Source organism: Sphingomonas asaccharolytica NBRC 15499 (genome assembly GCF_001598355.1).
GTDB classification, from domain to species: domain Bacteria; phylum Pseudomonadota; class Alphaproteobacteria; order Sphingomonadales; family Sphingomonadaceae; genus Sphingomonas; species Sphingomonas asaccharolytica.
Window position 1 is genome coordinate 1 of sequence record NZ_BCYU01000022.1, and the last position, 56,090, is coordinate 56,090.

General features: G+C 64.9%; 52 protein-coding genes and 1 pseudogene (1 of these 53 running past the window's edge). 33 read left to right on the plus strand and 20 right to left on the minus strand.

Features of this window, described 5'->3' with window-relative positions:
* Window positions 1–228: 228 nt before the first annotated feature.
* Entirely contained in the window at window positions 229–1,104 is an 876-nt protein-coding gene (locus tag SAS01S_RS08050) for an NmrA family NAD(P)-binding protein (RefSeq protein ID WP_066807061.1), read from the minus strand.
* 143 nt (window positions 1,105–1,247) lie between these two features.
* Here SAS01S_RS08050 and SAS01S_RS08055 point away from each other — a divergent pair, with 143 nt between their 5' ends.
* Both SAS01S_RS08055 and SAS01S_RS08060 read left to right on the plus strand, forming a co-directional pair.
* Complete coding sequence (locus tag SAS01S_RS08055) at window positions 1,248–3,287, plus strand: amidohydrolase family protein (protein WP_066806985.1); 2,040 nt, start codon at window positions 1,248–1,250, stop codon at window positions 3,285–3,287.
* A 47-nt stretch (window positions 3,288–3,334) separates the two neighbouring features.
* Window positions 3,335–3,745 carry an MAPEG family protein gene (locus SAS01S_RS08060; protein WP_066806987.1) on the plus strand — a complete coding sequence of 137 codons (411 nt, stop codon included), beginning with the start codon at window positions 3,335–3,337 and terminating at the stop codon, window positions 3,743–3,745.
* Between the two features lie 21 nt (window positions 3,746–3,766).
* Here the strand turns inward: SAS01S_RS08060 and SAS01S_RS08065 are convergent, their stop codons facing one another.
* Window positions 3,767–4,606 (minus strand): GlxA family transcriptional regulator, encoded by an 840-nt coding sequence (locus SAS01S_RS08065; RefSeq protein ID WP_281179316.1) that lies wholly within the window; start codon window positions 4,604–4,606, stop codon window positions 3,767–3,769.
* Between the two features lie 318 nt (window positions 4,607–4,924).
* On the opposite strand from SAS01S_RS08065, the gene SAS01S_RS08070 reads away from it, so the two are divergent.
* Genes SAS01S_RS08070 through SAS01S_RS08080 form a run of 3 tightly spaced genes read left to right on the plus strand, consistent with a single transcriptional unit; the run spans window position 4,925 to window position 6,747 of the window.
* Window positions 4,925–5,566: an HD domain-containing protein gene (locus SAS01S_RS08070; RefSeq protein WP_066806989.1), complete on the plus strand. Its 642-nt coding sequence runs from the start codon at window positions 4,925–4,927 to the stop codon at window positions 5,564–5,566.
* A 23-nt stretch (window positions 5,567–5,589) separates the two neighbouring features.
* Complete coding sequence (locus SAS01S_RS08075; protein WP_066806991.1) at window positions 5,590–6,048, plus strand: carboxymuconolactone decarboxylase family protein; 459 nt, start codon at window positions 5,590–5,592, stop codon at window positions 6,046–6,048.
* A 51-nt stretch (window positions 6,049–6,099) separates the two neighbouring features.
* The gene (locus tag SAS01S_RS08080) at window positions 6,100–6,747 is read left to right on the plus strand and encodes an HD domain-containing protein (protein ID WP_066806998.1); all 648 of its coding nucleotides are present in this window, start codon (window positions 6,100–6,102) and stop codon (window positions 6,745–6,747) included.
* Between the two features lie 46 nt (window positions 6,748–6,793).
* Here the strand turns inward: SAS01S_RS08080 and SAS01S_RS08085 are convergent, their stop codons facing one another.
* From SAS01S_RS08085 to SAS01S_RS22765, 3 genes are all read right to left on the minus strand, one after another.
* Complete coding sequence (locus SAS01S_RS08085; RefSeq protein WP_066807062.1) at window positions 6,794–8,377, minus strand: Na+/H+ antiporter; 1,584 nt, start codon at window positions 8,375–8,377, stop codon at window positions 6,794–6,796.
* Window positions 8,378–8,572: 195 nt separating this feature from the next.
* A complete protein-coding gene (locus SAS01S_RS08090) occupies window positions 8,573–9,430 on the minus strand; it encodes an ion channel (protein ID WP_066807000.1) in 858 nt (285 codons plus the stop codon).
* A gap of 54 nt (window positions 9,431–9,484) precedes the next feature.
* A complete protein-coding gene (locus tag SAS01S_RS22765) occupies window positions 9,485–9,628 on the minus strand; it encodes a hypothetical protein (protein ID WP_169804917.1) in 144 nt (47 codons plus the stop codon).
* Between the two features lie 125 nt (window positions 9,629–9,753).
* Between SAS01S_RS22765 and SAS01S_RS08095 the strand changes: the two genes are divergently transcribed.
* On the plus strand, window positions 9,754–10,158 hold the full coding sequence (locus tag SAS01S_RS08095; RefSeq protein WP_066807002.1) for a DUF2147 domain-containing protein: 405 nt from the start codon (window positions 9,754–9,756) through the stop codon (window positions 10,156–10,158).
* A gap of 93 nt (window positions 10,159–10,251) precedes the next feature.
* Entirely contained in the window at window positions 10,252–11,079 is an 828-nt protein-coding gene (map, locus tag SAS01S_RS08100) for a type I methionyl aminopeptidase (RefSeq protein WP_066807004.1), read from the plus strand.
* Window positions 11,080–11,130: 51 nt separating this feature from the next.
* On the opposite strand, the gene SAS01S_RS08105 is transcribed toward map, so the two are convergent.
* Window positions 11,131–12,405, minus strand: a complete 1,275-nt coding sequence (locus SAS01S_RS08105) for a glutamate-5-semialdehyde dehydrogenase (protein ID WP_066807006.1) — start codon at window positions 12,403–12,405, stop codon at window positions 11,131–11,133.
* A 77-nt stretch (window positions 12,406–12,482) separates the two neighbouring features.
* Between SAS01S_RS08105 and SAS01S_RS08110 the strand changes: the two genes are divergently transcribed.
* Window positions 12,483–13,562, plus strand: coding sequence for a DUF3667 domain-containing protein (locus SAS01S_RS08110; RefSeq protein WP_066807008.1), 1,080 nt, complete (start codon window positions 12,483–12,485; stop codon window positions 13,560–13,562).
* A 16-nt stretch (window positions 13,563–13,578) separates the two neighbouring features.
* Here the strand turns inward: SAS01S_RS08110 and SAS01S_RS08115 are convergent, their stop codons facing one another.
* Window positions 13,579–14,259 carry a hypothetical protein gene (locus SAS01S_RS08115; RefSeq protein WP_066807010.1) on the minus strand — a complete coding sequence of 227 codons (681 nt, stop codon included), beginning with the start codon at window positions 14,257–14,259 and terminating at the stop codon, window positions 13,579–13,581.
* 138 nt (window positions 14,260–14,397) lie between these two features.
* Here SAS01S_RS08115 and SAS01S_RS08120 point away from each other — a divergent pair, with 138 nt between their 5' ends.
* Window positions 14,398–15,000 (plus strand): LmrA/YxaF family transcription factor, encoded by a 603-nt coding sequence (locus SAS01S_RS08120; protein ID WP_157082711.1) that lies wholly within the window; start codon window positions 14,398–14,400, stop codon window positions 14,998–15,000.
* A gap of 145 nt (window positions 15,001–15,145) precedes the next feature.
* Window positions 15,146–15,526, plus strand: a complete 381-nt coding sequence (locus SAS01S_RS08125) for a VOC family protein (RefSeq protein WP_066807013.1) — start codon at window positions 15,146–15,148, stop codon at window positions 15,524–15,526.
* 9 nt (window positions 15,527–15,535) lie between these two features.
* Here SAS01S_RS08125 and SAS01S_RS22440 read toward each other — a convergent pair whose 3' ends face one another.
* Window positions 15,536–15,679: a hypothetical protein gene (locus tag SAS01S_RS22440; RefSeq protein ID WP_157082712.1), complete on the minus strand. Its 144-nt coding sequence runs from the start codon at window positions 15,677–15,679 to the stop codon at window positions 15,536–15,538.
* A 74-nt stretch (window positions 15,680–15,753) separates the two neighbouring features.
* Between SAS01S_RS22440 and SAS01S_RS08130 the strand changes: the two genes are divergently transcribed.
* The 15 genes and pseudogenes from SAS01S_RS08130 (at window position 15,754) to SAS01S_RS08195 (ending at window position 31,897) form a co-directional block, all read left to right on the plus strand.
* Window positions 15,754–16,491 carry a prolipoprotein diacylglyceryl transferase family protein gene (locus tag SAS01S_RS08130; RefSeq protein WP_084238655.1) on the plus strand — a complete coding sequence of 246 codons (738 nt, stop codon included), beginning with the start codon at window positions 15,754–15,756 and terminating at the stop codon, window positions 16,489–16,491.
* Window positions 16,442–16,588 (plus strand): annotated as a pseudogene (locus tag SAS01S_RS23395) (radical SAM protein); the annotation flags it as partial. The gene SAS01S_RS08130 and the pseudogene SAS01S_RS23395, both read left to right, overlap by 50 nt.
* 143 nt (window positions 16,589–16,731) lie before the next feature.
* Window positions 16,732–17,898: a radical SAM protein gene (locus SAS01S_RS08135; protein ID WP_245656808.1), complete on the plus strand. Its 1,167-nt coding sequence runs from the start codon at window positions 16,732–16,734 to the stop codon at window positions 17,896–17,898.
* A complete protein-coding gene (locus tag SAS01S_RS08140) occupies window positions 17,895–18,131 on the plus strand; it encodes a hypothetical protein (RefSeq protein WP_157082713.1) in 237 nt (78 codons plus the stop codon). The genes SAS01S_RS08135 and SAS01S_RS08140 overlap by 4 nt, the downstream gene beginning before the upstream one ends.
* A gap of 83 nt (window positions 18,132–18,214) precedes the next feature.
* Window positions 18,215–20,503 carry a bifunctional salicylyl-CoA 5-hydroxylase/oxidoreductase gene (locus SAS01S_RS08145; RefSeq protein WP_066807019.1) on the plus strand — a complete coding sequence of 763 codons (2,289 nt, stop codon included), beginning with the start codon at window positions 18,215–18,217 and terminating at the stop codon, window positions 20,501–20,503.
* Window positions 20,500–21,249, plus strand: coding sequence for an SDR family NAD(P)-dependent oxidoreductase (locus SAS01S_RS08150; RefSeq protein ID WP_066807021.1), 750 nt, complete (start codon window positions 20,500–20,502; stop codon window positions 21,247–21,249). Before SAS01S_RS08145 ends, SAS01S_RS08150 begins: the two co-directional genes overlap by 4 nt.
* The gene (locus SAS01S_RS08155; protein WP_066807023.1) at window positions 21,243–21,710 is read left to right on the plus strand and encodes a MarR family winged helix-turn-helix transcriptional regulator; all 468 of its coding nucleotides are present in this window, start codon (window positions 21,243–21,245) and stop codon (window positions 21,708–21,710) included. The genes SAS01S_RS08150 and SAS01S_RS08155 overlap by 7 nt, the downstream gene beginning before the upstream one ends.
* Window positions 21,707–22,519, plus strand: a complete 813-nt coding sequence (locus SAS01S_RS08160; protein ID WP_066807025.1) for an enoyl-CoA hydratase family protein — start codon at window positions 21,707–21,709, stop codon at window positions 22,517–22,519. The genes SAS01S_RS08155 and SAS01S_RS08160 overlap by 4 nt, the downstream gene beginning before the upstream one ends.
* A 2-nt stretch (window positions 22,520–22,521) precedes the next feature.
* Window positions 22,522–24,180 carry an AMP-binding protein gene (locus tag SAS01S_RS08165; RefSeq protein WP_169804918.1) on the plus strand — a complete coding sequence of 553 codons (1,659 nt, stop codon included), beginning with the start codon at window positions 22,522–22,524 and terminating at the stop codon, window positions 24,178–24,180.
* Complete coding sequence (locus SAS01S_RS08170) at window positions 24,173–24,577, plus strand: RidA family protein (RefSeq protein WP_066807029.1); 405 nt, start codon at window positions 24,173–24,175, stop codon at window positions 24,575–24,577. Before SAS01S_RS08165 ends, SAS01S_RS08170 begins: the two co-directional genes overlap by 8 nt.
* 95 nt (window positions 24,578–24,672) lie before the next feature.
* Window positions 24,673–25,353, plus strand: coding sequence for a response regulator transcription factor (locus tag SAS01S_RS08175; RefSeq protein WP_066807031.1), 681 nt, complete (start codon window positions 24,673–24,675; stop codon window positions 25,351–25,353).
* Entirely contained in the window at window positions 25,344–26,744 is a 1,401-nt protein-coding gene (locus SAS01S_RS08180) for a sensor histidine kinase (protein WP_066807033.1), read from the plus strand. Before SAS01S_RS08175 ends, SAS01S_RS08180 begins: the two co-directional genes overlap by 10 nt.
* Before the next feature lie 208 nt (window positions 26,745–26,952).
* Window positions 26,953–27,672 carry a phosphatase PAP2 family protein gene (locus tag SAS01S_RS08185; RefSeq protein WP_245656809.1) on the plus strand — a complete coding sequence of 240 codons (720 nt, stop codon included), beginning with the start codon at window positions 26,953–26,955 and terminating at the stop codon, window positions 27,670–27,672.
* A 29-nt stretch (window positions 27,673–27,701) separates the two neighbouring features.
* Complete coding sequence (locus SAS01S_RS08190; protein WP_245656810.1) at window positions 27,702–30,185, plus strand: TonB-dependent receptor; 2,484 nt, start codon at window positions 27,702–27,704, stop codon at window positions 30,183–30,185.
* A 320-nt stretch (window positions 30,186–30,505) separates the two neighbouring features.
* Complete coding sequence (locus SAS01S_RS08195; RefSeq protein WP_066807034.1) at window positions 30,506–31,897, plus strand: glycoside hydrolase family 28 protein; 1,392 nt, start codon at window positions 30,506–30,508, stop codon at window positions 31,895–31,897.
* A gap of 21 nt (window positions 31,898–31,918) precedes the next feature.
* On the opposite strand, the gene SAS01S_RS08200 is transcribed toward SAS01S_RS08195, so the two are convergent.
* Both SAS01S_RS08200 and SAS01S_RS08205 read right to left on the minus strand, forming a co-directional pair.
* A complete protein-coding gene (locus SAS01S_RS08200; protein ID WP_066807035.1) occupies window positions 31,919–33,133 on the minus strand; it encodes a DUF1501 domain-containing protein in 1,215 nt (404 codons plus the stop codon).
* Window positions 33,134–33,151: 18 nt separating this feature from the next.
* Window positions 33,152–34,738 carry a DUF1800 domain-containing protein gene (locus SAS01S_RS08205; RefSeq protein WP_066807065.1) on the minus strand — a complete coding sequence of 529 codons (1,587 nt, stop codon included), beginning with the start codon at window positions 34,736–34,738 and terminating at the stop codon, window positions 33,152–33,154.
* Window positions 34,739–34,959: 221 nt separating this feature from the next.
* Between SAS01S_RS08205 and SAS01S_RS08210 the strand changes: the two genes are divergently transcribed.
* On the plus strand, window positions 34,960–36,756 hold the full coding sequence (locus tag SAS01S_RS08210; protein ID WP_169804919.1) for an aspartyl protease family protein: 1,797 nt from the start codon (window positions 34,960–34,962) through the stop codon (window positions 36,754–36,756).
* Between the two features lie 176 nt (window positions 36,757–36,932).
* Here SAS01S_RS08210 and SAS01S_RS22445 read toward each other — a convergent pair whose 3' ends face one another.
* Window positions 36,933–38,090, minus strand: coding sequence for a dCTP deaminase domain-containing protein (locus SAS01S_RS22445; RefSeq protein ID WP_157082714.1), 1,158 nt, complete (start codon window positions 38,088–38,090; stop codon window positions 36,933–36,935).
* Window positions 38,091–38,167: 77 nt separating this feature from the next.
* On the opposite strand from SAS01S_RS22445, the gene SAS01S_RS22450 reads away from it, so the two are divergent.
* On the plus strand, window positions 38,168–38,917 hold the full coding sequence (locus SAS01S_RS22450; RefSeq protein WP_157082715.1) for a hypothetical protein: 750 nt from the start codon (window positions 38,168–38,170) through the stop codon (window positions 38,915–38,917).
* Window positions 38,918–38,925: 8 nt separating this feature from the next.
* Here SAS01S_RS22450 and SAS01S_RS22145 read toward each other — a convergent pair whose 3' ends face one another.
* Window positions 38,926–39,972, minus strand: a complete 1,047-nt coding sequence (locus SAS01S_RS22145) for an adenylosuccinate synthetase (RefSeq protein ID WP_169804920.1) — start codon at window positions 39,970–39,972, stop codon at window positions 38,926–38,928.
* A gap of 4 nt (window positions 39,973–39,976) precedes the next feature.
* On the minus strand, window positions 39,977–41,860 hold the full coding sequence (locus tag SAS01S_RS08225; RefSeq protein ID WP_084238664.1) for a ribonuclease H-like domain-containing protein: 1,884 nt from the start codon (window positions 41,858–41,860) through the stop codon (window positions 39,977–39,979).
* A gap of 702 nt (window positions 41,861–42,562) precedes the next feature.
* On the opposite strand from SAS01S_RS08225, the gene SAS01S_RS08230 reads away from it, so the two are divergent.
* The 3 genes from SAS01S_RS08230 to SAS01S_RS08240 all read left to right on the plus strand — a co-directional run bounded on the left by SAS01S_RS08230 (window position 42,563) and on the right by SAS01S_RS08240 (window position 44,765).
* On the plus strand, window positions 42,563–43,402 hold the full coding sequence (locus tag SAS01S_RS08230) for a sensor histidine kinase (protein ID WP_245656811.1): 840 nt from the start codon (window positions 42,563–42,565) through the stop codon (window positions 43,400–43,402).
* 47 nt (window positions 43,403–43,449) lie between these two features.
* Window positions 43,450–43,836: a response regulator gene (locus tag SAS01S_RS08235; RefSeq protein ID WP_066807043.1), complete on the plus strand. Its 387-nt coding sequence runs from the start codon at window positions 43,450–43,452 to the stop codon at window positions 43,834–43,836.
* A 176-nt stretch (window positions 43,837–44,012) separates the two neighbouring features.
* Complete coding sequence (locus SAS01S_RS08240; protein ID WP_245656812.1) at window positions 44,013–44,765, plus strand: 2OG-Fe dioxygenase family protein; 753 nt, start codon at window positions 44,013–44,015, stop codon at window positions 44,763–44,765.
* A gap of 98 nt (window positions 44,766–44,863) precedes the next feature.
* On the opposite strand, the gene ftsH is transcribed toward SAS01S_RS08240, so the two are convergent.
* The 6 genes from ftsH to SAS01S_RS08270 form a co-directional block, all read right to left on the minus strand.
* Complete coding sequence (gene ftsH, locus SAS01S_RS08245) at window positions 44,864–46,825, minus strand: ATP-dependent zinc metalloprotease FtsH (protein WP_066807045.1); 1,962 nt, start codon at window positions 46,823–46,825, stop codon at window positions 44,864–44,866.
* Between the two features lie 69 nt (window positions 46,826–46,894).
* Window positions 46,895–47,884 carry a tRNA lysidine(34) synthetase TilS gene (gene tilS, locus SAS01S_RS08250; RefSeq protein ID WP_066807047.1) on the minus strand — a complete coding sequence of 330 codons (990 nt, stop codon included), beginning with the start codon at window positions 47,882–47,884 and terminating at the stop codon, window positions 46,895–46,897.
* Window positions 47,862–48,821 carry a tol-pal system YbgF family protein gene (locus SAS01S_RS08255; RefSeq protein WP_157082716.1) on the minus strand — a complete coding sequence of 320 codons (960 nt, stop codon included), beginning with the start codon at window positions 48,819–48,821 and terminating at the stop codon, window positions 47,862–47,864. The genes tilS and SAS01S_RS08255 overlap by 23 nt, the downstream gene beginning before the upstream one ends.
* Before the next feature lie 121 nt (window positions 48,822–48,942).
* On the minus strand, window positions 48,943–49,929 hold the full coding sequence (locus tag SAS01S_RS08260; RefSeq protein WP_066807051.1) for a helix-turn-helix domain-containing protein: 987 nt from the start codon (window positions 49,927–49,929) through the stop codon (window positions 48,943–48,945).
* A gap of 113 nt (window positions 49,930–50,042) precedes the next feature.
* Window positions 50,043–52,319, minus strand: coding sequence for a phosphoenolpyruvate--protein phosphotransferase (ptsP, locus tag SAS01S_RS08265; RefSeq protein ID WP_066807053.1), 2,277 nt, complete (start codon window positions 52,317–52,319; stop codon window positions 50,043–50,045).
* A 176-nt stretch (window positions 52,320–52,495) separates the two neighbouring features.
* Complete coding sequence (locus SAS01S_RS08270) at window positions 52,496–53,203, minus strand: hypothetical protein (protein ID WP_157082717.1); 708 nt, start codon at window positions 53,201–53,203, stop codon at window positions 52,496–52,498.
* Between the two features lie 254 nt (window positions 53,204–53,457).
* Between SAS01S_RS08270 and SAS01S_RS08275 the strand changes: the two genes are divergently transcribed.
* The 3 genes from SAS01S_RS08275 to xth all read left to right on the plus strand — a co-directional run bounded on the left by SAS01S_RS08275 (window position 53,458) and on the right by xth (window position 56,054).
* Complete coding sequence (locus SAS01S_RS08275; RefSeq protein WP_066807057.1) at window positions 53,458–54,708, plus strand: NRAMP family divalent metal transporter; 1,251 nt, start codon at window positions 53,458–53,460, stop codon at window positions 54,706–54,708.
* A 66-nt stretch (window positions 54,709–54,774) separates the two neighbouring features.
* A complete protein-coding gene (locus SAS01S_RS08280; RefSeq protein WP_066807058.1) occupies window positions 54,775–55,278 on the plus strand; it encodes a DUF421 domain-containing protein in 504 nt (167 codons plus the stop codon).
* A complete protein-coding gene (gene xth, locus SAS01S_RS08285; RefSeq protein ID WP_066807059.1) occupies window positions 55,278–56,054 on the plus strand; it encodes an exodeoxyribonuclease III in 777 nt (258 codons plus the stop codon). The genes SAS01S_RS08280 and xth overlap by 1 nt, the downstream gene beginning before the upstream one ends.
* A gap of 18 nt (window positions 56,055–56,072) precedes the next feature.
* On the opposite strand, the gene SAS01S_RS08290 is transcribed toward xth, so the two are convergent.
* A protein-coding gene (locus tag SAS01S_RS08290; protein WP_174544949.1) for a nuclear transport factor 2 family protein crosses the window boundary here: on the minus strand, window positions 56,073–56,090 show its end. 351 nt of this gene lie beyond the right edge of the window; 18 of the gene's 369 nt are visible here — the last part of the coding sequence; its start codon lies off the right edge, out of view; its stop codon occupies window positions 56,073–56,075.

Genomic DNA, 56,090 nt, shown 5'->3' on the forward strand with positions numbered 1-56,090 from the left:
CCCGCCGCGCAAGACGCACGAGGCGCGGCCGGCCAACCCCTATGCGCCGCGCGGCCGGGGCGGTAGCGGCAATCGCCGCCGGGGTCGTGGCGGCCAGGGCGGCGGCGGCCGGACCCAAGCCAGCGCGTGATTTGAGATACCTTCCTGGGCTTCGGCCTGGAGGGGATGAGTAAAGCGTACCGAAAGGGCGTCGGAGCGATCCGGCGCCCTTTTTGATGTTGGCAGGAATCAGTCGTGCGATCGCCCGCCGGCCTTGGTGACCAGCGCGTTGATATAGGCAGTGAGCGTAGTCTCGCCGCGCTCGGGCGCAGTCGGCATGTCGAAGCCGTCGTCAACGCTCACCGCCGTCATGCGCGCATAGGAATCGGCCGCCGCGTCCGAAAAGCCGAGCGCGCGATACGCGTCTACCCAGAGATCGCGCGGCGTCACCTGCACCGTCACGGCTTTCCCCAGCGCGGCGGCAAAAGCGGCGGCAACGTCATTCGCCGAATAGCGCTCGGGTCCCTCGACATAATGAGGTTCCTCCACGCGCGGCAGTTCACGCAACCGCTGCGCCGCCGCGCGGCCAAGGTCGGCCGGCGCCACCATCGGAATCTTGAGGTCGGCGGGGAACATCGTCGGCAGGGTGCCGTCCTTCGCCTGGTCGAGCGTCGCGTCCCAATTGCTCATATAGTAAGCGGCACGTTGGATCGTGACCGGGATCGGCTGGTTCAACAGCGCCTGCTCTAGATCGTACAGCACGCTGAGATCGCCGATACGCTCGCCCGACTGCGCGCCATAAGCCGATTCGACGACGACCTTCTCGAGCCCCGATCCGTCGAGCGCGGCCACGATGGCACGCGCGGTCGCATGTTCCTCGCGGTCGGTGTCGGTGCTGGTCGCAGCGGGCGGGTTCAACAAAAACGCGCGACGTCCGCGACGAAATGCGGCGCGTAAGGCGTCGACATCGCGAACATCGGCTTCGACGATCGCGATACCCTTGTTTTGCAAGTCACCAGCGTGGGACGCCTGGTGAACGATTGCAGTCACGTTTTCTCCGGCGTCCGACAGCGCGTCGACCACCGCCCGACCGACATGCCCGGTCGCTCCCATCACTACATACATATTGTCCATCCCATGAAGCGGATGAGAGTAGCAACGTTCGGGGCCGTGTTTTGCTGCCTGACCTTTGCACGCGTGCCGCAGATATCCGGTTGCCTCGGCGCGCGGACCGCGTCAGTCTCGGCGCGCCTGCACAGGGGGATAATATGCGCCGGATTCTGCTCGCGTCACTGCTCGCCGCTACCGCATCGATCGCCGGGGCGGCATCGACGCCCAAGGAGGAGCTGATGGCGCCGCCGGCGGGCGCGCGGCATTATACGATCAGCTCGACCGCCGGGAAGCATGGCGACGTGTGGTCGTGGACGATGCCCGATGGCCGCGTCGCCTATCGCATGTCGATGTCGCTGCGCGGCTGGGTCACCGAAACCGACGAGCTGGTGACCCTGGCGCCCGACAAGCGGCCGTCGGCGATCGCGATCCGCGGCTTTACCGATTCGGGCGATGCCACCGAGACGTTCGATGTCGATGCCGGCGGCGTTGCGCGCTGGAAAACCGCCGTCGACTCCGGCTCCGCGCCGTTCGCCGCGCGGCGCTACAATAGCTATGGCGGCCCCTGGCTCGCCGGGGAAATGGACGTCAACGCGCTGGTCGCGGCGGGCGCCAAGGGCATCGATCTGCTGCCGACCGGCCATGCCAGCATCAAGATAGGCCAGCCGCTGACGATCGACGGTCCGCAAGGCAAGAAGACCGTCAAACTCGCTTTCATCACCGGTTATGGCTTCTCGCCGTCGCCGGTCTGGCTCGATCAGGACAATCGCTTCTTCGGCAATGCCGGGCAGATCTCGCTGCTGCCCGAGGGCTATGAGAGCGATGGCCCCAGGATGAAGGACGTCCAGGACAAGGCGATCGCGACGATGGTCCGCGATATCGCCCACAGCTTCCTGGCGCCGGCGAACCGCACGCCGACCCTGGTCGACAATGTGCTGATGTTCGATTCGGTCGCGGGTACGTACCTGCCCAACCGCGCGGTGCTGATCTCGAACGGCAAGGTCGCCGCGGTCGGCGCGGCGGGGTCGATCAAGGCGCCGACGGGAGCCGTGGTCGTCGACGGGCGGGGCAAGACGTTGCTCCCCGGCTTGTGGGATTCGCACCAGCATGTCGGGGACGACTGGAACCTGCTCCAGAATGTCGCCACCGGCATGACCAATTACCGCAGCCCGGGATCGCTGATCGAGGATGCGCTGAGCATCTACAAGCGCCGCGCCGCCGGCGACCTGCTCGCGCCCGATGGCAAGATTTCGGTGATCGTCGACCGCAAGGATCCGCTTGCCGCGCAGGGTGCGCTTACCGTGTCGTCGGCCGCCGAAACCATCGCCGCGGTCGACAAGATCAAGGCAGCTGGCCTGTGGGGCGTCAAATTCTACACCTCGATGAACCCGGCCTGGATCGCTCCCGGCGCTGCCGAGGCCCACAAGCTCGGCCTGCACGTCCATGGCCATGTGCCTGCCGGCATGCGGCCGCTCGATGCGGTCCGGGCGGGCTATGACGAAGTCACCCACATCAACTTCATCATGATGCAGGCGATGCCGCAGGACGTGGTCGACAAGGCCAATACCGCGGCGCGGCTGGAGGGGCCGGCCAAATACGGCAAGGATGTTGACCTCGATTCCCCCACGATGAAGGCGTTCTACGCCGAGCTCGCGACACGCAAGACGATCATCGATCCGACCTTGACGGTGTGGGAGCCGCTGATGACGTCGGACGGCAGTGCCCTCTCACCCGAATATGCGCCGTTCGCCGAGGTGGCGCCGCCCTCGGTCGCGCGCGGCTGGAAGATTGCGGGCTATCCGTTGTTCGGCGGCCTGACCCGCGACGATTTCCGCAAGAGCTTCGTCAAGATGGTCGACCTGGTCGGGCGGCTTCACCAGGCGGGCGTGCCGATCGTCGCCGGTACCGATGGCTATGGGCTGGAACTGGTGCGCGAACTCGAACTCTATCAGCAGGCCGGGCTGACCAATGCGGAGTCGCTCCAGACCGCGACGATCGTGCCGGCGCGGATGACCGGGATGGACGGCCGTGTCGGATCGATCGCTCCAGGCAAGACTGCGGACATCATCCTGGTCGATGGCGACGTGTCGAAGGACCTGACCAATCTCCGCCATGTCCGGACGGTGTTCCTCGACGGCTATCGCCTCGACGGCGCCGCGTTGCGGCAGGCGAGCGGCCTCAGCGGGATGCCGAAGTAGCAATCAAGCGCGAACGGCGGCGCGCCGACCGCTAAGGGGGAATATCAATGATGGAACATCGCTGGACCGCGATCGTCACGATCGTGGCGCTGCTGGTCTATTTCTACATGAGCCTGCAGGTCGGCCGCGCGCGCGGCACATCGGGCATCGCCGCGCCCGCCATGACCGGCGACCCGCTGCTCGAGCGCGCATTGCGGGTGCACCTCAACACGCTCGAAGGACTGCCGCTGTTCCTCGGCGGGCTGTGGCTGTTCGCGATCTATTGGAACGAATGCGTCGCGGCCGGGCTGGGCGTGGTGTGGATCGCTGGCCGGCTGATCTACGCCGCCGGCTATATGGCGGATCCGGGCAAGCGCAGCACCGGCTTCCTGATCCAGTTCGCGGCCAGCGGGGTTCTGCTGCTCGGGGCGTTGGGGAAGATCGTCTATAGCTTGGCGGTGCATGGCGTCGGCGCATAGCCGAGCGCGAGTCCAGCCGCACTAATGTTGAAAACTGGCGCGGTACTGGGCTGGCGTGATGCCTAGGCGATCGGCGAACACCATCCGCATCCGGTCTGCGGTGCCGAAACCGCAGTCGAACGCGACTGCCTTCAGCGGCAGATGCGTTCCTTCGAGCAGCATGCGGGCGGCGTCGACGCGCGCGCGCTCGACGAATTCGTGCGGGGTGATCCCCGTCTCGCGCACGAAGTGCCGCGCCATGTTGCGCGCGCTCATCCCCACCGTCTCGGCCAGCGATGCGAGCGTGTGACGCTGGCCGATATGCGCCATCACGTGTGCCTGCAGCCGGGCGATCGGCGATTCCGGGTCGGCCGGGGCCGAGAGATAGGGACTGAACTGCGACTGCCCTCCCTGGCGCTGGGCGAGCACCACCAATCTTTTGGCCACGGCAACGGCGACATCGGCGCCGTGACGCTCCCGCACCAAAGCGAGCGCAAGGTCGATCCCGGCCGTCACGCCGGCAGAGGTGATGATCGGCCCGTCCCGCACATGGATCAAATCGGGCTCGACCCGGGCGGCGGGAAAGCGGGCGGCGAGTTTGTCCGCCACTTGCCAATGCGTGGTGACCCGGCGGCCGTCGAGCAGGCCGGCATTACCCAAGGCGAACGCTCCGGTGCAGATCGAGCCGAGCATCTCCGTGCGCGAAGCGACTGAGCGAAGCCAGGCGCCCATCGCCGGATCGGGATCGGCATAAGGCAAGTTCGGCCCGCCCGCGACCAGGACAAGATCGTACCGATCCGACGCTTCGTCGAAACTCAGATCGGGCATGATCTGCATATTGTTCGATGCGCGGAGCGGCGCCCTGTCGCGCGCGACGAGCAGCGTCTAGTAGCGGTCGGCGTCGGGGATGAACGCGTTCGCCTCGGCGAAGACGTCGCTCGGACCGGCCACGTCGAGCGCCTGGACGCCGTCATGGATTACCAGGGCCACTTTCCCCCCAGGCATGGCTCGTCTCCCGTTGGCGCGAATCGACGCGCGCTTGTCCAGAATCGCAGGATGCCCGCGATTGAGTCGAGAGGCACGCACCGCCAAGTTGAAACGGTCGGAGCGCATCGACCCTCTCCGCGTCGATCGAACGAAGACCAACCCTGTCGCGTGCCCGTTCACGCCACGCGACGTCGCGTCGAAAAGGAACTTGCGATGAGCGCTGCAATTGCCGGCATCCCCGTCCCCGACAGCGGGATCGCGCGCGCCGCCACCCAATTGGTCCGCGACGCCGAAGACGATCTGCTGTTCCACCATAGCCGCCGCGTCTTTTTCTGGGGCGCGCTGACGGCCGAGCGCCGAGCGCTCAAATACGATCCCGAGCTGCTCTATCTCGGTGCCATGTTCCACGACATGGGCCTGACGCCGGCACATGCCAGTGCCGACCTGCGGTTCGAGGTCGATGGCGCCAATGCCGCGCGCGACTTCATGACCAGCTATGGCGTCGCGGAACGCGATATCGAGGACGTCTGGACCGCGATCGCGCTCCACACCACGCCGGGAATTCCCGAGCATATGCGGCCGACCATCGCTCTGGTGACCGCCGGCGTCGAGATGGACGTGCTGGGCATCTCCTATCGCGATTTCACCCAGGAACAGCGCGATCAGGTCTGCGCGTGCCACCCGCGCGAGGCCAATTTCAAGGAAAGCATCATCGATCATTTCGCCGCGGGGATTGCGAGCAAGCCGCTGACCACCTTCGGCAACGTCAAGGCCGACGTGCTCGCGCTCAAGGACAGGAATTACGTGCGCCAGAATTTCTGCGCGCTGATCCTCGGATCGGCCTGGCCGAATTGACCCCCGACAATTGGAGATATGAGATGACTATGCGCATGGATTACGAAACGGCGGCCCCTGGCGCGATAAAGGCGCTCGGCGGCGTCTACGGCTATGTCGCGCAGAGCGGGCTGGCCAAGCCGCTCGTCGACCTTGTCTATCTTCGCGTCTCGCAGATCAACGGCTGCGCCTATTGCATCGACATGCATTCGCGCGAGCTGTCGCGCGATGGCATGTCCTGGGAAAAGCTCGTGCTGGTCCCGGTCTGGCGCGAAGCCGGTGGCCTATTCGACGATCGCGAGCGCGCGGCGCTGGCCTGGGCGGAGACGGTGACCCGCGTCGCCGAAATCGGCGTGCCGCAAAGCGACTATGATGCGGCCGCCGCCGTGTTCGACGACAAGGAATTGACGGACCTTACCGTCGCGATCGGGCTGATGAACGCCTATAACCGGCTGGCGATCAGCTTCCGGCGCCCGCCATCCGCCGCCGGCAAGGGCCACTGAAGCGCCGCGACGTCGAACGAGCGACGCCGCCAGAATTCAAAGGAAATCGCCATGTCTTCGATCCTGTGCGGAATAACCGTTCCCGACAGCAAGATTGCGCGCGAAGCGACCGAATTGCTTCGCGACGCGTCGAGCGACCTGTTGTTCGACCATTCGCTCCGGGTGTTTTTCTGGGCAGCGCTCGCGGGCAACCGCAAGCAGTTCGAATACGATCCCGAGCTGCTTTATGTCGGCGCGATGTTCCACGATTTCGGCCTCACCGACCGGTATCGCGCGAGCCAGCAGCGGTTCGAGGTCGATGGCGCCAACGCGGCGCGCGATTTCCTGCGCGGCCACGGCATCGCTCAGCACGATCTGGATCGCGTCTGGGCCGCGATCGCCCTCCACACCACGCCGGGCATCCCGCACCTGATGCAGCCGGAGATCGCCTTGCTGCACGCCGCCGCCGGCATGGACGTTGCCGGGCGCGGCTATGCCGATTTCACCGACGAAGAGCGGGCGGCGGTGACCGGTGCCTATCCGCGCGGCATCGATTTCGAAGCGGGCATGATCGACGAATTCTACCAGGGCCTGAAGCATCGGCCCGACAGCACGTTCGGCACGCTCAACGACGATTATCTGGCGTTTCGCGACCCGACATTCCGGCGCGGCGACATTTGCAGCATCATGCTGACGTCGCCCTGGGTTTGCGCGCACTAGGGAGGACATCAGCCGCGCGGATGACGCAAGCGGCGACCAGCGCGCGCTACTCTCCCCGTTGCAGGATAATCCCCAACTCCTCGACATCCAGATCCCGCTCGAGTTCCTGCAGCACCTCGTCCTCGATCTGCCCAGCGCGGTGGACGCGGATCAGTTCGGCGCGGCCGGCGGCGATCGCGGTCAGGATGACGTCGAAATGCGGGCGGACATTCTCCATGAACGTGTCGGCATCCGCCGCGTAGCGCTGGATCGCCTCGAGCCGCTTGTGGGACTGCTTGAGCAGTTGCGGGTGGATCAGCGTGCCGTCCTCATCATAGGCATTGGCTTCGATCGCAGCGTTACGGGCGCCAGCGATCGCCGCCTCGGTCTCCGCCATCGTCATCTTCGCCGGCGGGTCCTTGTCCTCCGGTTCGACCGTCCGGATCAGCCAGCCCAGGCTCGTCCCCTGCACGACGACGGTGGCGAAGATCACCGCGAAGGCAGTGACCAGCATCAGGTCGCGCCCCGGGATCGCCGCGGGCAGGGACAGCGCCACCGCCAGCGTGACCACGCCGCGCATGCCCGCCCAGCTCAGCACCGTCGCCTGGCGCACGCCGAGCGGTCGCGCGCGCTTCAGCCCCGCGGCCCGAAGCGCCGCAAGCAGGCCGTCATTGGCGAAGATCCAGACGAAACGCGCGCCCACGATCGTCAGCACGACGCCCAGGATCGGGATCGTCATCGTCGCGGTGACCGCCTCGATCCCGCCGACGCGATCGAGCACCCCGCGCAACGACGAGCCGATCAGGATGAAGACGATCGCCTCGAGCACGAATACCATCGTCTGCCAAAAGGCGCTGCCGCGCAGCCGCACGGGGGCGGAAAAGACGATATGCTGGTACCAGCCGAGCATCAGCCCGGCGACCACCGTCGCGATCACGCCAGAGACATGGACCCGCTCGCCGGCGATATAGGCGACCCAGCACATCAGGGTGTTGGCCATGATGATCAGCGTCTGGTCCTTCAGCCGCTTGACCACGAACAGCCAGCCCGCTGCGACCGCCAGCCCGACCACCACCCCGCCGAGCGCGAGCAGGAAGAAACTGGTGACCGCTGCGCCGGCGCTGAACGTACCGCTCAACGTCGCCGCCACGGCGAAGCGGAACAGCACCAGCCCGGTCGCGTCGTTGATCAGGCTTTCGCCCTCGACCAGCGCCGACAATCGGCGCGGAAGCTTGACGTTCTGCAGCACCGCGCGCGCCGACACCGCGTCGGGCGGCGACACGATCGCACCTAGCGCGAAGCAAGCTGCCCAGGGCAATTCGGGGACGAGCCAATGCGTGACGACCCCGACCGCCAGCGTGGTGAAGATGATCGCCCCGATGGCGAGCGACAGAATACCCGGCAAATGCCGCCGGAACCGCCCGAACGCGGTGAAATAGGCGCCATCCATCAGCAGCGGCGGCAGGAACAGCACCAGTGCCAGTTCGGGATCGAGCGCCACGGGCGGCAGTCCGGGGATGAACGCGAGCCCACCGCCGCCGACCAGCAAGGCGGTCGATGGCGGCAGCCTCAGCCGCCGCGCCGCCCAATGCAGCGCGACGACGCCGACCAGCAAGGCCAGGACGAGTTCGAAAGTCTCGACAGGACGCATCGCTTTCCCCATCTCGCCGGGCCGATGCTGACCCGCTTCCTTGCCTGATCCGAACCCGATCGTGCCACCGCGGGAGGCAGGGCGGAAGGCCTCTTCTTTCAAGGCGGTGGGTCAGCCGTACGGAAAACTCGCCGTTTGAGCGCGCGGTACTCCGGCGATTCTCGCGGGGATCGACCTCGGGTTCGCGCCGGCCAGTCAGCCGATCGGCACCGTTTCATGGAGCAACGTCATGTCGAGGCGGACGACGCCATCCTCCTCGGAAATGATATCGACGAACTCGTGATCGACCCGGATGTGTTCGCGGTCATAGCGGACCCCACCCAGCGACGGCCCGGCCAGCAGCGTGTCGACCCCACCAACCGTGACGGTCAGCAGGAAGCGGTCCTCGCTCGCCAGCGCCGCGAGCACGGGGCTGTCATCGGCGAGCAGATGGACCAATGTCCAGGACAGGCCGAGCAGAGGATTGGTGTCCCGGATCAGTGGCAGCGTGACGAGACTGCGAAAGAAGCGGCCGTCGCCAAGGTGATGCGTCTCGAGGAACGACACCTGCGCCTGGGCGTCGGCCAGCGCGCGCGATCGCGTCGATGCCACCCGCACCATCAACGCCTTGCTGCCCTGGTGGCGGCCGATAACGGCGACGCGGCTGAATTCGAGGCTTTGTCGCGGCCGCGCGAACCGCGCGAAAATCAGCCCGGTCATCGTCGCCGAGAAGAACAGGCCCGTCAGGATCTCGAGCGACGCGATGGCATGCGCGAAACGGGTCGCGGGTGCCATCACTCCATAGCCGACCGTCCCGAGTGTATCGACCGAGAAGAAGAATCCGTCGATCACCGAATAGGGTTGGGCATTGACGACTGCTCCCGGCATGGCCGCGTAGATCAAGCCGAACGCGATGTTGACGACGAAGAACAACAGCGACACCAGGCCGATGAACATCGGCCAGGACATCTCCATGACCCAGTAATAGAGGTCGGCGAACGGCGCGGGGGCGCCGATCTTGATCGCGGGGAGGCCGCCGAGATTGATGACCTGGCGGCGCGGTTTTCTGGCCATGCCGCCTAGGTTGGACAGGATCGAGCGGCGGTCAAGCGTCTGGCGCTCGCGCGGTCAGTCGTCGGTGCGGCGTTTGATCTTGTTGGGCAGGTCCTTGCCCTTGGTACGGCGCGATGGGACCTGAATCGGGTGCTTCTTCTTCCACTCCGCCCAGGTCATTGGCCCGTCGGGGGTCTGGATGATGGTGTCGTCGGCCATCGTGGTTGCTTACACCAAAGCGAGGAGCGGCGCACGGTCTTGCGGCGCATCTTTGCGGGCGGCCTCTGGCGGATGTCGCCGCCGAAATTATATCGCAGCGGCGATCAACCAATTTGGAGCAATGGATGCCGCGCGCGATCCTGGCCGTCATTCTGAGCCTGCTGACCTTTTCCTCCGCCAATGCCGGCGAACAGGACGCCGCAATCGGCACATGGCGCAACCTTCGCGACACGATGCATATCGAGATCCGCCATTGCGGCGAGTCGGTGTGCGGCAAGGTCGTCTGGGCAAGCGATCAGGCGATCGCCGATGCTCGCCGCGGCGGCACGCGCGACCTGATCGGCACTCAGGTCTTTCGCGATTTTCGACAGGATTCCGCAGGCAATTGGCGCGGTAAGGTATTCGTCCCGGATCTCAACAGGACGTTTTCCGGCACCATCGTGCTGGTCGACCACAATACGCTGAAGGGCGCGGGTTGCCTGGTCGGCCGCATCCTGTGCAAGTCGAAGGTGCTGGTCAGGATCGGATAGCCGTCGCCTGGCTCTTACCTTGCGCCCGCCAATCCGCGGTCATAGTCACGAACGATCGCGCTTCGGCGCCTGTTTGGACAGTAGAGACGTTCGATGACCCACTATGTCGCCGCGGCGTCGAAAGGCGCCGATCGCCGCACCGGCGCGATCAAGCTCCACGGAGCCGAGGACTTCGCCGCCATGCACATAGCGGGGCAGGTGACAGCGTCGGTACTCGACACCCTGGCCGACATGGTGCAACCCGGCGTCAGCACCGAGGCGGTCGACGTCTTCGCCCATGACGCGATCGTCGCGGCCGGGGCGATTCCCGCGAATATCGGTTATCGCGGCTATGCCCATACCAGCTGCATTTCGATCAACCATGTCGTCTGCCATGGCATTCCCGGCGCGCGCACGCTGAAGGACGGCGATATCGTCAATATCGACCTGACCTCGATCGTCGACGGCTGGCACGGCGATTCCAGCCGCATGTATCTGGTCGGCGACGTGTCGGTGAAGGCCCGGCGGCTGGTCGACGTCACCTACGAATGCCTGATGCTTGGGGTCGAGCAGGCGAAGCCGGGCAATCGGCTGGGCGATATCGGGCATGCGATCCAGCAGCATGCCGAGCGCCATCGCTATGGCGTGGTCCGGGATTTCGTCGGCCACGGCGTCGGCCGCGTCTATCACGATGCGCCCGATGTCCTGCATTACGGACGGCCCGGTACCGGGCCCGAACTGAAGCCCGGCATGATCTTCACCATCGAGCCGATGATCAATGCCGGACGCCCCGACGTGAAGATGCTCGACGACGGCTGGACCGCAGTGACGCGCGACCGCTCGCTGTCGGCGCAATTCGAGCATTCGATCGGCATCACCGAAACCGGCTGCGAGATCTTCACCACCAGCCCGATGGGACGCCACCGTCCGCCTTACGCGTGAAGCGATAAGCGGCCGGTTCGTTCGGCCGGGCGATTGGCAATACTGCTCCGCTTATGGCCGGATCTGACCCGTCCCCCGCCCGATCCATTTGTACGTTGTCAGCCCCTCGAGCGCGACCGGTCCGCGCGCGTGCAGCCGCCCCGTCGCGATGCCGATTTCCGCGCCCAGCCCGAACTCGCCGCCATCGGCGAACTGGGTCGACGCGTTCCACAGCACGATCGCGCTGTCGACCGCGGCCAGAAAGCGTTCGGCGACGGCCGCGTCCTCGGCGATGATCGCATCGGTATGGTGCGAACCGTGCGCGGCGATGAAGCTCAGCGCCTCGTCGACCCCGCCGACCAAACGCGCGGAGGCGATCGCGTCGAGATATTCGGTATCCCAATCCTCGCTGCCCGCTGAGACCACGCCGGGCACCAACTGCTTGAGCAAGGGATCGCCGCGCACCTCGCATCCCGCCGCCTGCAATTTCTGGATCAGCTGGCCGGCATGCGGATAGTCGCGGTCGATCAGCAACGTCTCCATCGCGCCGCACACGCCGGTGCGGCGCATCTTGGCGTTGACGACGATGTCCTCGGCCATCGCCTGGTCGGCGCTGGCGTGGACATAGATGTGGTTGATCCCGTCGAGATGCGCGAGCACCGGCACCCGCGCTTCGGCCTGGACGCGCGCGACCAGGCCCTTGCCGCCGCGCGGCACGATCATGTCGATCACGCCTTCGCCGGCCAGCATCGCGCCGACCGCGGCGCGGTCGGTCACCGGCACCAATTGCACCGCCTCCCCGGGTAGGCCGGCCGTTTCCAATCCACGGACCAAGGCGGCGTGGATCGCGCGATTGCTCTCGATGGCTTCCGATCCGCCGCGCAGGATCACCGCATTGCCCGACCCGATGCACAAAGCCGCGGCATCGGCGGTCACGTTGGGGCGACTTTCGTAGATGATGCCGATCACCCCGATCGGCACGCGCACGCGCGCCAGCTTCAAGCCATTGGGCCGCTCGATTTCGTCGATGATCTCGCCGACCGGGTCCTTCAGCGTCGCCACGGTGGCGACCCCGTCGGCGGTCGCGGCGACGCGCTCGGGCGTCAGCTTTAGCCGGTCTAGCAGCGCCGCCGACAACCCGGCGGCGGTGCCGTTCGCCATGTCGATCTTGTTTGCGGCTAGGATCTCCGGCTCGGCATCGCGGATCGCCTGCGCCATGGCGGTCAGCGCGCGCGCCTTGTCCGCGCTCGACAGGCCCGCGAGCACGAGGGCCGCGGATCGTGCATGCCGGCCCATCGACGCGATCAGCGCGACGGGATCGATTTCGATGTCGACGGTCGTTTCCATGGCGGGCCGATTATCATGCCGAAACCGGTGGCCAAAGCGCTATCGCCTTTCCTGCGGCCAATGCTATCCATCGCGCCATGAGCGGGGAATTTGCGGCAGCAGGCGATATCGCCACCGGGGCGCTGATCGGGCGTGCGGTCGAACCGAAAGCGGGCGAACACGGGGCCGGGGAGGACGCGCACGGCGTCTGCCTTAATTGCGGCACGGCGTTGATCGGATCGTTCTGCCATGCCTGTGGCCAGAACGGACATGTCCACAAGACGCTGACCTCGATCGGGCATGACCTGCTCCACGGCGTGTTCCATTTCGAAGGCAAGGTGTGGCGCACCGTGCCGATGCTGGTCACGCGCCCGGGCGGACTGACGCGGCGCTATATCGATGGCGAGCGCGCGCGCTTCGTGTCGCCGCTGGCATTGTTCTTGTTCTTCGTCTTCCTGATGTTCGCGACCTTCCACTCGCTGGAAAGCGGCACCGACTTCAACTTCGACAAAACGCCGGCGACCAGGGCCGAGAAACTGGCGAAGCTCGATGGCGAGATCGCCAGCACCCAGGCCAAGCTCAACCGCGCGCAACAGCGCATTGCCCAGGGCAAGGCCGATGACGACGATCAGGGCGATATCGTCGGGTATCAGGCGACGCTCAGCGGACTGCGGGTCGCCCGCACCAGTATCGCGGCGGGTCCCGAGCAAGGCCGCACGGAGGCGGTGAACAACCTCAATACCGGCTGGCCCGCGCTCGACAAGGGCGTCCGCAAAGCCAACGAGAACCCCGAGCTCGCGCTCTACAAGCTGCAGTCCTCGGCGTACAAATATAGCTGGGCGCTGATCCCGATCTCGGTGCCGTTCGTGGCGTTGCTGTTCCTGTGGCGGCGGCGCTTCAAGCTCTACGATCATGCCATCTTCGTGACCTATTCGCTGGCATTCATGATGTTGCTGGCGACGACCATCTCGCTGCTGATGACGATCGGCGCGCCGGCCTGGCTCTACGGCAACATGATCGCGTTCGGTCCGCCGGTGCACCTCTTCTTCCAGTTGCGCGGCGCCTATCAGCTCAATTGGTTCTCGGCCTTGTGGCGCACCTTCGCGCTGCTGATCTTCGCGACGATCACCCTGACCTTATTCGGTATCCTGCTGCTCGGGCTGGGGCTGATGGAATAGGGTCCGGCAGCCGCCGTCACTGTTCGTCCTGACTTTCGATCAGCGTCATCAGGTCGCGCAGCGCATCCGCCGGAAAGTCGATCGCCTCGACATGAGCATCACGCAGCGGCGGCGTGCCGTGCGTCTCCTCGGGAAAGCGCGCTATGCCCCAGGAATCGGCCTCGAACAGTGCGTGATACGACCCGTGCAGCGCGGCGCGATCGCCGTCGACGAACACATATGCCCCGGGCCGCTCGTGGATGTAGAAGGTCGTCATCATGATGATGCCGCGGAGGCGGGCACATTCGGCCAGCGCGGGCACCGCGAGCAGCGGATTGGATGGCATCGGGTAATCGGTCTCGCGGCCGGGTGGCAGCGCGACGATCCGGTCGAATCGTTGGGCGATCCGCAGCGCCTCGATCATCGGGCATTGCCCACCGCTCTGCCCATCCGGGCGTGCGACTTGCCCGCGCTGGGTCAGCGTCTCGGTGCCATGTTCCAGCATTTCGCGCCGGAACGAGGCGAAGCCGGGCAATCCGCGCTCCTCCAGAAAGCGCACTTGCCTCGCCGCTTCGGTCAGGAAATCCTCCGGATAGCCCCGCGCGCGCGCCGCGGCGACGACGTAGCGATCGACATCGTCGAGCGAGAGGCGCAATTCGCTCGGCAGTACCTGGCGCCGTCTCTGCCCGTCGGAAAACGTGATCTTACGGTCGAACATGCCTGTCATCCGTGTTGTCGTGCAATGATGGACCCGCATGGTTAATCCTTCGCAAAGATCGCATGGCGGTCGATCTTCGAACCGACCGGTTGCCCGGTATCGATCGGAGCGATATGGCTGGCGGAGAGGAAAGGCAGCATGGCCAGGTCGAAAATCCGTACCAACGATCCGATCGGGCTGCGCAATCGCGTGCTCGATGTCGCGGCGCGATCGTTCCAATCGTCGGGCTTCGCCGCGACTAGCACGCATGATCTTGTGCGCATGGCGGGCGTTACCGGGGGGGCGCTCCACCACCATTTCCCGACCAAGAAAGCGCTCGCGCTGGCAGTGATCGGCGAGCGCGTCGCGGCCGAACTGGGCGAGACCTGGGTGGCGACCGTCCGCGACGCGCCGAGTGCCGCCGCCGGTATCCTGCAGGCGTTCGATACGGTCGCCGCCGCGCTCGACGCCCAGGGCTCGGTGTCGGGGTGTCCGCTCGGCAATCTCGCGCTGGAATTATCGCTGGCCGATGCCGATCTGCGCGGGGCGCTGGCGAGCGAATATCGCGTCTGGCGCGACGCCATCGCGGACCGCGTCCGCCGCGACCGTGAACAAGGCGAGGCGTCCTACGCGCCCGATCCGGAGGCGTTCGCCAACGTCGTCATCGCCTTGTTCACCGGCGCGATGACCATCGCCAAGGCCGAACAGGATAGTACCGCGCTCAAGGCCGCGGCCGACCAGTTGCGCACGATCATGCGATAGCCGCGGGCAAGCGGTAACGATCGATAAGGTCCGATTATCCCGACAGACTCGACATTGATTGTAAACCACGGAGGATAGGGCCTAAACTGTTCGCGATACGATGGCGGAGGCGCCGCATGCCTCATGCCCGCATTGGAGGGTTTTCGTGCATAGATCGCGCATCAATGGCATTCTGATCGATTGCAACACGGACGATATCGACGCCGCCGCGCATTTCTGGGCGGAAGCGCTCGGCCGGCCGGTCGACCCCGATCATCCCGGCACGCGAGGCAATTACCGGATGCTGGCGACCCCTGAGGGCGAGATCAGCGTGCAGATCCAGCGCGTCGAGCATGACAGCCGGATCCATCTCGACATCGAAACCGACGACATTCCCGCCGAAGTCGAGCGCCTCCAGAAACTCGGCGCGACGATCGACACGCAGATGGAGCGCTGGGTGGTGATGCGCGCGCCGAGCGGGCAGCGCTTTTGCGTGGTCCGCGTGCAGCGCGACGGGTTTTCGAAGGACGCGATCAGCTGGGAGTAATGCCCCCGTCTAGGACGTCAGCCAGACCACCGCGCCGGCGATCAGCGCGATAGGCAGGACGCACATGATAACGGCGACTGCCCACGCCGCCGCACGCCCCAACCGGTCATCGACCTGGTGGATGAGAGTTTCGGCCAACGAGATGAAGACCATGTCTTCCATCCGGCAACCATAGCGAGGGTCGCCGCGCTCGCAAATAGGCCGCGCTCTCGCCTCGCACCCCGATCATGCTACCAACACGCGTGATCCATATCCCGACCGCGCCCTGGTACCATTATGCCGGCGATCTCGCCGCCTGGATCGCGGCGTTTCTCGGCGCGCGCTGGGTCTACCGTTACCGCCGCGCCAGCGTCGACGGGCTCGCGCGGCAGACCCAGCCCGGCTATTTCGTCAGCCTCGCGGTCGGCGGCGCGCTGGGCGCATGGCTGCTGGGGTCGCTCAACACGCTCCGCGACACGCGCCCGGTGGTGTCGCATTCGATCGCGGGTGCGCTGGCGGGAGCGATCGTCGCGGTCGAATTGTGGAAATGGGTGCGCGGCGTGCGGGGGTCGACCGGCGGGCCGTTCGTCATCCCGCTCGCGCTCGGCATCATCGTCGGGCGCTGGGGTTGCCTGTTCGCGGGACTGGGCGACCAGACCTATGGCGTGCCGACCACGCTTCCCTGGGGAGTCGATCTCGGTGACGGCGTGGCGCGTCACCCGGTCGAGATCTACGAATCGCTCGCCATGGCGCTCTTCCTCGCCATCTACTGGCGCGCGCTGGTCCGCCGCCGCCGCTGGGCGGTCGAGCACGGCTTCCACGCCTTCGTCCTGGCTTATGCCGTCCAGCGATTTGCCTGGGAGTTCCTCAAGCCCTATCCAACATTGATCGGCCCGTTCAACGTGTTCCACTTCGTGATGATCGGACTCAGCGCCTATGCACTCCTCTGGATCGCTCGCGGACGCGCCGCTCCACTCCCCGCCTGACCGCAAGGCGGCGCCCTATATCTTCCACGGCCAGACCACGAGCCTGTGCGAGATTTGCCTCGCGACCGTTCCGGCCAAGGTCATCATCGAGGACGAGCGCGTCTATTATCTCAAACGCTGTCGGTCGCATGGCGTGCAAAAGACGCTGATCAGCGACGACCTGGCTTATTGGCGCTCGCAAAAGGACTGGCTCAAGCCCGGCGATCGCCCCTTGCATACCCAGACCCGGACCGAGGCCGGATGCCCGTTCGATTGTGGCCTCTGCCCGACCACGAACAGCATAGCTGCCTCGCGATCGTCGAGATCAACTCGGCGTGCAATCTGGCTTGCCCAGTCTGCTTTGCCGATGCCGAGGACATGCATGGCGGGCATCTCTCGCTCGAGGTGATCGAGGGGATGCTCGACGCCTTGGTCGAGAGCGAAGGCGAACCCGATCTCGTCCAGCTGTCGGGCGGCGAGCCGACGCTCCATCCGCACTTCTTCGAGATCCTCGACGCGGTGAAGCGCCGCCCGATCCGCCATGTCATGATCAACACCAACGGCCTGCGGATCGCGCAGGAGCCCGAATTCGTCGATCGGCTGGCCAGCTACGCGCCGCGGCTCGAAGTCTATCTCCAGTTCGACAGCATGAACGACGATGCGCTAATGAACCTGCGCGGCGCGCGGCTGTCGCGCATCCGCCAGGCCGCACTCGAGCAACTCGAACGCGTCGGGCTGTCGACTACGCTGGTCGCGGTGGTCAAGCGCGGGGTCAACGACCAGGAAGTCGCGGCGATCGTCGACCATGCACTCGATTGGTCGTGCGTGCGCGGCGTCACCTTTCAGCCGGTCCAGGATACCGGGCGCAACGAAGGGTTCGATGCCAAGGCCAACCGCGTGCTGCTGTCGCAAATCCGGCGCGAAGTGGCCAAGGCGGGTGTGTTCGGCATCGAGGACATGATCCCCTTACCGTGCAATCCCGACCAGATCTGCATCGGCTATGGCTTGCGCGCCGGGCGCAGCGTGACGCCGATCACCTCGCTGTTGCCGCGCGAACTGATCCTCAACGGCCCCAACACGATCAGTTACGAAGCTTATCCGGCGCTGCGCCAGGGCGTGCTCGACCTGCTCAGCCTCGCCACCACGCAATGCAATACCGAGGAGAAACTGGCCGGCGTGCTGTGCTGCCTGCCCCAGGCGCTGGTGCCCGAGCAACTGGGCTATGCCAACAGCTTCCGCGTCGTCATCCTGCAATTCCTAGACCGCTATAATTTCGACCTGGCGACGGTGAAGCGCAGCTGCGTCCATTTCGTCACGCCGGACAAACAGATCATTCCGTTCGACACCTACAACACATTCTACCGCCCGGGCGCGGAAGGCGCCGTGGTCGTGGCCAGGGCACGGCAAGACGCAAGGAGGGATCGGTGAGAGGGTTGTTCGGCGGCCTGCTGCTCGGCGTCGGTATCCTGATCATGACGTGCAGCGGGCTGTGCTCGCTTGTAGTCGTGTTCATGGGGTTCAGCGAAGCGATGCGCGATCCGTCGGTTATCATGCTGCCGCTGGTCGTCGGCGGCGTCCCGTTCGCGATCGGCTTCGGCCTGTTCTGGTGGGGACGGTGGTTGTTGCGCGCCGATCCATCGAAGACGCCGCCGCAGCCATAGCCGGCATGCGCCGGCCAATATTTTATACTTGAAACTTTTTCCCGACAGGCCGACGCTCGCGCGATAATCAGGCGAGGAGTCGAATGCGGATCGCGATTGTCGGCGGAGGTCCGGCGGGACTCTATTTCGCGATCAGCATGAAGCTGCGCGATGCGCGCCACGACGTCACCTTGCTCGAGCGCAACCGTGCCGACGACACGTTCGGCTGGGGCGTCGTGCTGTCCGAAGAGACGCTCCAGAACCTCGCCGCCAACGATCCCTTCAGTGCCGAGGCGATCCGCGCGCATTTCGCTTATTGGGACGATGTGGCGGTGGTGCATCGCGGCACCCGCACTGTCTCGACCGGGCACGGCTTTTGCGGGATCGGGCGGCGGCGGTTGCTGTTGCTGCTGCAGGAGCGCGCGCGCGACCTGGGTGTCGCGCTGAAGTTCGAGAGCGAGGTCGCCGATGCCGCGACGCTGGCGGCCGATTACGATCTGGTGGTCGCCGCGGACGGGCTCAATTCGCGCGTCCGGGAAGCATTCGCCGACACCTTCCGGCCTGACGTCCAGCTCTATGCCAACAAGTTCGTCTGGCTGGGCACGCACCAGACGTTCGACCAGGCCTTCACCTTCATCTTCGAGCCGACCGAGCATGGCTGGATGTGGGCGCACGCCTATCAATTCGAGCCCGGTACCGCGACCTTCATCGTCGAATGCTCGGCCGAGACCTGGGCGCGTGCCGGGTTCGGCGACATGAGCCGGGAGGAATCGATCGCGGCGTGCGAGAAGGTGTTCGCCGCGCATCTCGGCGGCCATCCCTTGATGTCCAACGCCGGCCATTTGCGCGGCTCGGCCTGGATCAGTTTCCCGCGCGTGCTGTGCGAGACCTGGCGCCACGGCAATGTCGTGCTGATGGGCGATGCCGCGGCGAGCGCGCATTTCTCGATCGGCTCGGGCACCAAGCTCGCGCTTGAAAGCGCGGTGGCGCTGGCCGACGAGCTTCATGCCGGCCTCCCGCTCGACGATGCGCTGGCGCGGTACGAGGGCGCGCGGCGGATCGAAGTGCTGCGGCTGCAATCGGCGGCGCGCAATTCGGCCGAATGGTTCGAGGAAGTCGACCGCTATCTCGATCTCGATCCCGTCCAGTTCACCTATTCGCTGCTGACCCGGTCGCAGCGCATCAGCCACGAGAATCTGCGCCTGCGCGACCACGCCTGGCTTGGCGCTGCCGAGGGTTGGTTCCAACAACAGGCCGGCGCCGAATTAAATAAGGTCGGGGCCCCGCGCGCGCCGATGTTCGCGCCGTTCAAGCTACGCGGCATGACACTCGCCAACCGCGTCGTCGTCTCGCCAATGGCGCAATACAAGGCGATCGACGGCTGCCCGACCGACTGGCATTTCGCGCATTATGCCGAGCGCGCGAAGGGCGGCGCGGGGCTGGTCCATACCGAAATGACCTGCGTCAGCGCTGACGGGCGGATTACCCCGGGCTGCCCGGGTTTCTACGCGCCCGAGCACGAGGCAGCGTGGAAACGACTGGTCGATTTCGTCCATACCGAGACCGACGCGAAGATCTGCGCCCAGCTCGGCCATTCGGGCGCCAAGGGCTCGACCCAATTGGGCTGGGAGGAAATGGACGCGCCGCTGAGCGAGGGCAATTGGCCGGTGATCGCGGCGTCGGCGATACCCTGGTCGCCCGCCAATCAGGTCCCCAAGGCGATGGACCGCACCGACATGGATATGGTGCGCGACCAGTTCGTCGCCGCGGCGCGCATGGCTGATCGCTGCGGGTTCGACATGATCGAACTCCACATGGCGCATGGCTATCTGCTGTCGAGCTTCATCACCCCGCTGACCAACCGCCGCGACGACGACTACGGCGGCAGCCTCGACAACCGCATGCGCTATCCGCTGGAGGTGTTCAAAGCGGTGCGCGCCGAATGGCCCGAGGACAAACCCATCTCGGTGCGTATCTCGGCAAGCGACTGGGTCGGCGAGGACGGCGTCACGCCGCAGGAAGCAGTGGCGATCGCGTGGATGTTGAAGGATGCGGGGGTCGATATCATCGACGTTTCGGCCGGCCAGACCTCGCTCCAGGCACGCCCGGTCTATGGCCGCATGTTCCAGACGCCCTTCTCCGATCGTATCCGCAACGAGGTCGGCATCGCGACGATGGCGGTGGGCAACATATATTCGCCCGACCACGTCAATTCGATCCTGATGGCGGGGCGCGCCGATCTCGTCTGCCTCGCGCGGCCGCACCTCGCCGATCCTTATTGGACGCTCCGCGCCGCCGCACGGCTCGGCGACCAGGAAACCCGCTGGCCCGACCCGTATCTCGCCGGGCGCGACCAGCTCTATCGCCTTGCCGAGCGCGGAGAGATGCCATGACGATCGCGGGCAGCCATGCTTTGGTCACCGGCGGCGGCAGCGGGATCGGCCGCGCTATTGCATTGGCGCTGGCGGAAGCGGGCGCCGAGGTCACGATCTGCGGGCGGCGGCAGGACGCGCTCGATGCGGTCGAGCATCCGCGCATCCACGGCGTGGCTGCGGACGTCACCGACCCGGCCTCGATCGCCACCTTGTACGAAGCGGCGCGAGCCGCGCGTGGCCCGTTCGATATCGTCATCGCCAATGCCGGCGCCGCGATGAGCGCGCCCGCCGCGCGGGTGACGTTCGACGACTGGCAAGCGAGCCTCGCGGTCAACCTCACCGGCGCGTTCCTGTCGGTCCAGCCGGCGATCGCGCCGATGACCAAAGCCGGCCGCGGCCGGATCGTGTTCATCGCCTCGACCGCCGGCTTGAAGGGCTATGCCTATGTCGCGCCTTATGTCGCCGCCAAGCACGGCGTAGTCGGGCTGATGCGCGCGCTCGCCGCCGAGACCGCGAGAAGCGGCGTCACCGTCAACGCGGTGTGCCCGGGCTTTGCCGAGACCGAGATGCTGGCGCGTTCGCTCGATGAGATTACCGCCAAGATCGGCCGGTCGGAGGAGGAAGCGCGCGCCGCGCTCGCCAATCCGCAAGGCCGTTTCGTCACGCCCGAGGAAGTCGCGGCGGCCGTGCTGTGGCTGGTCAGCGAGGGAGCGGGCTCGGTCACCGGCCAGGCGATTTCGGTCTCGGGCGGCGAGACATGGTGAGCGCGGTCGCTCGCGTCGCCGACGACGATCGCGCACGGCTCCGATTGTGGCTCCGCCTGTTGCGCACGACGCGCGCGATCGAGCGCGAATTGCGCGAACGGCTCGCCACGGCGTTCGACACCACCTTGCCGCGCTTCGACGTCATGGCGGCGCTCGACCGCGCGCCCGATGGCATGATGATGGGCGAGTTGTCGCGCTTCCTGCTCGTCTCTAACGGCAACGTCACCGGGATCGTCGAGCGTCTCGTCAGCGACGGGTTGGTCGTGCGCAGCCATCGCGACGGCGATCGCCGCGCCGCGATCGTGCGGTTGAGCGACGCCGGGCGCACCGCCTTCGCCGCGATGGCCGCGGCACACGCGCGCTGGATCGACGAATTGCTCGCCCCGATCGAGCCCGATGCCGCGCGCGATCTCAGCACCACGCTCGCCACGTTCCGCAGCCAATGGGAGAATGACGCATGACCGCGATGGCGGAATGGAAGCCGGCGCATTTCCGCTGGGACGTGGCCGATCGCATCGCGCGCATCCGGCTCGACAATCCGGCGCGCAAGAACCCGCTGACCTTCGACAGTTATGCCGAGCTGCGCGACACCTTCCGGGCGCTGGTCGATGCCGACGACGTCGATGCGGTGGTGATCCTGCCTAATGGCGGCAATTTCTGCTCTGGCGGCGACGTCCATGACATTATCGGCCCGCTGGTCGGGATGGATATGAAGGGGCTGCTGCGCTTCACCCGGATGACCGGCGATCTGGTCAAGGCGATGATCGGCTGCGGCAAGCCGGTGATCGCCGCGGTCGACGGCGTCGCGGTAGGCGCCGGGGCGATCATGGCGATGGCGAGCGACCTGCGTCTCGCCACGCCGGCGGCCAAGACCGCGTTCCTGTTCACCCGCGTCGGGCTCGCCGGCTGCGACATGGGCGCGTGCGCGATGCTGCCACGGATCATCGGCCAGGGCCGCGCCGCCGATCTGCTCTACACCGGCCGCACGATGAGCGCCGAGGAAGGCGAGCGCTGGGGCTTCTACAATCGGCTGGTCGCCGCCGACGCGCTCGAGGACGAAGCGATGGCGCTGGCGGCGCGCATCGTCGCCGGGCCGACCTTCGCACACGGCATCACCAAGACCCAGCTCAACCAGGAATGGTCGATGGGGCTCGACCAGGCGATCGAGGCGGAAGCGCAGGCGCAGGCGATCTGCATGCAGACGCGCGACTTCGAGCGCGCCTATCGTGCCTTCGTCGCGAAGGAACAGCCGGTGTTCGAGGGCGACTGATGATGCCGCGCGAACCTCTCGGCCCCACTGGTCACCTCGACGGCTTCGCGCGCGCCAATCTGCCGCCGTCCGAGCAATGGCCCGACCTGTTGCTCGACGGGTTCGACTATCCCGAGTGGCTCAATGCCGGGGTCGAATTGTGCGATGCCCAGGTCGTTGCCGGTCATGGCGACCGCGTTGCGCTGATCGGCAACGGCCGCGCGCGGACGTACAAGGAGCTCGCCGACTGGTCGAACCGCATCGCGCATGCCCTGGTCGAGGATTATGGCGTCGTGGCCGGGCACCGCGTGCTGATCCGCGGGCCCAACAACCCGGCGATGGTCGCGTGCTGGCTCGCCGCGACCAAGGCGGGGGCGGTGGTGGTCAACACCATGCCGATGCTGCGCGCGGCCGAACTCGCCAAGATCGTCGACAAGGCGGAAGTGAGTCTGGCGCTGTGCGACACGCGCGCGCTCGACGAACTGGTTGCGTGCGCCAAGGGCAGCAAGTTCCTCAACAAGGTGATCGGCTTCGACGGCACCGCCAATCACGATGCCGAGCTCGACCGCGCCGCTTTGTCCAAGCCGGTGCGGTTCGATGCGGTCCGCACCGGGCGTGACGATGTCGCGTTGCTCGGTTTCACCTCGGGCACTACCGGCGAGCCCAAGGCGACGATGCATTTCCATCGCGACTTGCTGATCATCGCCGACGGCTATGCCCGCGAAGTGCTAGGAGTCGTGCCAGACGACATTTTCGTCGGTTCGCCGCCGCTCGCTTTCACCTTCGGGCTCGGCGGCCTGGCGATCTTTCCGCTGCGCTTCGGCGCTGCCGCCGCGCTGCTCGAACAGGCATCGCCCGCCAATATGGTCGAGCTGATCGAGCGCCACCGCGCGACGATCAGCTTCACCGCGCCGACCGCCTATCGCGCGATGATGGCGGCGATGGAGGAAGGCGCCGATCTCTCTTCGCTCCGTCTGGCGGTGTCGGCGGGCGAGACCTTGCCCGCACCGGTCTATGAGGAATGGACGCGGCGTACCGGCAAGCCGATCCTCGACGGCATCGGGTCGACCGAATTGCTCCACATCTTCATCACCAACCGGGTCGACGATCGCGCGCCCGGCGCGACCGGCCGCGCGGTCGGCGGGTATGAAGCGCGGATCGTCGACGATGCGATGCGCGACGTGCCAGTCGGGGAAGTCGGCCGCCTCGCGGTACGCGGGCCGACCGGCTGTCGCTACCTCGCCGACCCGCGCCAGCGCGACTATGTCCGCGACGGCTGGAATTTGACCGGCGACAGCTTCCGCCAGGACGCGGACGGCCGCTATCATTTCGCCGCGCGGTCGGACGATATGATCGTCTCGGCCGGCTACAATATCGCCGGGCCGGAGGTCGAGGCGGCGCTGCTCGCGCATCCGATCGTGCGTGAATGCGCGGTGATCGGGGCGCCCGATCGTGATCGCGGCCAGATCGTCGAGGCGCATGTCGTGCTGATCGCGGACGCCGCGCCCGACGCGCTTACCGTCAAAACGCTCCAGGATCACGTCAAGGCGGTGATCGCCCCGTACAAATATCCGCGCGCGATCCGTTTCGTCGACGCTCTGCCCAAGACCGCGACGGGCAAGATTCAGCGCTTCCGGCTGCGCCAGGCCGCCGCCGCTTCGCGAAAGGCCGACCATGCATGACATCCTGCAGCCTATCGGTTGGGCGCCCCCGCTCGGCTATGCCAATGGCGTCGCGGCCGAAGGGCGGCTGATCGCCGTCGGCGGCCAGATCGGCTGGAACGCCGAGCAGCAATTCGACAGCGACGATCTGGTCGATCAGGTGCGCCAGACGCTCGCCAATGTGGTCGCGGTACTCGCCGCCGGCGGCGCGACGCCCGAGCATCTCGTCTCGCTGACCTGGTACGTCACCGACATCGAGGATTATGTCGCGCGCCAGAAGGACATCGGCCGCGCCTATCGCGACACGATCGGCCGCCATTTCCCCGCCATGGCACTGGTCCAGGTCGTCCGCCTGGTCGAACCACGAGCCAAGGTCGAGATCCAAGCGATGGCAGTGGTGCCAAGCAACCCGGCCTAGGACCCGAACGCCAGAGCGACCGCAAACCGTCACGGTGCTGACATCGACATGTCACATGGCGGACGCAACGAAGGAGCCGGACGACGGAGACGGGCGTGCGCTTCCTGATAGTCGAGGACGATCCGGTGATCGCCGAGCACATTGTTGCCGGACTGGGCCTGCATGGCCACGAGACGACGCTCGCCCAGACCGGGTCGGAGGCGATCCTGATGCTCGACCGCCGACCGCACGACGCCGTCGTGCTCGATCGCTTGTTGCCCGACATCAATGGCCTGTCCGTGATCGATCATGTCCGGCGCCAGGGCAATACGGTGCCGGTGCTGATGTTGAGCGCGCTCGGCTCGGTCAAGGACCGGATCGAGGGGCTGGAGGTCGGTGCGGACGATTATCTAGCCAAGCCGTTCGACATGGACGAGCTCGCCGTCCGGCTGAGCGCGATTGCTCGCCGCAACGTATCTCGGCCGGAAGGATCGCGACTCCAGGTCGGCCGGCTCGAACTCGACCCGAGCAGTCACCGCGCGCGCTACCGCGACGCCTCGGCCGCGCTCAACCGCAAGCAATATTCGCTGCTCGCTCATTTGATGCGCAATACCGATCGCATCGTCACCCGGTCGATGCTGCTCGAAAGCGTCTGGGCCTATTCATTCTCGCCGACCACCAACATCGTCGAGAGCAATATGAGCAGGTTGCGCACGGCGTTGCTGGGCCTTGGCTGCGACCCGATCGAGACCCAGCGCGGCGCCGGCTATATCTTGCGGTCCGATCGGTGCGCCTGATCCCGCGCGCTTTGCGTTCGCCGCGGGTCGGCCGGCTCGCGATCCAGTTCGGCATGGCGTTCGCGATCGCCATGCTCGCGGTCGGCATGATCGGATTCAGCGCGGCCGACGCCTGGGTGTCGAGCCGCATCGACGCGTCGCTGCGCTATCACACCGCCAAATATCTCCAACCGGTCGGCGGTCATGGCGCGAATGATGCCATGGTGGCGGCCAAAATCTTCGATTGGCAACGCCGCAAGGTGCTGAGCGAACGGACCTATGTGCTGTTCGCCCGCGATGGCGCGCGGATCGCGGGCCGGCTCGACATCGCGCCGCCGCCTCCCGGTTTTTCCGACGTTCGTTTTCTCGGCGGCGGCCGCAATTATCAGGAAGGGCGCGCTCTCGCGACGCGGCTACCGAGCGGCAGCTTGCTGGTGATCGTCCAGCATAGCGAAGCGGCGGCCAGCCTTCACGCGTTGCTGCCCGGAATCGTATTGGCGATCTCGCTCGTCGCCCTGGTGATGGGGGTATCGGCGACTTTCCTGTTCGCGCGCCTGACCGCCAACCGGCTGGCCGAAACGCAGGGCGCCGCCGACGCGATCGCCGCGGGCGATCTCAGCCGGCGAATTCCCGTCGACCGGCTCGACGGCATGTTCGCGGTCCAGGCCGACAGCCTCAACCGCATGATCGACCGAATGGAGGAGCTGGTCCGCGCGCAACGGTTGTTTTCGAGCAACCTCGCGCACGATTTGCGCACGCCGCTGACGCGCCTGCGCGGCACGCTCGCGCGCGGCGCGACCGATGGCGACCCGGCCCTGTCGGGCACGTTCGAGCGGGCCGAACGCGAATGCGCGTCGATCATCGCGATCTTCGACGCGTTGTTGCGCCTCGCCGAGATCGAGACCGGCCGGCATCCCTCGGCGATGGGCATATTGTCGTTGCGCCCGCTGATCGAGGATGTCGCCGATACGATGGACCCGGTGATCGCCGATCGCGGCGGCACGCTCGAAGTCGGGCGGCTCGACGACGTCGCGATCACCGGCGATTCGGACCTGATCAATCAGTTGCTGATCAACCTGCTCGAAAATGTCGCCACGCACACGCCCGCCGGAACGCGCGCGCGCCTGTCGCTCGAACGCGATGGCGGCGGCGCGGTGATCACGATCCGCGACGATGGGCCGGGCTTGGCCGCCGCCGATCTGGCACGGGTGACTCGGCCGTTCGAGCGCGGCGCAACCGCGTCGACGACACGCGGTAGCGGGCTCGGACTGGCGATCGCGCAGGCGATCGTGCGGTTTCATCATGGGCAGATCGATCTCGCCGATGCCGCGCCTGGGCTCGAGGTGCGCGTGCGCATTCCCGCGAACGACTTGCCCGGCCAGCTCGTTGACGCCGGCGCCGCCGCTGCTTGATCCATAGCGTCGCGGGCGCCGGGCCGGTTTGGCGCCGGAGATGTGACAGCCCGGTGATGAGAATATTCTAAGTTTGCAATGTTGCCGTTTTCAAGCCGTTCGTGGGCCAGTGAGTCACGGAACCGTCATCACGTCCACCTAGCGGCCTTTCATGACTTCGGTGCCCCAGGGTTCCGCTGGTCCTCAGGGTGACAAAAGGGAAGCGTTGATGATCGCCAGATATCTGGTGCCGGCCGCATTCGCGGTGAGCATTGCCATGTCGTGCGTCCAGGCTCAGACGCTGCCGCCGGCCGAGGCCGCCGTCGCGAAGGCCGAGCCCAGCCTGCTCGACCCCGCCGAGTTCGCACCGGCGCGGACCTTCGCGCCGCCGCCGCCGCACAATTCGCGGCTCGAAGCGCTCGAGCTCCAGCAGGTGAAGGCCCTGCGCGCTGCCGCCTCGCCCGAGCGCCTTGCTCAGGCCGAGCGCGACGGTGATACTGAAAATCCCACCGCGTTCGATCAGGCGACGGGCCGTGACCTCGCCCGGCTCCCCGCCACCTACGCACTGCTCACACGGATCCAGCGCGAAACCAATAATGTGGTCAGCGCGGGCAAAGACTATTTCCGGCGGCTGCGGCCCTATGGCGTCGACCCGCAGATGGCGCATTGCGGCAAGGGGAAAGTCGCCGATCGCTCCTATCCCAGCGGCCATGGCGGCATGGCATGGTCGGTCGGCTGGGCGCTCGCTCGGCTGATGCCCGACCGCGCCCCGGCGATCATCGCGCGGGCGCAGGATTATGCGCTCAGCCGAGAGATTTGCGGCGTCCATTTCCAGTCCGATCTGGAAGCGAGCCACGGCGTCGCGGTGGTGATCGCCGACCGCCTGCTCGCCGACCCGCGCCTTGCCGATCAGGTCGCCGCCGCGCGCCGCGAACTCGCCCGACCGTAACCGATCTATTTGCCGAACTGGGGATGATGATGAACCGAACCGCCTTCCGTGCCACTTTGCTCGCCGCTGCGGCGACCGGCGCCTTCCTGCTGCCCGCTGCAGCGATCGCCGGCCCCGATGCCACCGCGCCTGCGGCCAAGGATGCCGGCGCCAACGCACCCGCCAAGGATGCGTCGGCTCCCGCTAGCGACGACCAGTCGACCAGCGCCAACCAGAAGGGGCAGGCGAACGATAAGCAATCGCTGACCTCGTCCGATATCATCGTCACCGGATCGCGCACCGCCGAAAGCGCGCCGATCACGGCATCGCTGACCACCACTCAGCCGCAATCGGCGGTCAGCCGCGATTATATCGACAACGCCACCGCGAGTTCGGACTTCAACGAATTGATCGCGCTGACCCCGGGCGTGTCGATCTCGGGCGCCGGCAACGGCTATGGCTATGGCGAGACCAAGGCGACGATCCGCGGATTCCAGGACGGCGAATATAACGTCACCTACGATTCGATTCCGTTCGCCGACACCAACAATCCGACTCACCATTCGACCGCTTTCTTCCCGTCGAATACGATCGAGACCGTCGTCGTCGACCGTGGCCCCGGCAATGCCAGCCAGCTCGGCCAGGCCACGTTCGGCGGCAACCTCAACATGTATTCGCGCGGTGTGAAGGATGAGATGGGCGGCCAGGTCGAGGGCATCCTCGGCAATTGGAACAGCTTTATCGGCCGCGCCGAATTCCAGACCGGCAAGATCGCGGCGCTGAACGACACGCGCATCGTGCTGACTGGGCAGTACCTCCGTTCGGACGGCGCGCTGACCTATTCGCCGGTCGAATCGAAGAACCTCTATGGCAAGGCGGTGATCCCGATCGGCAGCTCGAACACGTTGACCGTGATGAGCACCTGGAACCGCAACCATTATTACCAGTCGGATGTGCTGAAAGGCGCAACCTGCGGCAGCGCGACCACACCAAAGGGCAGCACTGTCGCGCTCGGTCCCGACGGCAGCGCGCTCACGCAGCTAACCGGCACCAACTGCGCCGCCGGCTCAAACGTCGGGGTTTATGGCCGCAATTACGGCCTCAGCAACGATCCGACGCAGATGGATTATTGGAAGTACAATCGCACGGACAAGACTACCGACTTCTCCTACTTGCGACTGCAGAGCGATCTCGGGTCGGGCTTCTCGATGGACAACCGTGCGTACATGTACGGTTACACCAACAATACCTGGTCGGGAAATACCGGTAACGTCGTCACCGGCTTCTCCGGCGCGGGTACGCCCGCCTCACCCTATAAGGCGGTGGCCGGCCCCGCGACCGACATCCTGGGCTACAGCAAGATGAACAAGTACCGCGTGTTCGGCTATATCGGTCAGCTCAACTACGATTTCTCGATGGGCAAGATCCGCCTCGGCGGCTGGTACGAATATGCAGTGACCGACCGCCATCTGGTTGATTTCGACAGGACCACGGGCGCGCCCAGCTATAACGAGAAGGCCAATCTGGGCACTCCGGCGACGAGCGCGCTACCGCCGGTCTCCGAAGCGAATCTCAGCTACGTCCAGCATTCGAAATGGAACCAGTATCAGCTGTTCGCCGAATTCGAATTCCACCCGATCGCCAGCCTGTCGATCACGCCAGGCGTCAAATACGTCAATTTCAAGCGGTCGATCGACGCCGCGGTGAATCAGAAGTCGCGCTTGCCGCTCGACACGTCGGCGACCTGGACCAAGACGCTGCCGTTCCTGACGGTCAATTGGCAGGCAATGAGCAACTGGTCGTTCTATGGCCAATATGCCCAAGGCATGTACGTCCCCGATCTGTCGAGCTTCTATTCCGCTTCGGGCCAGCTCTCGACCGCACTCGATAGCCTCAAGCCGCAGACCACGACCAACTACCAGGTCGGCACCGTGTGGCACGGCAACAAGATTTCGATCGATGCCGACGGCTATATCATCAACGTCAACAACAAGATCGGCTCGTGCAACACGGTCGGTTGCGACTCCAGCCTGCTCGTCAATATCGGCCAGGTCCGCTACAAGGGTGTGGAGGGCCAGGTCAGCTATATGCCGGTCAAGGGTCTGACCCTGTTCGCCAACGGATCGTACAATAAGGCGCGCAGCGTCCAGACCGGGGCGCAGATCGCCAAGGCGCCCTTCTCCACCGCGGCGGCGGGGTTCATCTATCGCAACGGCGGCTTCCGGCTGTCGTTCAGCCAGAAATATACTGGCCTGCAATATGCCACCGAGTTCAACGGCAATCCGAACATCCGGCTGTATCGCATCAAGCCCTACAGCATCGGCGATTTCGCGATCAGCCAGGAGATCGGCAAGAATTTGCGCCTGGGCGTGACCGTCAACAACGTATTCAACAGCCGCGCGGTCACCGCGATCGCCAACAGTTCGTCGGGCGCACCCACGGCCAATGGCTTTCAGAGCGGCTATGGGCAGCTCGACCAGTTCAATTACCTTCCGCCGCGCTCATTCCAGGTCTCGGCGCGGTTGAAGTTCTGATCGCGCGTCGGGCCGTGCAAAAAGAGCTGGCAAGCAAAGCGATCGGCTCGTCCCGCCGCGCCTCCGGTCTTTTCCGGACTGCATCCGGCTGGTAGGGTCAGGTAGATCGAGGGTCGGTCAGTTGCCCGGGTACTCGCGGCTGTGGGGGCACGCGAGATGGGCGGACCAGTCACGATCGGTCGGCGCGGGGTCGCATCCGCTGCTCATTGGGCGTTGCTCATTGGGCGTCGCCAATTCGGGCGCGCCGACCGACACGCATAGGGTCCGGGCGCGGCGACGGCCAAGGTCGTTGCGGAATGCCTGGCAGAGGGTGGGGTTTGATGGTCAATCGCCGCGCGGTCGTCGCGGGATCTCTTGCATTTGCCGCCGTCGCGCGCGCCGCGATCGGTCGTGCCGCCGCTGCGCCCGCCGATCCTCGCTCCGATCCGCGCGATATCGCCCGCGACGATTGGGCTCCGGTCGACGCGATCGTCGCGCGGATGCGGGCCCCGGTCTTCCCCGCCGCGATTTTCTCGATCCTCGATCACGGCGCGAAGCATGGCGCCCCGGCACACCTCGCGGTCCAAGCGGCGATCGACGCCTGCGCCGCAGCGGGCGGCGGCCGCGTGCTCGTCCCGGCGGGGGTTTGGCGGATCAACGGCGCGATCCATCTCCGCTCCAACGTCGATCTCCATCTCGAACGCGACGCATTGCTCCGTTTCGGCAAACCGGAGGAGATCGTGTTGCCGATCGTCCTCACCCGCTGGGAAGGGATCGAGGTCTATAATTACTCGCCGCTGATTTATGCGCGCGATTGCACCAATGTCGCGATTACCGGACAGGGCGTGTGCGACGGCCAGGGAGGGCAGGGCTTCTTCCAATGGCGCGTGCACCAGGATCGCGACAAGGCGGCGCTGCGCGACATGGGAGAGGCCGGTACGCCCGTCGCCGATCGCCGCTTCGGTCCCGGCCATTTCCTGCGACCGCCCTTCGTCCAGTTCTTCCGTTGCACCAACGTGCTGATCGACGGGCCGAAATTCGTCGACTCGCCGTTCTGGACGATCCACCCCGTCTATTCGACCAACGTCATCGTGCGTAACGTCACGGTGATCAGTCATCACCTCAATTCGGACGGCTGCGACCCCGATTCCTGCCAGGACGTGCTGATCGAACATTGCCGCTTCGACGTTTCCGACGATTGCATCGCGATCAAATCGGGCCGCGACCAGGATGGCTGGCGGGTCGGTCTGCCCACGCGCAACGTCGTCATCCGCGATTGCCAGATGTCGACCCATATCGCCGGCGCGATCGCGATCGGCAGCGAGATGTCGGGCGGCGCCTCCAACATCTTCGCCGAACGGCTGGAGGTCCACCACGCCAAGCAGGCGCTGTACTTCAAGGCCAATCTCGACCGCGGCGGCACCATCGCCCAGGTCCGCGTGCGTGACGTGAAGGTGCGCGACAGCGACACGCTGATCGACTTCACCACCGCCTATCACCATAGCCGCGGCGGCAATTCGCCCCCGACCTACAAGCAATTCACCGTCGAGCGCGTCGATTGCCGCAATACCGGCCGCGCGCTGCGGATCGTCGGGGTAGAGGCGGCGCCGGTCGAGGACGTGCTGATCCGCGACGTGACGGTGGGCAAGGCTCGCGAGCGCAACGTGATCGCGCATACCCGGGACCTCCGGCTCGACGGGGTGCGGGTGAATGGGCTGGAGCTGGTGGCCTAGAGTAGTCCAGCCCGGCGCGCTTCAGATGAGCAGCAAGTCGACCGGTTTGGCCGCCGGGAACACCGTGCCGAGCCGGTCGCCGCCCAGTCCGAACTGCCGCGCCGCGAGCCCGCCGATCATCGCGCGGTAATCGGTCAGCACCGGAAGGTCGCGGCCCTGGTTGAGCGTCGCTTGCGACAGCGCGACCTGCGGGCCTGCGATGCGCCCGCCATTCACCCCGCCGCCCATCACCCAATAGATGCTGCCATGGCCGTGATCGGTGCCCTTGTCCCCGTTCTCGTGAAAGGTGCGGCCGAATTCGGATACGACCACCACCGTCGTGTTCCGCCAGGCATCGGGGCCGATCTCATCGGCGAACCCGGCCAGGCCGCGGCCCAATTCGCCGATATGCGTCGCCAGATAGCCTTGCGCGCCGCCCTGGTTGACGTGCGTATCCCACCCGCCGACGTCGACAAAGGCGAGGTTGAAGTGGTCGCGCATCAGCCGTCCGATCCGCCGCGCCGACAATTCGAAGCCTTTCGGACTGACCGCGCCGCGGCTCGCCTCTTTCATTTCCTCATCGACCGTCTTGAACACGGTGTCGCGCACCTGGAATCCTTCGGCGACCGAACTGCCCAGGTCGTTCGTCCCGCTATGCTGTCCCTTGTACATCGCGGTGATCAGCGCTGCATCCTTGGGCGGCACGGCGGGCTTCGATCCGACCGCCGCCAGGGCGACATTCGGAATCACCGGCCCGCCGCGAAAGCATAATGGCAGTTGATCGGTGAACGAGATCGGCTTGTCCTGACCGAGCGCCGAGGCGAGCCGCGCCATGAAGCCGGAATTATAGTTGCGATGGCCGCCGATCGGCTGGCCCAGCTCGATCGTGTCCTGGGTCTCGAAATGGCTGCGGCTCATATCGTCGGTGCCGACAAAGGGCACGAAGGCGATCTGCTTCTTCTGCCACAGCGGATAGATCGACTCCTTGAGCGCCGGATGCAGGCTCCAATCGGCGTCGAGCGCGATCGGCGTATTGGGGTCGGCCGGGTTGGGTTTGCCCAGCGCGATCGTCGGGCGCGAGGCGTGGTAGAAATCGCTTCCCGTCGGCGCGATGATGTTGGCGGCGTCATAGGCACCGCGCAGGAACACGACGAGCATCCGGCTGCTCGCTTGCGGCGCGGCGAACGCGCGCCCGGCGACGATCAGCGGCGCCAGCGCGGCGGCACCGGCGATAAGGTCACGGCGATCGAGCAACATAAGCCTTCTCCGTTCGCGTCAGCGATGCATGAATTCGGGCGATGACAGGAACAATGCGTTCCATTCCTGAGGCGAGCTGGCCTGGGTCAGCGCCGTCTTGGTCTGGCCGGCCAGCGCCGGCGCGACCGCGCTGTAATAAGCGGCGGTCTGCAGCTTGGGGAGCGGCGGTATCGAAACAGCCGGCGGCGCTGGTGCAGCGGCGGCGCTCGGCGGCGCTTCGGACGCCATCATCGCCGATGCTCCGCCCATTCCCACGGATGACACTGCGGCGGGGGGAGCAGGGGGCTTGAACAATCCCGCCGCGCCGCCGCCAATCTGCCGCGCGATCTCGAACCGCACCGACATCTGGCCGGGCCCGGTCCAGGCGGCCGAGGTCATCGGATAGCCATCGGGCGTTTCGCGCGCGTACAGGCCCTGGCCCATGCGGTTGAGCCAGCCGATGATCGGCTGCGCGTTCACGATCACCTTGTCGCCGTACATCAGGCGCACCGACGAAATCGCATAATGGACCGGGTCCTTGAACACGGTGCCGAGCGATTGCCTGAACTCGGGCGCGCGGATCATCGTGCGAAGCACTTGCGCGATATCGCCGTCGCTCTTTTGCCAGGTCGCGGCCATGCGATCGACCACGGCGGCGGGCGGATTGTCGCCCATGAAATAGGTCGCGAGCTGCTCGGAGACATGGCACGCGGTTGCCGGCGACCGCGCGATCAGGTCGAGCGCCTCCTCGACCTCGCCAAAGCCGCTTCCCTTGATCGTGTGGCCAAGGAACTGCTTGTCGCCGAAATCGTGTCGATTGGGATTGAACTCGAACAGCCCGGCACGGACATAGAGCGCCTGGCGCTGCGGGCTGAGCTTGGGCGCATTGGGGCTGAGATCGACCCCGACCCCGGTCAGGATCCGCGCCAGTTCCTGCACGTCCTTCTGCGTATGGCCCGACCCGACGCCCATCGAGTGAAGCTCCATGATCTCGCGCGCGTAATTCTCGTTGATATGGTTGGCCGCGTTCTGATCGTTGTCGAGATATCGCAACATCGCGGGATGCCTGAGCGTCGCTTCCAGCAGGTCGCGAAACTTGCCGAGCGAATGATCGCGGATCGTATTCTCGTAATCTCCCACCATCGCGCGGATGTCGCGCTTCTGCGCCTGGACGTTGAAATGGTTGAACCAGAACCAGGTCAATTGCTCGCGCAACTGGTCGGGCGCGTAGAGATCGCGCAGCAGGGATCGCGTCGCCGCCTCGTTGGCGAGAGCGTTCATGTCCTGCTGATACGCCTTGCGCGCGGCGTCGCGCTGGGCAGAATCGGTGAGCTTGTTGGCATAGCGGCTCGCCGCATCCTGCTCGACTACCAAAGCCGCCAGCGGCTCGCGGCTGATCCGCATCGCCGCGACCTGGGCGGCGGCCTCGGGCGGCAACGTATCGTCGGGGTGCTTGAGCTGGGCGTCGAGCCAGCGGCCGCTGCCGGCCTTTTCGCGCGCGCCGTCCGCCGCGGAAGCGCCCCAGGTCAGGCGGTTCACCCAGGCGGCCGATTCTTGCGCCGGCGGAGCGGCCAAAGCGGGCGTGGCGAGTGTTGCGAACAGCAGAACGGAGACGGGTGCGCGCATATCGGCCATCCTTTGGGAGTCCTCTACGCTTCAGATCCTGAACCGCTCCTGTCGGACGCGAAAATAACCATGGATTCAAACCGGTACCGGTCGGCTTCCGAGCGCGGGTATCGAGGCTAACGCGAGCCTGCGGTGCAAGCGCCGCGCATCGCGACGATGTTAATCGCGTTCAAGACCGCATGAATGCGGCTGCGCTATCGAGCCCACCCAAGGAGACTAACATGGTGCGGATGAACTGGACGATCGCCGGAGCGGCCCTGTTGCTGATCGGGAGCGCGCCGGCGGGCAAGTGGCAACCCCATGACACGCTGGTCGCGACCGGCACGATCGCCGCGGAAGGGCTGCAGGGCAGCTGGCGATCGGTCAACGACCTGGGCGACGGCCGCTTCGCCACCAGCACCGACCTGAAAGCGTTCAAGACTGGCGACATTTACGACGGCCGCACGCACTGGCGGATCGACCGATCGGGTGGCAGCCACAAGCTCGACAGCCCTTTCGCTGAGCGGCGGACGCAGACGAGTGCGTGGCTCGCCCGGTTCGGCTGGATGCAAGCGGGATTCGGTGGCGCCCAGCGCGGGGCGGCGGTCACGCGCACCGACAAGGGACGGCTTTATTCGGTGCTCACCGCAACCCCGCGCGGTGGTGAGCCGGTCGAATTGTGGTTCGACGCGGCGACCGGCGAACTGGCGCGCGCGGTGGAGCAGGACTGGTTCTACAAGGTCGAGACGCGCTACACCGATTATCGCGCGGTCGCGGGGCGGCGGTTGCCCTTCTCCATCGTGCAATCCGACGGCAACAACGAAGAGCGGATCTCGATCGACTCCTATCGCCTGCTCCCCCGCGCGCCGGCGGACAGCTATGCCGCGCCGCGTCAGCCCGACGATCACGCGATACCGGCCGCGGGCACGACGGTGGCCGCGACGCCCTTTCCCCAGCTAGAGATCGCGGCCAGCGTCAACGGCCGGCCGATGCACTTCCTGTTCGATACCGGCGGCCACAGCATCCTGTCGCCCGATGCGGCGCGCGCGCTCGGCCTCACGCCCATCGGCGGGGTGCGCAGCGGCGGCAGCGGCGCGGCGACGCTCGCGGAGCAATTCACCCGCGTGAAGGAAGTCCGCATCGGCGACGCGGTGATGCGCGACCAATTCTTCTCGATCCTCGACCTCGGCTATTCGACGTTCGAGCGCGGCGCGCAACCGCCGTTCGACGGCCTGCTCGGGCTGGAAGTGGTCGAGCGCTTCATCACCCGGATCGACTATCGCGCCGGCAAGATGACCTTGTTGCCGCGCGACAGTGCCGTGACGTGCAAGAGCGGATGGGTGGCGGCACGGTTCAGCGACGACATGCCGACGATAGAGGGTCAGCTCGACGGCATCCGCGCGCCGTTCACGATCGATACCGGCAACAACGGATCGCTGCAGCTCTATGCCCATTGGCTGAAGCAACAGGGCGTCACCGCGCGCTACAATCGCGGGGTAGAGGCGGTCTCCTATGGCGCCGGCGGGCCGTCGCGAAACTGGGTGATGTACGCGCAGACCTTCGCCGTCGGCGGCGGCACCGTGCGCCATCCGATGGTCCGCACGACCGACGACACGGGCGGCGTCGCCTTGTCGGTCAGCGAGGCCGGCAACCTCGGCACCAATATCCTGGCGAACTACACGATCACGTTAGATTACGGCCGCTCGCGCATCTGCATGGACTATGTGCCGGGCTATGCGCCGGTGCCGTTCAGCCGCGCCGGGCTGCGCGCGATCAAGACCGACCCGCAGACGATCCTGGTGAGCTTCGTCAACGATGGCGGACCGGCGGCGCAAGCGGGCCTGCGCAAGAACGACAAGCTGATCAGCGTCGATGGCCGGAACGCGCGGGAGTTGGGCGGCGGCGAGCTGACGCGCATGTTCACGCAGAAGCCGGGGACGCGGGTGCGGGTGCGCTACGCGAGGGACGGGCAGGAGCGGGACGCGGAGATCGTGTTGCGGGAGATGTTGGCGGTGCCGGGTGGGGGAGGGGGTGGGTGAGGTTGGGTTGTGGTAAGGATGTGCTGAACATGTTGCGACTTGGCTTACCCGGTCGCGTCAAGTATCGATCGATCTAATGCTTGGGTGAATTAGCAAACTGTCGCCCTAACGCCCAACACGACGCGCTAGTTACGCGACTGTTGGCCGTCTGAGAGCCGACGCTTCGTCCGTCAGGATTACCGAAGGCCCCTGCGCGAAGGAACACCATTCTGCGACTTTTCTTCGCGTGCCTTGATGACATTCAGCTCATCTTCAGCGCGGTGAAGATCCGACTGGAGCTGTTGGATATCCTTGCCTTGGTCGACAATTTTGGACGTTGTAGTGCCGACTAGGGTTAGCGTTGATTGAAGAGCAGACCGCGTAGACAGGAGCTGCGAGACCATAGTAGCCGCAGCCCCAAAAATGCCCAATATACCAATGCCAGTGAGAAGGGTTACCTTATTACTGGCCTTTTTTGCACTGCGCTTTGCATCACTAGCCTTGCGTCCAGTCCGAGCTATCGCATCTGGAATCGCATTCTGCAGCGATTGGTAACTCATACCTCGTTGAAAAACGTCGTGACCCTTTCGGGCGCTTGCGAGGTAATCGGCGAGTGATTTGTTGAGCTTTCGCTCAGGAAATTTGACTAACTGCCCGCTGCGTTCGGGTCGATTGGCTCCTGAAGCTGTCCAACGATCAACAAGCGATGTTTTAGTGAACTCAGCCCAGATAAAATCTTCGCCAACCTGTAGGATGTATGTGTTACTCGTTAGATTATGGAGAGGTACCATCAACCTTCCCGAAAATCCTGGATCTACCAGAGGTCCTGTGCCGAGCAGAAGACCTTTGTGAACTAAGTCGATATGCAGATTGAACCGCACGGCCATATAGTTGGGAAGCTGAAACAGCTCAGCCGTACGAACATAAATCAAGGAATTTGACGGGATAACAACCGCGCTACCATCATTGAGCGAACGGAGGGGAGACTTATCTGGCTCATCAGGATCCCAGAATGCGATCTCATTGCCTACGCTCAGGGGGTAGGAAGCAGTTTTTCTCTTATTTGCGTCATACGGATATACCATTGCAGTAGTGCGTGCATAGTCGTCTATGTCAGCCGCGTTCAACAGAGACGGCGCAATTTCAGGGAATGGATCGACATCCTTCCAAGTTTCGAATTGCGTATTTGCTGCTATCAGCTCAGATGAAGGAGCTTCGATTAAGGGCGTAGCTGGCGAAGTGTCGGTCTCTTCCAGCGCACCTGGCCCATCATCGGCAAGCTCGATGTGGCTTCTTCTGGCCAGCCATTTTATGCCGCGGACATGGACGGCTTCCTTTTTCTTCGGCTTCTTCATTGGCCCCGCCTTCGAATTGCGCAGATAGATATGCGATCGACCGAAGGCCGCGTCAAAGCAAAGGTGTAATAGGGGGTATGCAAGATCGATACGTTGGCGATGCAGGAGACTTTGCAAAATATTCTTTGCTTCGGGCGCTAGCCACCGGCCGACCGAACCTCAGCCTGGGTGTGCTTTGGTATCTATATCCTGACGAACAGCACAACGGCGATGGACGACACATTAGCTATCTGGATAAGCAGGATCTGAAAGCTCGCGACAATTACACGTTTTGTGGGCTTGAGCGGATCGTTCGTTCGGGCAATCGGTCGGTCGCCGCGGTTGAGGCGGCGGCCCTTCTTCCAAATAGCGTGTTCTTTTCAGACCATGTCGCTATTCGCGATAAACCGGCGGCTCGTCTGGCGCATCGAGCGTCCTGGTACGAAAATGGGCTGAGGGCGCTTAAGGGGCGGGACATCATTTTTTTCGATCCCGACAATGGCATCGAAACAGCGGCGTTGAAGCGCAGCGATCACCGCGCCGGCAAATACGTTTTTTGGTCAGAGCTTGGAGCGGCGTGGGCTTCGGGTTCGTCTCTGGTGGTGTACAACCATCTCAATCGAAGCGCGCCGGCAACCGTTCAAACCGCGCGGCTGCGAGCTTCGTTCGAGGAGCGACTGCCGGGGATCGGGCTATTAGCACCATTGCTATTTAGGCGTGGCTCATGCCGCCATATGTGGGTGGTCGGTCAGCCGCGTCACGCTCGGCCGCTGACCAAGCGACTAAATCGCTTCATGGCGAGTGGTTGGTCGGTCGACGCGGAGTGGTCGACTGGCGAGCGAGCGTGAAATAGGCTCTAGCTCTGACTTTGTAGCTCGAGCACGACGGTTTTGTCCGGCGACACGCCGACCCAGTCGATACGCTGCCCGATTGCAGCGCTGATATCGTCGACAAAGCGCTTCGCCTTAGCAGTCAGTTCACCGCCAACTACTGCCGGGTCAACATAGTCGAGATGATTGAGCACGATCCTCGACGGTCGATTGACCGCGATCGCCTGTTTCACGATCTCGGGGGAAAATTGACCGACGCGCCGAGGCGCTTGTGTAACCGTCGTCAACTCGGTGAGGTCTCGATCGATCCCGGCTTCGAGCGCGATCGCGTCCCAATTTGTTTCGTGCGGCAGGGGGCCTGACTGACGTCCAGCCACGCGAATGGGATGGCATCGCAGCACCAGAATAACGTCGTCGACGTCGAGGGGGCTTAATCCAGCCTCCGCCACAAAGCTGCCCGCCGTAGTGTCGCGACTGGTCGCTTTAGGCCATGCTTCTGCGTGCAAAACGGAAAGGCCAAACCCCTGCGTACCCTCGATTATGATGCGTTTATCCTGGTCTAGCAGCGATCGAGCTATGGCAGTGGTATCTTCTAAAAATTCTGCCAAAGCCGGAATGTCTTCGGCTTGAACCGCTGGCGGCAAATTGCCCGCACCGCGGGCCACGCGCGAAAGGACTGCTGCGCCGGTGCCTGATTGGGTAGAACCAATCGCTTCGCGAAGCGCGGTCTCTCGCTCCCACGCTTTGTGTTGTTCCGTAATTATGTGCGCAAACGGGCTAATCTTAATTTTGGCGCGATCGTATCCGAGTTCATCGATCTCACGAAAGAGGAGGTCGATATCAAGGTACGAACCGGCCGGAATGAGAATTAGAAGATTGCCGTCGACAGCGCCGGCCGGCAGCTGTCGAAGCGCAAAGCGTCGTCCATCGCGCGCAACACCGATATGACCGGAATTCGAACCGCCGACGCGCATAACCGCAGCAACGGATGCATCGGTACGAGCAACGTGAAGCGAGGTTTTCCCTTTGCCTTCAGAACCATATTGCCCACCAACGACGACGGAAATCGGCATGCCGTTATAATACCCCCACATCAACCACTTCGAGGAAGCGATCTACTTCAGAAGCAAAGTGCGCCAATGTAGCGTCATTATCAATAACATATGAGGCAAGCTGACCGAGCGTGTCGATCATCGCCTCAACCGGTTGCGCTTCGGCGGTTTCAAACCGCACACGGTCGTCATGACTGTGTGCCCCCGAACGCTTCAGCCGTGCATCGACCGGCGCGGTAATATGCAAATGAACGAACCGATTACCGAAACGCTCAATCAGATAGGCGCGATCTTCAGGCCAGCGAAGACCATCGATCACAATGCGCGTAGCCGCCCCAACGCGACTCAACGCCTGCTCACAAAGCCAAGCCTGACCGCGTTGCTGGTGTATCTCAATACCGACTTGCTGGCGCGTCGGTCGATCGAGTGGAAGGCCCTGTGCCTTGATCTCATCGTCGATTACGAGGCTGAACCGCGTATAGGCAAAGCCACGGTTTTCGATCCAATGTGCTGCGGTAGTTTTCCCCGCAGCGATGCGACCACTCAGCCCTATGACTAGCGGCGTGTCGGGCGCGCTCAAATCAGGTACGATCAACGCACTCTCTCCTTCGCCGCCCAAAGCTTCAAATTTGCCGTCGAGAAGAAACGTCCCAACGAGTGCGGATGTGATCGCATCTAGTTCGTCATGGCTAGGAATTTGCTCGACGAAATCCCCTTCAATGCCAAATTCGGCTAGGCCGCGCTGAAGCCACTGAACGCCGGCTCCCTTGCGTGGTATTCCCATGATATCCTGCGCGGCGCCAGGATAGCTTTCGATGACAGGGATACCAGCTTTGCGGAGGCGATTTGCCAGCCGGATTCCGCGCTCAGTGAGTTTCTGCATACTCGGTAGCAGGCAAGGATAGACATTGATCCCCCGCCGTTTCAGCGTGCGTTCGCTCTCGCGCATGATACCAAATTGAGCGCGGCTCGGATCGTCGTCACCCACATGTAGTCTGCCTTTAGGAAGGCAGAGTGGAGAATCGATGGACACTAGATCTGGCTTAATCGCCAAGATGCGTTCCACCATCTCGTCGTCGCTGCCGATAAGGTTGGTCGTCGCCTTGCGCCCTTGCAACATGCAAAAACCTGAGGGCTTTTGCTCCGAGCCGGTCAGGTCGACCCCGACAACGAGGGATTGGCTCGCTGGCCGATCACCAAACACCAGATCAAACGACGCAGCGCGGTCGAGCACAGGCTGGTCAGGCCAGGCGCGGTCGTTGAGCACCTCGAGCAGTGCAAAGTGATCAGTTCCACCGAAGGGGAACACTCTTATCCAGAAATCCTGATGCTCGACCTGATCAACCACATGATCAAGGATCCGACACATGCCTTGGATGTCTGCCAAATTATATCTGACAAGGAGCTTCAGTGCGTCGATATCACCGCGCAAAAAGCGATGCCAGAGCAACACCGCTTCCGCTCCATCGATGCCTTCCAATCCAGTGCGAACATTAATCCCAAGCTCCTCTTCGACAAGTTTCTGGCCCCCTGACAGACCAATGCGACGGGTCGCGTACCGCAGATCGATGTGAGTTGCCGGTATGGCAGCGTCATCAAACGTTTGAAGCAAAAATGGCACGTCAAACAACGTTCCATTGAACGTAACCAGCGTATCTGCAGAGCTTAGAGCTGCGAGCAGAGGCTGAGGATCGTCGCCTCGAATATACACGTCATATCGGCCATCGAGCATGTAGCCGACGATTGTAATTTCATCGTAATAACGGCTTAGGCCTGTCGTCTCGATATCAAGAAATAGAACTGATTTTCCGTCGCCGACCGCTGACAACAACTGGCGATCCGCCCGCAATCGCGCAGTAGCAGGCAGGGAGCTGCGCTTTGGGCGATTATCAACTGACGGGTTAGACATTGATGACCAGCTGCTCTCCGAACGGGTGACGAGAATCGCTATGCTAGTTAGTCGTCTGCCAAGGATCTATCACCACCCTGACGCCGAGGCGAGCGACGACCAAACTTGAACGGATATTAGGAACGCGACGAAAATCGTTCATAATACGTTCCATATAGGAATGAATCGTGACTATTGAACAATGTCGGCGAAGGGCGCCTTTGGCTTCAGCCGATCACCGGCCACGAGGCTGACGCGGGGCATCTGGAACGGAAAGGCTGGGACGCAAAGCAGCCGTCGGCGACGATTATGGGGATTACTCGGCTTGACGCGCCCCAACGAGAAATGCCCATCGCCCTCCGCATACGCGCCCCAAAACCCCGATAAAATTAGGACTCCCACCCCCGCCGTGGTATGATGGTTCCTGCCTCCAGACTCCCACCGGGTCGGAGCGCTTCTAGAAATTGTTACCGGGTATGGCTCGCGTTTCGTGAGTCTCTGGCTTCCGAAGGCTTCGGCCATGGAATTTTTTACGCCCGTATCTCATGATGCTTCCAGCAGCCTTGGCATGGCGCTGGTCTTCTCCTCGGCAACGCCGCTTCTTCTGCTTGACGCCAACCTCGCATCAAGGCTGCCAGCGGCTCGTTCTGCAGCGCCTTCGCGCTCGATCCGGACAAGGTCGTCGGTGCGGGGCTGGCGAGCCTTGGATCGGGCGAATGGGGGATGCCCCAGCTTCGCTCGCTCCTGGCGGCGACCGCCGCGGGCGATGCCGCGATCGATGCCTATGAACTGGATCTGGTGCGCCTCGGCAAGCCGACGCGCCGGTTGATCGTCAATGCCCATCGGCTCGACTATCTCGGGTCGGACGATGCCCGGATCGCGCTTGCCGTGCTGGACGTGACGGAGGCGCGGCTGACCGAAAAGCTGAAGGACGACGCCGTCCGCGAAAAGCAGATCCTGTTGCAGGAGCTTCAGCACCGGGTGGCGAACAGCCTTCAGATCATTGCCAGCGTCCTCATGCAAAGCGCGCGCAAGGTGCAGTCGGATGAGGCGCGCAATCACCTGCAGGACGCGCATCATCGGGTGATGTCGATCGCGACGCTCCAGCGCCAACTCGCGACGGCCAATGCGGGCGACGTGGTGCTGCGGTCCTATTTCAGCGACCTTTGCGACAGCATCGGGGCGTCGATGATCTACGATCATCAGCTGCTCGAGCTCAGCGCGGTGGTCGATGACAGCATCACGAGCTCGGACGTGTCGGTCAGCCTTGGCCTCATCGTGACCGAGCTGGTGATCAATGCCCTGAAACACGCTTTTCCGGAACGAACGGGTCCGGGGAAGATCGTCGTCGAATATTGGTCGCGGCCAACCGCGTGGCGGCTGAGCGTCGAAGATGACGGCGTCGGCATGCCCGGCGACCACGCGACGCGGAAGCCGGGACTGGGCACCGGCATCGTCGATGCCCTGGCCAAGCAACTGGACGCCTCCGTGACCATCGCCGACACCAATCCGGGCACGAGGGTGGCAATCATCCACCTTAACGCGCCGGCTGCGGCACTTTAGGCGCAGCGGCTCGTTCAGCCGACAATCATTGCAGGGAATTCGTGCCGATGACCGATCCCGTGTCGCCGTTGTTGCTGTATGTCGAAGACGATCCCCTGATCCGGGAAACGATGGTCGAGAGCCTGGAAGAAGCGGGCTTCGAGCTGCTGGTGGCCGACAGCGGTGACCGGGCGGTGGAATTGCTCGTCGCGCACGCCGCCGACTTGCGGGGGCTGATTACCGATGTGAACCTGGGCGACGGGCCGGACGGCTGGGCGATTGCCAAGGAAGCGCGTCAATTGATGGCCGGTTTGCCCGTGGTCTATGTCAGCGGCGCCAGCGACCATGAATGGACATCCGAGGGCGTGCCGGGAAGCACCATCATCGCCAAACCTTTCGCCTCTACCCAGCTGGTCGTTGCCATCTCCGCGCTATTGGTCGTCTCGGACCATTGAGGCGGGAACCGCGGTAGCGGACTGAACCCGCGATGGAGCGGCCGGGCTCGGCGCAGCGCCGCACTACCCTGCACGCGGCAGCCGCCGGCCCGCACTCGCCATGATCTGGCCGCATGAGCCCTTATATGGCGACGATCATGCCTCGATACCGCGGGCATCGACAGGGGGACCGCATCGTGCCTCGACCATTTGAGACTGCCGGGAACGAGGCCGACCTGCGCCTGGCCATCGAGCTTGCGGCGCAGGGCTTCGTTCGCCCGGTGCCAGGCGCGATCGACTGGTTGCCGGCCGTGGTGTCGGATCCGGAGTGGAAGGGCTTCGCCGAATCGTGGAACCGGCTCGGCCTCGATCGCTACATGGCCGATGGTGGCCGCTATCGCCGGCGGCGCCATGCTGCCCTGGCGATCACCCCGGACGCGATCGTCCGAAAGCCGCACCAGCCGCATTATCAGAGCCGCGACTATAATCGGCTGAACGGCGACGTTCAGCGCTGGTTCGAGCCGATCGAGGACGGCATTGTCGACAGCCCGATGATGCGGCACCTGCTTCGCGGCGCGACCGATTGCTTCGAGCGCGCCGGCGAGGGCGATGCGGCGCGCCCCTGGCATGTCGAGCTCCACCAGTTCCGGATCGAAGCCAATGCGCATGAGCCGGGGCGCCCGACTCCGGAAGGAATGCATCGCGACGGCGTCGACTGGGTATTGGTGATGCTGATCGATCGGGTGAATGCCGATCAAGGCGTCACCGAAATCCGCATCGCCGGCCGGCCGGAGATCGACCGCTTCACCCTGGCGGCACCGGGCGACACCGTGCTGCTGGACGATCACCGCGTGCTGCACGGCGTGACGCCGATCCGGCCGATCGATCCGGACAGACCGGCGTATCGAGATGTCTTCGTTGCGACGTGGAAGGAGGAAGACGCGGGCTGAGCGCCGGGGTTCGGCCGTGTGCCCGTGCTACGCAAAGAAAAGGCCCTCCCCGCTCGCACGGGAAGGGCCTTCAATCTCAACTCAGGCTGAGCTCGTGATTACGCCCCAGCCGGCGCCGGATTCCCGAACGGACCCGACGGGCGCCGCGTCTTCGGGATCGAGGTCCCGCTGCTCGGCAGGGTCGAGGTCGTAGCACCCGCGTCGGGCCGGTTGATGTCCTCGCCCGCGGCGATCGCCTTGATCTCGTCGCCGGTCAGCGTTTCGTATTCGAGCAGCGCGCCGGCGATGCGGTGGAGCTGGTCGACATTCTCGCTCAGCACCTGGGTCGCGCGCTTGTGGCCGCCGTCGATCAGCGACTTGATCTCGCTGTCGATCATCAGCGCGGTCTCGTTCGACATATTGTGCCGCTGGGTCTGCGAATAGCCCAGGAACGTCTCGCCCTGCTCTTCCTCATATTCCAGCGGGCCGAGCTTGTCGGACATGCCCCAGCGCATCACCATCGCGCGGGCGAGCTTGGTCGCCTGCTTGATGTCGCCCGACGCGCCCGACGAGACCTTGTCGTAACCGAAGATGATCTCCTCGGCCGCGCGCCCGCCCATCACGGTGGCGAGGTCGGCGTACATCTTGTCGCGATGGTACGAGTAGTTATCGCGCTCGGGCATCGACACGACCATGCCGAGGGCACCGCCGCGCGGGATGATCGTCGCCTTGTGGATCGGGTCCGACGCCGGCTCATGGATGCGGACCAGCGCATGCCCCGCCTCATGATAGGCGGTCATCTTCTTTTCCTCGGGCGTCATGACGAGCGATTTCCACTCGGTGCCCATGATCACGCGGTCCTTGGCGAGCTCGAACTGCGCCATCGCGACCAGCCGCTTGCCCAGCCGTGCCGCCATCAACGCGGCTTCGTTGACCAGATTGGCGAGGTCGGCGCCCGACATGCCCGGCGTGCCGCGCGCGAGCGTGCGCGCATCGACGTCGGGGGCCAAAGGCACTTTCTTCATATGGACCTGGAGGATCTGCACGCGGCCCTCGATATCGGGTAGCGGCACGGTCACACGGCGGTCGAACCGGCCCGGGCGCAGCAGCGCGGGGTCGAGCACGTCCGGCCGGTTGGTCGCGGCGATGATGATGATGCCTTCGTTGGCCTCGAACCCATCCATCTCGACCAGCAGCTGGTTGAGCGTCTGTTCGCGTTCGTCGTTACCGTTGCCGAGACCAGCGCCGCGATGGCGCCCGACCGCGTCGATCTCGTCGATGAAGACGATGCACGGCGCCGATTTCTTGGCCTGTTCGAACATGTCGCGCACGCGGCTGGCGCCGACGCCCACGAACATCTCGACAAAGTCCGAGCCGGAGATGGTGAAGAACGGCACGCCCGCTTCGCCCGCGATCGCGCGCGCCAGCAAGGTCTTGCCGGTGCCGGGCGAGCCGACCAGCAGCGCGCCCTTGGGGATCTTGCCGCCCAGCCGGGCGAATTTGGTCGGGTCCTTCAGGAACTCGACGATCTCCTGCAATTCCTCGCGCGCCTCATCGATGCCGGCGACGTCGTCGAAGGTCACCTTGCCCTGTTTCTCGGTCAGCATCCGGGCGCGGCTCTTGCCGAAGCCCATCGCGCCGGATCCGGACGATTTCTGCATCTGGCGGATCACGAAGAACGCGATCGCCAGCATCAGCACGAACGGCAGCGACTGGACGAGCAGATATTGCCAGATCGACGGCGTTTCCTCGGGCTTGGCGACGACCTCGACATTGTTGTCGATCAGGCGCTGGACCAGATTGGGATCGGGCACGCCGGCATTGGTGCTGAAGGTCGTATTGTCCTTCAGCGTGCCCTTGATCGCGGTGCCGGCGATCTCGACCTTCTTGACCGATCCGTCCTTCACCTTGGCGACGAAGCCCGAATAGGACAATTGCTGGCCCGCGGGCGTGGTCGCGCGGTCGCCGAGCATTGCCACCAGCACCGCCAGCGCAACCGCGATCCCCACCCAGAGCAACAGGTTCCGGGCCCAGTTGTTGTTGCCGCCGTCGGGGCCGGGCTGCTTGTCGTTGTCGTTCATCGTCGCAAGATACCTTTCGTGCCCTTAAAGATAAGGCACCAAGCCTTAATGGCAATGGAACAACGTCGATCAGAGCAATCGACGCGGTGGGGCTTTGCCAAAGCGCCACCGTTTCGCCGCGATCGGCGTCGCGAGGACATCGCCCAGCATCGCAGTGTCGCCCGATTCCAGCGCGTTGACCATCCGTACCAATGCAGAGCCGCGGATCTCCGCCGCGGGGTCGATCTGGCGGACGCAGTGCTCGACCAGGCGGCGGACCAGCTCGAACGGCAGATCGTTGGGGTCGAGCAGCAGCGAATCGTCCTCCGCCGCGACGCGATCCGTCCCAAGCTGACGCACCATCCAGCCGATCGCTTCCTCGGCGTCGGCCAGTGCCGAGGCGCTTGCGGCGACTCGAGCGGGGTCGATCCAGTCGATCGCGGCGAGGTGCTTGCGCAGCCGCGCGCGGTCGAAGCGGTCGCTGACATTGCTCGGATCGTCGACCGCGACGATTCCCGCCGCTGCGACGATCGCACCCAGCTCGGCGCGCCGCCAGCCGAGCAGGGGCCGGATCACTCGCCCGCTTCGCGCGCGTACCCCGGCCAGGCCGCCGACCCCGGCGCCGCGGTTCAGCCGCATGATCAGCGTCTCGACCTGGTCGTCGGCATGGTGCGCGGTGGCGATGTGCGTCGCGCCGACGGTGTCGGCATGGGCGTGGAGCAACTCGTAGCGCAGCGCCCGCGCTCGCGCCGACAGATTGCCGGTGTTGCCCGCGCGATCGGGCAGCGTGCCGCGCAGCACGGCATGATCGATCGCGCGCGCGCCGCATAGATCGGCCACCCAAGCCGCCTCGTCCGCCGCTTCGGGGCGCAATCCGTGATCGACCGTTGCCGCGACGCAGCGCTCGCCGAGCAGGGCATGGGTCAGCAGCAGCAGCGCCAGGCTGTCGGGCCCGCCCGAGACTGCGACCAGCACGCGCGCGGTCGCCGGGGCGCACAAGGCGGCAAGGTCGTCGGCGAACCGGTCCAGCGCAGCCGGGTCGACCGCGCGCGTCAGCTCAGGTGCATTTGTTGGCGGCACGGCCCTTGTCCGCGTCGGCCTTCTGCGCGGCGGTCAGCTTGGCGCCATAGACGTCGCCCAGCTCGGTATAGACGCGGCAGATGTCGGTGCGCGGCTTCTTGAGCACGGTCAGTGCCTTGGCCAGGTTGAGCAGGCTGTCGGCGGCGCGCTCGCCATCGGGCAGCTTGGAATAATTCTCGTAATAGATCTGCGCCGCCAGATTGGGCTTGCCGTCGTCCATATAGATCGTGCCGAGCAGATTCTGTGCGCGGCTGACCAGGCGGTGGCCGGGGTATTTGCCGGCATAGCCCTGCAGTTGCGCCTCGGCCTCGGGATAGAATTGCGCCTGCCACAAGCGATAGGCGTAATTATACGCGTACATCGCCTTGTCGACGGCGTCCTTGCCGGCGGGCTTGGGGATCGCGGCGACCGCCTTGGCGCGGTCGGGATCACTGGCGGCGGTGGCGGGCTTGGGCGTGGGGCCGGCCGCGGGCTTGGGACCGGACTTGACCGGGCCTGGCGCGGGGCCATCGGTCACCGCGGCGGGATCGGCATCGCCCGGTGGCGGCGCGCCGCGATCCTCCAGCGCCTTCAGCCGCGCATCGGTCGCGCGCTTGTAGGCGGCGAAATCGGCCTCGAGCTGCTGCATCTTGTGCTCGTCGGTTTCCAGCCGCCCGGTGAAGCCGGTCAATTCGCTCTCGATCGAGCTCACCCGCTGTTCGAGATCGGCGAGCGGCGCGCTCGCCGGTGTGCCTGCCGCGGTGACCGGCGTATTGTCCGGACCGATTTCGGGCTGCACCAGTGGGCCCGACGTGCGCGACACCACGCGCTCGACCGTGTTCATCCGCTTTTCCAGCTGGCCCAGCCGCGCATCGACCGATCGGTCCTGCGCGTGCGCCGGCGCTACGATCGTCAGGCTCGCCGCCGCGATCATGACCGTCGTCAACAAACTACGCATACTCATCCCCAGATTGTCCCGCTGTGGTTAACCTACCCCGGAACGCCTGTCCGCGCCACTATATGTGGTTGGCGTCATTGCCCGATTTGAATCCCCGCAAGCGGCTTTTAATCCGTCCGGCCTAAGGCGCCGATGTCGGCGCCGCGGCGGGCAGCGATACCGGATCCGGCGTCGCCACGGTGCGCGGCGTTGCCGAGGCGGCAGGCTTGTCGCTGGGCTGGCGGAAGAAGTCGGGGACTTCGTTCGATCCTGCACGCTTGCCCGGCTTCGCTTCGGTCGTCGGGGCAGCGGCGGCCGGAGTCGGCACGGCGGCAGGCGCTGCGGCATTCCCGCGCGCCTGCAATGCCGCGGCGCTGATCGGCACGTCCTTGATCGCGCGCTTGCCGTCGCCCAACGCGGGCACGGCGGATCCGTTGATCGTCACCTGCAATTTGTCAGGCCGGCCGATATTGATCATCGGATTGGCGGCGTCGGTCGGCAGCGAATATTGCTCGCCCGGCTGCATCGTCTTCTGGATCAGCGTCTTGCCGGTCGCGTCATAGACGCGCAGCCACACCGCATCGGTCGCGGTCAGCACGACTTGGCCGCCGGCAACCGGAGCGGGAGTCGGTTCGGGCGCGGCGGCGATGCTGGCCGATGCATCGGGCGTGGCGAGCGCCGCGGGCTCCTCGCCGGTGCCGCGCAGCCAGGTCGTCCCGTACCAGATGCCGACGCCGACCAGCAGCACCAGGGCGATGATCGCGGCGATCCCGGCGATCCCGCTCGACGGCACGCGGCGAGGATCGGTCGGCTCATATTCTTCGAACCGCGTCGTCGGCGACAGCGGCATTTGCGGGCTCAGGCGAAGTTCGGCGGCAATCGCCCGGTCGTCCAGGCCGACGGCGCGCGCATAGGTCTTGGTGAAGCCGATCGCATAAGCCGGGGATGCCATCCCCTCCATCCGGTTATTCTCGATCGCTTCCAGGTGACGCATCGGCACGCGCGTCTTGTTGGCGATGTCGGCCAGGGTCAGCCCCAGTCCCTCACGCGCCTCACGCAGCTTGTCGCCCACGGTCTTGGGGAATAGCGACGCCTGATCGGGTGCGCCCGTCGCTTCGTCCTCGTCCATTACCTTCTCCGGCGAATAGGGGGTTGCGACCTTGAATCGCCATCCGCCGGTGACGGCTGTCGGCCAAAGCGGGTAAGACTGTCAACGGCTCGTTAGCGCGTTTTCGCCCCGGCTCAGGCCAGCTCGACGTGGTTTTTGACTGCCCAATCGGTCAGCACCCCGCGAATGTCGCGCGGCGGCTTGGCCAGCAGTCCGTCCATGAAGCGCATCGCCTTGCCGCGATCGAGGCTGCGCACCATCGCCTTGATCGGGCCGACCGCCGCCGGGGTGATCGACAGCCGGTCGATTCCCAGCGCGATCAACGCCATCGCCTCGAGCGGACGCCCGCCCATCTCGCCGCATACGGTCAGCGCGACGCCCGTCGCGTCGCACGGCGCCACCACCCGCTTGAGGAAGCGCAGGATCGACGGCGACAGCCAGTCGTAGCGCTCGGCCAGCTTGGGATTGGCGCGGTCGGCGGCGAACAGGAATTGGGTCAAATCGTTGGTGCCGACCGACAGGAATTGGATATTGGGCAGCAGCAGATCGAGCTGCTCGGCGAGTGCCGGCACTTCGAGCATCGCGCCATAGCGGATCTCGCTCGGCAGGCGCTTGCCGCGCTTGCCCAGCCATTCGCGCTGCGCCTCGAACAAAGCCTTGGCCTCGTCCAGCTCCCAGGCTTCGCTGACCATCGGGAACATGACGTTGAGCTGCCGGCCCCCGGCCGCCTCGATCAACGCGCGCGCCTGCGCCTTCATCAACCCGCCGCGTTCGAGCGCGAGCCGAAGCGCGCGCCAGCCCATCGCCGGATTTTCCTCATCCTCGTCGTGATGGTTGAGATAGGGCAGGGCCTTGTCGCCGCCGATATCGACCGTGCGGAACACCACCGGCTTGTCGCCGGCCGCTTCGAGCACGTCCTTGTACAGCCGCAATTGCCGTTCGCGCCGCGGCAGGGTCGCCGATACCAGGAACTGGAATTCGGTGCGAAACAGGCCGATGCCGTCGGCCCCGGTGACGTCGAGCGCAGCGACATCGTCGCGCAGGCCGGCATTGACCATCACCGTCATCCGCTCGCCGTCGAGCGTGACCGGCGCTTCCGATTTCAACGCTGCGAATACCGCGCGGCGTTTCTGGCGGACCAGCAATTTGGCGTCGAACGCCTCTTCCATCGCCTGGGACGGACGAACCAGCACCGTTCCCGCCTCGGTCACGTCGAGCAACAGCATGTCGCCGTCGGCGATGGTCTGGCGGACGTTGCGCACGCGCCCGAGCACCGGCACGCCCATTGCGCGCGCGACGATGGTGACGTGCGCGGTCAGCGAGCCTTCTTCCAGCACCACGCCTTTTAGCCGCCGCCGGTCATATTCGAGCAATTCGGCCGGGCCGAGATTGCGCGCGATCAGGATCGTGTCCTGCCGCAACCCCAATTGCGCCGCCGTGCCCATCTGTCCCGACACGATCCTGAGCAGCCGGTTGGCCAGATCCTCGAGGTCGTGCATCCGGTCCTGGAGCAGGGGATCGCCGATCTGGCGCATCCGCATCCGCGTGCGCTGCTGGACGCGCTCGATCGCCGCCTCGGCGGTCAGGCCGGAATCGATCGCCTCGTTGATCCGCCGCGACCAGCCTTCGTCGTAGGCGAACATCTTGTAGGTCGCGAGCACCTCTTCATGCTCGCCATCGACCCCGAACTCGGCCTGTTGCGCCATGCGGTCGATCTGCTCGCGCATCTTGTCGAACGCGGCATAGACGCGATGGCGCTCCGCCTCGATGTCCTCGGCGACGGTATGCTCGATGGTGATGCGCGGCTGGTGATAGACGGCACGGCCGATCGCCATCCCCTCGACCAGCTTGAGGCCCTCGAGCCGCGTCGCCGCGGTCGATTGCGGGCGCGTCGCGCTGTCGCCGCGCTGGTCGATCAGCCCGGCATTGGCGATCAGTTCGCTCAGCACCATCGCGACCGTCTGCAGCGCCTCGATCTCGACGTCATCGTATTTGCGCGGATCGGCATGTTGCACCGCCAATACGCCGACCGCCTGTTCGCGGCGGATGATCGGCACGCCGGCGAAAGAGTGAAATTCGTCCTCGCCGGTTTCGGGGCGATAGGCGAAATCGGGGTGCGATGCCGCTTCGTCCAGGTTCAGCGTCTCGACATTCTGCGCGATCGTGCCGACCAGGCCCTCGCCCAGCGCCATCTTGGTGACGTGGACCGCCGCCTGGTCGAGCCCGCGCGTGGAATAGAGTTCGAGCAGCCCTTCGCGCAGCAGATAGATCGAGCAGACCTCGCTATCCAGCGCCTCGCCGATGATCCGCGCGACCGCGTCGAGCTTCGCCTGCGCGGACGATCGCGCCGCCATCACATCATGCAGGCGGACCAGGATTTCTCGTGCGGACGCAGCGGCGGTAAGCGGCATGGCGAAGCGCTAGCAGGTTGGCGGCAACGGCGCCATGACCGGACATTCGAAGAATTGAGGTATCCTCCAAGCACCAGACGCGTCATGCCGGGTTCGTCCCGGCATCCACCGTGCAGCAAGTCCTGATCAGGTCGCAACGCGGCCGATCCCGGCCCGCGACGGAGTGAGGCTGGGACTTACCGAAAAATCGCCGGATCGACCTTCAGTATAGGCACCGTCGAAGCGGGGATAACCCGAACCGGCGCCACCGCCGCGACGCTCACCCCTGGAGCCGCCTGCCGCTGATAGCGCCACGCATCGTATGCCCGATAGAAGTCGACGAACGGCCGGTCGAGCTCGGCCAGTGCCGACGGCGCGTAATTTGCCAGCCCGTCCGCGGTGACGCCCGGCAAGGCGTTGAGCACGCGATCGGCCGCCGCGCAGAAGCCGTCGCGTACCGGCGCCAGCGCGTAGTGATTATAGAGACGCGTCATTGCGTCGTCCCAGGCATCCTGCGGGTCTGCCGCTCCGCTCGCGCGCAGTTCCTTGAACGCGGCGTCCTGCGCCCCGGCAAACGCCACGCGCCGCCCGCCGAGCAGCGCATTGTAGCGTGTGGCGATCGTATCTCCGGCTGTTCCGCGGCAGGCCAATGCGGCAACGTTCAGCGCGACGCGCAGATGCCATATCGCGCCTTGCGTGCTCAGCCCGAGACTCGGCGTCGGATAGCTGCCATCGGCGAGGGGCGCCGGGATCGGCATGTTGGGCGACGCACCCGCGGGCATTGCCACGGCGACGGGTGCGGGCTGAAGCAGAGGCGGCGGCGCGACCGCGATCGGCGTGGCCGCGCGATGCGCGCATCCGGCGATCAGAACGGGCAGAATCAGCACGCGTAGCAAGCGAACCATCGACATCTCCATCATCGACCCAGACGTTGCGGCGAAGATGGTTAAGATGCGGTTCGCGATATTGGCATCGACGGTCCGATCGCGACGGCCCATGGAATTTTCAGAGGGTCCACCACGGTGGCGTCCCCATGAATCCGATACTTCCGCGCGCGCTCGTCACCGGCCGTTGCCAGCCCGACCAACTCCGATCGATCGTCATGGCGGAACCGGATGCGCCGTCGAGTGCTGTGCTATTGGTATAAAAGGGGTTTGGTATGGACTTGAAGAGCTTCCTCAAAAGGCTGGGTCCCGGCGTGGTCACCGGCGCGGCCGACGACGATCCGAGTGGGATCGCCACCTATTCGCAGGCCGGCGCCGCCTTTGGTCCGGTGCTGCTGTGGACGATGGTGCTGACCTATCCGTTGATGAGCGCGGTGCAATTGATCAGCGCTCGGGTCGGCCGCGTGACGGGACACGGGCTCGCCTGGAATTTGCGCCACATCATGCCGCGATGGATCGTGATGGTGCTGGTCGGGCTGCTGTTCGTCGCCAATACGATCAATATCGGCGCCGACCTTGCCGCGATGGGCGACGCCGCCCAATTGGTTGCAGGCGGCGGTGGCCATCTCTTCACCATCGGCTTCGCAATCTTCTCGCTGCTGCTCCAACTCTTCATTCCCTACCGCAAATATTCGTCCTTCCTGAAATGGCTGACGATGGTGCTGCTCGCTTACGTGGCGCTGATATTCATCGTGAAGGTGGATTGGGCCGCGGCGCTGCACGGCATGGTCGTTCCGACGATACCGGGCACCGCGGCGGTGACGGTGGTCGTCGCCATCTTCGGGACTACGATCAGCCCCTATCTGTTCTTCTGGCAGGCGTCGCAGGAAGTTGAGGAAATCGACGTTGTCGAGGAGCGCGAGCCGCTCAAGATATCCCCCGATCAAGCGGCGGACGCCGAAGTCCGGATGCGCTATGATACGTTCGCCGGGATGGCGATTTCGAACCTCGTCGCCATCGCCATCATGCTGGGCACCGCTGCCACCCTCCATGCTTCGGGCAAGACGGACATCCAGACCGCCGCCGACGCGGCCAAAGCGCTGGAGCCAATCGCCGGCCACTTCGCCTTCGCGCTGTTCAGTCTCGGCATCATCGGCACCGGCCTGCTGGCGGTGCCGGTGCTCGCCGGATCGACTGCTTATGCGATCGGCGAGACGGCCGGTTGGAAAACCGGCCTTGAGCACAAGCCGCGCAAGGCCAAGCTATTCTATGCCGTGATCGGCGTGGCGATGGCGCTCGGCGTCGGCATCGACTGGTCGCCGATCAGCCCGATCAAGGCATTGTTCTGGAGCGCGGTGATCAATGGCGTCGTCGCCGTGCCGATCCTGATCGGAACGATGCTGGTCGTCTCCCGGCGATCGACCATGGGCGACTTCACCGCATCGACAGTGTTGAAGCTATTCGGCTGGGCGAGCACCGCCGCGATGGCGGTGGCGGTCATCGGCATGGTCGTCCTGCCGGGCTAGACTTGGTTCGCACCGATCCAGCGAAGCTGAAAAGAACTCGAGCGAGGGAGAGAGAAGGAGGAAGTGATGGATTGGCTGACAGCGCTGATCGGACCCGATGACGGCAGCGCCACGACATGGCAATTCTGCGTCCGGGCGTTGCTGCTGCTGCCCTATGGCATCCTCTGCATTCGCATCGCCGGGCGGCGGACCTTCTCGAACCTCACGCCGCTCGACATCTTCGTGGCGATCGTCGTCGGGTCGAATATCAGCCGCGCGATGACCGGCAAGGCGCCGTTCGTATCGACCCTGGCCGCGACGCTCCTGCTCGTCGCGCTGCATCGCTTGCTGGCGATGGCGACGGTGCATTCGAACCTGCTGGCGCGCTTCATCAAGGGGCGTCCGGTCGAATTGGTCCGCGACGGCAAGGTCGATCGCGCGGCGCTGCGGTCGAACCATCTCAGCGACGACGATTTGATCGAGGGGCTGCGGATGGAACAGACGGCGCGGGTCGAGGATGTCGCACTCGCCACCTTCGAACGCGGCGGCAAGATCAGCGTCGTGCCGAAATCGAAGATGCGGGCGGCGTGATGCGGATCGCGACCTACAATGTGAATGGAGTCAATGGGCGCCTGCCTGTGCTCCTGCGCTGGTTGTCCGAAGACCTTCCCGACGTGGTATGCCTGCAGGAATTGAAAGCGCCTGACGAGCGCTTTCCGGAAACGGCGCTAAACGATCTGGGATATTCGGCGGTCTGGCACGGCCAGAAAAGCTGGAACGGCGTCGCGATCCTCAGCCGCGTGGGCGAGATCCACGAAACCCGTCGCGGATTGCCGGGTGACCGCGCGGACGATCAAAGCCGCTACCTCGAGGCCGCGATCAACGGCGTCATCGTCGCTTGCCTCTATCTGCCCAACGGCAATCCGCTGCCCGGACCCAAGTTCGATTTCAAGCTTCGCTGGTTCGACCGGCTTAGGCAGCACGCGCAATCGCTGCGCGACGCGGGCGTGCCGGTCGTCATCGCCGGCGACTTCAACGTCATGCCGACCGAGCTCGACGTCTACAAACCCGAACGATGGCTCGACGACGCGCTGTTCGCGCCTGAGGTCAGGCAAGCCTATGCCGGCTTATTGAAACAAGGCTGGACCGACGCGCTTCGGTCGCGCCACCCGGACGAGCGCATCTATACCTTCTGGAAGTATTTTCGCGGCGCGTTCGAACGCGACGCCGGCCTCAGGATCGATCACATCCTGCTCAGTCCCGATCTGGCGCCGCGGCTAATTGACGCGCAAGTCGAGAAGCGGGTGCGCGGTTGGGAGAAGACGAGCGACCATGCGCCCGTCTGGATCGAGCTCGCGAATCCGTGAACGGATAACGCCGCCCCGTCAGATCTTCGACTTCGG

Excerpts from the sequence above, each read along its gene's own strand:
- SAS01S_RS08210 (WP_169804919.1), top strand. The coding sequence starts at position 34,960 with ATGGTGCGGATGAACTGGACGATCGCCGGAGCGGCCCTGTTGCTGATC.
- SAS01S_RS08145 (WP_066807019.1), top strand. The coding sequence starts at position 18,215 with ATGCGGATCGCGATTGTCGGCGGAGGTCCGGCGGGACTCTATTTCGCG.
- SAS01S_RS08050 (WP_066807061.1), bottom strand. The coding sequence starts at position 1,104 with ATGTATGTAGTGATGGGAGCGACCGGGCATGTCGGTCGGGCGGTGGTC.
- ptsP (WP_066807053.1), bottom strand. The coding sequence starts at position 52,319 with ATGCCGCTTACCGCCGCTGCGTCCGCACGAGAAATCCTGGTCCGCCTG.
- SAS01S_RS08260 (WP_066807051.1), bottom strand. The coding sequence starts at position 49,929 with ATGGACGAGGACGAAGCGACGGGCGCACCCGATCAGGCGTCGCTATTC.
- SAS01S_RS22765 (WP_169804917.1), bottom strand. The coding sequence starts at position 9,628 with ATGGCCGACGACACCATCATCCAGACCCCCGACGGGCCAATGACCTGG.
- SAS01S_RS08190 (WP_245656810.1), top strand. The coding sequence starts at position 27,702 with ATGAACCGAACCGCCTTCCGTGCCACTTTGCTCGCCGCTGCGGCGACC.
- SAS01S_RS08225 (WP_084238664.1), bottom strand. The coding sequence starts at position 41,860 with ATGTCTAACCCGTCAGTTGATAATCGCCCAAAGCGCAGCTCCCTGCCT.
- SAS01S_RS08070 (WP_066806989.1), top strand. The coding sequence starts at position 4,925 with ATGAGCGCTGCAATTGCCGGCATCCCCGTCCCCGACAGCGGGATCGCG.
- SAS01S_RS08205 (WP_066807065.1), bottom strand. The coding sequence starts at position 34,738 with ATGCGCGCACCCGTCTCCGTTCTGCTGTTCGCAACACTCGCCACGCCC.
- SAS01S_RS08270 (WP_157082717.1), bottom strand. The coding sequence starts at position 53,203 with ATGGTTCGCTTGCTACGCGTGCTGATTCTGCCCGTTCTGATCGCCGGA.
- SAS01S_RS08170 (WP_066807029.1), top strand. The coding sequence starts at position 24,173 with ATGCATGACATCCTGCAGCCTATCGGTTGGGCGCCCCCGCTCGGCTAT.
- map (WP_066807004.1), top strand. The coding sequence starts at position 10,252 with ATGACCCACTATGTCGCCGCGGCGTCGAAAGGCGCCGATCGCCGCACC.
- SAS01S_RS08150 (WP_066807021.1), top strand. The coding sequence starts at position 20,500 with ATGACGATCGCGGGCAGCCATGCTTTGGTCACCGGCGGCGGCAGCGGG.
- SAS01S_RS08185 (WP_245656809.1), top strand. The coding sequence starts at position 26,953 with ATGATCGCCAGATATCTGGTGCCGGCCGCATTCGCGGTGAGCATTGCC.
- SAS01S_RS08165 (WP_169804918.1), top strand. The coding sequence starts at position 22,522 with ATGCCGCGCGAACCTCTCGGCCCCACTGGTCACCTCGACGGCTTCGCG.
- SAS01S_RS08275 (WP_066807057.1), top strand. The coding sequence starts at position 53,458 with ATGGACTTGAAGAGCTTCCTCAAAAGGCTGGGTCCCGGCGTGGTCACC.
- SAS01S_RS22145 (WP_169804920.1), bottom strand. The coding sequence starts at position 39,972 with ATGCCGATTTCCGTCGTCGTTGGTGGGCAATATGGTTCTGAAGGCAAA.
- SAS01S_RS08085 (WP_066807062.1), bottom strand. The coding sequence starts at position 8,377 with ATGCGTCCTGTCGAGACTTTCGAACTCGTCCTGGCCTTGCTGGTCGGC.
- SAS01S_RS08090 (WP_066807000.1), bottom strand. The coding sequence starts at position 9,430 with ATGGCCAGAAAACCGCGCCGCCAGGTCATCAATCTCGGCGGCCTCCCC.
- SAS01S_RS08195 (WP_066807034.1), top strand. The coding sequence starts at position 30,506 with ATGGTCAATCGCCGCGCGGTCGTCGCGGGATCTCTTGCATTTGCCGCC.
- SAS01S_RS22450 (WP_157082715.1), top strand. The coding sequence starts at position 38,168 with ATGCAAGATCGATACGTTGGCGATGCAGGAGACTTTGCAAAATATTCT.
- SAS01S_RS08075 (WP_066806991.1), top strand. The coding sequence starts at position 5,590 with ATGACTATGCGCATGGATTACGAAACGGCGGCCCCTGGCGCGATAAAG.
- SAS01S_RS08280 (WP_066807058.1), top strand. The coding sequence starts at position 54,775 with ATGGATTGGCTGACAGCGCTGATCGGACCCGATGACGGCAGCGCCACG.
- SAS01S_RS08110 (WP_066807008.1), top strand. The coding sequence starts at position 12,483 with ATGAGCGGGGAATTTGCGGCAGCAGGCGATATCGCCACCGGGGCGCTG.
- SAS01S_RS08160 (WP_066807025.1), top strand. The coding sequence starts at position 21,707 with ATGACCGCGATGGCGGAATGGAAGCCGGCGCATTTCCGCTGGGACGTG.
- SAS01S_RS08060 (WP_066806987.1), top strand. The coding sequence starts at position 3,335 with ATGATGGAACATCGCTGGACCGCGATCGTCACGATCGTGGCGCTGCTG.
- SAS01S_RS08200 (WP_066807035.1), bottom strand. The coding sequence starts at position 33,133 with ATGTTGCTCGATCGCCGTGACCTTATCGCCGGTGCCGCCGCGCTGGCG.
- SAS01S_RS22440 (WP_157082712.1), bottom strand. The coding sequence starts at position 15,679 with ATGGTCTTCATCTCGTTGGCCGAAACTCTCATCCACCAGGTCGATGAC.
- SAS01S_RS08080 (WP_066806998.1), top strand. The coding sequence starts at position 6,100 with ATGTCTTCGATCCTGTGCGGAATAACCGTTCCCGACAGCAAGATTGCG.
- ftsH (WP_066807045.1), bottom strand. The coding sequence starts at position 46,825 with ATGAACGACAACGACAAGCAGCCCGGCCCCGACGGCGGCAACAACAAC.
- SAS01S_RS08235 (WP_066807043.1), top strand. The coding sequence starts at position 43,450 with ATGACCGATCCCGTGTCGCCGTTGTTGCTGTATGTCGAAGACGATCCC.
- SAS01S_RS08135 (WP_245656808.1), top strand. The coding sequence starts at position 16,732 with ATGCCCGTTCGATTGTGGCCTCTGCCCGACCACGAACAGCATAGCTGC.
- SAS01S_RS22445 (WP_157082714.1), bottom strand. The coding sequence starts at position 38,090 with ATGAAGAAGCCGAAGAAAAAGGAAGCCGTCCATGTCCGCGGCATAAAA.
- SAS01S_RS08120 (WP_157082711.1), top strand. The coding sequence starts at position 14,398 with ATGGCCAGGTCGAAAATCCGTACCAACGATCCGATCGGGCTGCGCAAT.
- xth (WP_066807059.1), top strand. The coding sequence starts at position 55,278 with ATGCGGATCGCGACCTACAATGTGAATGGAGTCAATGGGCGCCTGCCT.
- SAS01S_RS08230 (WP_245656811.1), top strand. The coding sequence starts at position 42,563 with ATGCCCCAGCTTCGCTCGCTCCTGGCGGCGACCGCCGCGGGCGATGCC.
- SAS01S_RS08155 (WP_066807023.1), top strand. The coding sequence starts at position 21,243 with ATGGTGAGCGCGGTCGCTCGCGTCGCCGACGACGATCGCGCACGGCTC.
- SAS01S_RS08055 (WP_066806985.1), top strand. The coding sequence starts at position 1,248 with ATGCGCCGGATTCTGCTCGCGTCACTGCTCGCCGCTACCGCATCGATC.
- SAS01S_RS08255 (WP_157082716.1), bottom strand. The coding sequence starts at position 48,821 with ATGCGTAGTTTGTTGACGACGGTCATGATCGCGGCGGCGAGCCTGACG.
- SAS01S_RS08115 (WP_066807010.1), bottom strand. The coding sequence starts at position 14,259 with ATGTTCGACCGTAAGATCACGTTTTCCGACGGGCAGAGACGGCGCCAG.
- SAS01S_RS08095 (WP_066807002.1), top strand. The coding sequence starts at position 9,754 with ATGCCGCGCGCGATCCTGGCCGTCATTCTGAGCCTGCTGACCTTTTCC.
- SAS01S_RS08105 (WP_066807006.1), bottom strand. The coding sequence starts at position 12,405 with ATGGAAACGACCGTCGACATCGAAATCGATCCCGTCGCGCTGATCGCG.
- SAS01S_RS08130 (WP_084238655.1), top strand. The coding sequence starts at position 15,754 with ATGCTACCAACACGCGTGATCCATATCCCGACCGCGCCCTGGTACCAT.